General features: G+C 72.3%; 53 protein-coding genes and 1 tRNA gene (2 of these 54 only partly in view). 27 read left to right on the top strand and 27 right to left on the bottom strand.

Annotation, left to right across the window (positions count from 1 at the left end; all coding sequences use genetic code 11):
* Positions 1 to 2,735, bottom strand: the 5' portion of a protein-coding gene (gene metH, locus QIY60_RS23690) for a methionine synthase (RefSeq protein WP_283144225.1). It extends 778 nt beyond the left edge of the window; 2,735 of the gene's 3,513 nt are visible here — the first part of the coding sequence; it begins with the start codon at positions 2,733 to 2,735; its stop codon lies off the left edge, out of view.
* A gap of 280 nt (positions 2,736 to 3,015) precedes the next feature.
* Here metH and QIY60_RS23685 point away from each other — a divergent pair, with 280 nt between their 5' ends.
* The 6 genes from QIY60_RS23685 (at position 3,016) to QIY60_RS23660 (ending at position 10,041) form a co-directional block, all read left to right on the top strand.
* Positions 3,016 to 3,780 carry an IclR family transcriptional regulator gene (locus QIY60_RS23685; RefSeq protein WP_266991402.1) on the top strand — a complete coding sequence of 255 codons (765 nt, stop codon included), beginning with the start codon at positions 3,016 to 3,018 and terminating at the stop codon, positions 3,778 to 3,780.
* A 348-nt stretch (positions 3,781 to 4,128) separates the two neighbouring features.
* Positions 4,129 to 4,920 (top strand): MIP/aquaporin family protein, encoded by a 792-nt coding sequence (locus QIY60_RS23680; RefSeq protein ID WP_190089653.1) that lies wholly within the window; start codon positions 4,129 to 4,131, stop codon positions 4,918 to 4,920.
* A gap of 42 nt (positions 4,921 to 4,962) precedes the next feature.
* Entirely contained in the window at positions 4,963 to 6,504 is a 1,542-nt protein-coding gene (gene glpK / locus QIY60_RS23675; protein ID WP_283144224.1) for a glycerol kinase GlpK, read from the top strand.
* Positions 6,505 to 6,509: 5 nt separating this feature from the next.
* Positions 6,510 to 8,120: a glycerol-3-phosphate dehydrogenase/oxidase gene (locus QIY60_RS23670; RefSeq protein WP_283144223.1), complete on the top strand. Its 1,611-nt coding sequence runs from the start codon at positions 6,510 to 6,512 to the stop codon at positions 8,118 to 8,120.
* Positions 8,121 to 8,261: 141 nt separating this feature from the next.
* Positions 8,262 to 9,323, top strand: a complete 1,062-nt coding sequence (locus QIY60_RS23665) for an LLM class flavin-dependent oxidoreductase (protein ID WP_283144222.1) — start codon at positions 8,262 to 8,264, stop codon at positions 9,321 to 9,323.
* A 46-nt stretch (positions 9,324 to 9,369) separates the two neighbouring features.
* Positions 9,370 to 10,041, top strand: a complete 672-nt coding sequence (locus tag QIY60_RS23660; protein WP_283144221.1) for a FadR/GntR family transcriptional regulator — start codon at positions 9,370 to 9,372, stop codon at positions 10,039 to 10,041.
* 170 nt (positions 10,042 to 10,211) lie between these two features.
* Here QIY60_RS23660 and QIY60_RS23655 read toward each other — a convergent pair whose 3' ends face one another.
* Genes QIY60_RS23655 through QIY60_RS23635 form a run of 5 tightly spaced genes read right to left on the bottom strand, consistent with a single transcriptional unit; the run spans position 10,212 to position 15,927 of the window.
* Complete coding sequence (locus tag QIY60_RS23655) at positions 10,212 to 11,237, bottom strand: ABC transporter permease (protein WP_283144220.1); 1,026 nt, start codon at positions 11,235 to 11,237, stop codon at positions 10,212 to 10,214.
* Positions 11,234 to 12,733 carry a sugar ABC transporter ATP-binding protein gene (locus QIY60_RS23650; RefSeq protein ID WP_283144219.1) on the bottom strand — a complete coding sequence of 500 codons (1,500 nt, stop codon included), beginning with the start codon at positions 12,731 to 12,733 and terminating at the stop codon, positions 11,234 to 11,236. The genes QIY60_RS23655 and QIY60_RS23650 overlap by 4 nt, the downstream gene beginning before the upstream one ends.
* 2 nt (positions 12,734 to 12,735) lie before the next feature.
* Positions 12,736 to 13,773: a sugar ABC transporter substrate-binding protein gene (locus tag QIY60_RS23645; RefSeq protein ID WP_283144218.1), complete on the bottom strand. Its 1,038-nt coding sequence runs from the start codon at positions 13,771 to 13,773 to the stop codon at positions 12,736 to 12,738.
* Between the two features lie 25 nt (positions 13,774 to 13,798).
* Positions 13,799 to 14,605: an SDR family oxidoreductase gene (locus tag QIY60_RS23640; RefSeq protein ID WP_283144217.1), complete on the bottom strand. Its 807-nt coding sequence runs from the start codon at positions 14,603 to 14,605 to the stop codon at positions 13,799 to 13,801.
* Positions 14,602 to 15,927 carry an enolase C-terminal domain-like protein gene (locus QIY60_RS23635; RefSeq protein ID WP_283144216.1) on the bottom strand — a complete coding sequence of 442 codons (1,326 nt, stop codon included), beginning with the start codon at positions 15,925 to 15,927 and terminating at the stop codon, positions 14,602 to 14,604. The genes QIY60_RS23640 and QIY60_RS23635 overlap by 4 nt, the downstream gene beginning before the upstream one ends.
* A 326-nt stretch (positions 15,928 to 16,253) precedes the next feature.
* On the opposite strand from QIY60_RS23635, the gene QIY60_RS23630 reads away from it, so the two are divergent.
* Entirely contained in the window at positions 16,254 to 17,252 is a 999-nt protein-coding gene (locus QIY60_RS23630; RefSeq protein ID WP_283144215.1) for a PAC2 family protein, read from the top strand.
* Positions 17,253 to 17,315: 63 nt separating this feature from the next.
* Here the strand turns inward: QIY60_RS23630 and QIY60_RS23625 are convergent, their stop codons facing one another.
* The gene (locus QIY60_RS23625) at positions 17,316 to 18,287 is read right to left on the bottom strand and encodes a superoxide dismutase (RefSeq protein ID WP_283144214.1); all 972 of its coding nucleotides are present in this window, start codon (positions 18,285 to 18,287) and stop codon (positions 17,316 to 17,318) included.
* A 267-nt stretch (positions 18,288 to 18,554) separates the two neighbouring features.
* Between QIY60_RS23625 and QIY60_RS23620 the strand changes: the two genes are divergently transcribed.
* Both QIY60_RS23620 and QIY60_RS23615 read left to right on the top strand, forming a co-directional pair.
* On the top strand, positions 18,555 to 20,213 hold the full coding sequence (locus QIY60_RS23620) for a S8 family serine peptidase (protein ID WP_283144213.1): 1,659 nt from the start codon (positions 18,555 to 18,557) through the stop codon (positions 20,211 to 20,213).
* Between the two features lie 99 nt (positions 20,214 to 20,312).
* Entirely contained in the window at positions 20,313 to 20,816 is a 504-nt protein-coding gene (locus QIY60_RS23615; RefSeq protein WP_283144212.1) for a hypothetical protein, read from the top strand.
* Between the two features lie 63 nt (positions 20,817 to 20,879).
* Here the strand turns inward: QIY60_RS23615 and mshC are convergent, their stop codons facing one another.
* The 4 genes from mshC to QIY60_RS23595 form a co-directional block, all read right to left on the bottom strand.
* Positions 20,880 to 22,109, bottom strand: a complete 1,230-nt coding sequence (gene mshC / locus QIY60_RS23610; protein ID WP_283144211.1) for a cysteine--1-D-myo-inosityl 2-amino-2-deoxy-alpha-D-glucopyranoside ligase — start codon at positions 22,107 to 22,109, stop codon at positions 20,880 to 20,882.
* 132 nt (positions 22,110 to 22,241) lie between these two features.
* The gene (locus QIY60_RS23605) at positions 22,242 to 23,072 is read right to left on the bottom strand and encodes an SCO1664 family protein (RefSeq protein ID WP_283144210.1); all 831 of its coding nucleotides are present in this window, start codon (positions 23,070 to 23,072) and stop codon (positions 22,242 to 22,244) included.
* The gene (locus QIY60_RS23600) at positions 23,036 to 23,626 is read right to left on the bottom strand and encodes a DUF3090 domain-containing protein (RefSeq protein ID WP_101387529.1); all 591 of its coding nucleotides are present in this window, start codon (positions 23,624 to 23,626) and stop codon (positions 23,036 to 23,038) included. Before QIY60_RS23600 ends, QIY60_RS23605 begins: the two co-directional genes overlap by 37 nt.
* Positions 23,627 to 23,721: 95 nt before the next feature.
* Complete coding sequence (locus tag QIY60_RS23595; RefSeq protein ID WP_283144209.1) at positions 23,722 to 24,420, bottom strand: histidine phosphatase family protein; 699 nt, start codon at positions 24,418 to 24,420, stop codon at positions 23,722 to 23,724.
* Positions 24,421 to 24,479: 59 nt separating this feature from the next.
* Here QIY60_RS23595 and QIY60_RS23590 point away from each other — a divergent pair, with 59 nt between their 5' ends.
* Positions 24,480 to 25,496, top strand: a complete 1,017-nt coding sequence (locus tag QIY60_RS23590) for a magnesium and cobalt transport protein CorA (protein WP_283144208.1) — start codon at positions 24,480 to 24,482, stop codon at positions 25,494 to 25,496.
* Between the two features lie 11 nt (positions 25,497 to 25,507).
* Here QIY60_RS23590 and QIY60_RS23585 read toward each other — a convergent pair whose 3' ends face one another.
* Both QIY60_RS23585 and QIY60_RS23580 read right to left on the bottom strand, forming a co-directional pair.
* Complete coding sequence (locus QIY60_RS23585) at positions 25,508 to 26,296, bottom strand: ferritin-like domain-containing protein (RefSeq protein WP_283144207.1); 789 nt, start codon at positions 26,294 to 26,296, stop codon at positions 25,508 to 25,510.
* Positions 26,297 to 26,519: 223 nt separating this feature from the next.
* The gene (locus QIY60_RS23580; RefSeq protein WP_283144206.1) at positions 26,520 to 27,575 is read right to left on the bottom strand and encodes an LLM class F420-dependent oxidoreductase; all 1,056 of its coding nucleotides are present in this window, start codon (positions 27,573 to 27,575) and stop codon (positions 26,520 to 26,522) included.
* 137 nt (positions 27,576 to 27,712) lie between these two features.
* Between QIY60_RS23580 and QIY60_RS23575 the strand changes: the two genes are divergently transcribed.
* Positions 27,713 to 28,696, top strand: a complete 984-nt coding sequence (locus tag QIY60_RS23575) for an aldo/keto reductase (protein ID WP_283144205.1) — start codon at positions 27,713 to 27,715, stop codon at positions 28,694 to 28,696.
* Positions 28,697 to 28,773: 77 nt separating this feature from the next.
* Positions 28,774 to 31,029 carry an ATP-dependent RecD-like DNA helicase gene (locus QIY60_RS23570; RefSeq protein ID WP_283144204.1) on the top strand — a complete coding sequence of 752 codons (2,256 nt, stop codon included), beginning with the start codon at positions 28,774 to 28,776 and terminating at the stop codon, positions 31,027 to 31,029.
* Positions 31,030 to 31,169: 140 nt separating this feature from the next.
* On the opposite strand, the gene QIY60_RS23565 is transcribed toward QIY60_RS23570, so the two are convergent.
* On the bottom strand, positions 31,170 to 31,835 hold the full coding sequence (locus QIY60_RS23565; RefSeq protein ID WP_283144203.1) for a hypothetical protein: 666 nt from the start codon (positions 31,833 to 31,835) through the stop codon (positions 31,170 to 31,172).
* 47 nt (positions 31,836 to 31,882) lie between these two features.
* Between QIY60_RS23565 and QIY60_RS23560 the strand changes: the two genes are divergently transcribed.
* A complete protein-coding gene (locus QIY60_RS23560) occupies positions 31,883 to 32,071 on the top strand; it encodes a DUF5703 family protein (RefSeq protein WP_101387537.1) in 189 nt (62 codons plus the stop codon).
* A 92-nt stretch (positions 32,072 to 32,163) separates the two neighbouring features.
* On the opposite strand, the gene QIY60_RS23555 is transcribed toward QIY60_RS23560, so the two are convergent.
* From QIY60_RS23555 to QIY60_RS23545, 3 genes are all read right to left on the bottom strand, one after another.
* Positions 32,164 to 32,967: a chaplin family protein gene (locus tag QIY60_RS23555; RefSeq protein ID WP_283144202.1), complete on the bottom strand. Its 804-nt coding sequence runs from the start codon at positions 32,965 to 32,967 to the stop codon at positions 32,164 to 32,166.
* A 136-nt stretch (positions 32,968 to 33,103) separates the two neighbouring features.
* Positions 33,104 to 33,337: a chaplin ChpH gene (gene chpH / locus QIY60_RS23550; protein WP_283144201.1), complete on the bottom strand. Its 234-nt coding sequence runs from the start codon at positions 33,335 to 33,337 to the stop codon at positions 33,104 to 33,106.
* A gap of 202 nt (positions 33,338 to 33,539) precedes the next feature.
* Entirely contained in the window at positions 33,540 to 34,865 is a 1,326-nt protein-coding gene (locus QIY60_RS23545; protein WP_283144200.1) for a M20/M25/M40 family metallo-hydrolase, read from the bottom strand.
* A gap of 192 nt (positions 34,866 to 35,057) precedes the next feature.
* Between QIY60_RS23545 and QIY60_RS23540 the strand changes: the two genes are divergently transcribed.
* From QIY60_RS23540 to QIY60_RS23520, 5 genes are all read left to right on the top strand, one after another.
* Positions 35,058 to 35,145 (top strand) — tRNA-Leu (locus QIY60_RS23540).
* A gap of 37 nt (positions 35,146 to 35,182) precedes the next feature.
* Positions 35,183 to 36,145: a pseudouridine synthase gene (locus tag QIY60_RS23535; protein WP_283144199.1), complete on the top strand. Its 963-nt coding sequence runs from the start codon at positions 35,183 to 35,185 to the stop codon at positions 36,143 to 36,145.
* Between the two features lie 69 nt (positions 36,146 to 36,214).
* On the top strand, positions 36,215 to 37,162 hold the full coding sequence (locus QIY60_RS23530) for an aldo/keto reductase (RefSeq protein ID WP_283144198.1): 948 nt from the start codon (positions 36,215 to 36,217) through the stop codon (positions 37,160 to 37,162).
* Positions 37,159 to 37,470 carry an L-rhamnose mutarotase gene (locus QIY60_RS23525; protein ID WP_283144197.1) on the top strand — a complete coding sequence of 104 codons (312 nt, stop codon included), beginning with the start codon at positions 37,159 to 37,161 and terminating at the stop codon, positions 37,468 to 37,470. The genes QIY60_RS23530 and QIY60_RS23525 overlap by 4 nt, the downstream gene beginning before the upstream one ends.
* Positions 37,467 to 38,312, top strand: coding sequence for an amidohydrolase family protein (locus tag QIY60_RS23520; RefSeq protein ID WP_283144196.1), 846 nt, complete (start codon positions 37,467 to 37,469; stop codon positions 38,310 to 38,312). The genes QIY60_RS23525 and QIY60_RS23520 overlap by 4 nt, the downstream gene beginning before the upstream one ends.
* Here QIY60_RS23520 and QIY60_RS23515 read toward each other — a convergent pair.
* The 4 genes from QIY60_RS23515 to QIY60_RS23500 form a co-directional block, all read right to left on the bottom strand.
* Positions 38,296 to 38,925 carry an MBL fold metallo-hydrolase gene (locus QIY60_RS23515; protein WP_283144195.1) on the bottom strand — a complete coding sequence of 210 codons (630 nt, stop codon included), beginning with the start codon at positions 38,923 to 38,925 and terminating at the stop codon, positions 38,296 to 38,298. The genes QIY60_RS23520 and QIY60_RS23515 overlap by 17 nt on opposite strands.
* A complete protein-coding gene (locus QIY60_RS23510; protein ID WP_283144194.1) occupies positions 38,925 to 40,010 on the bottom strand; it encodes an S-(hydroxymethyl)mycothiol dehydrogenase in 1,086 nt (361 codons plus the stop codon). The genes QIY60_RS23515 and QIY60_RS23510 overlap by 1 nt, the downstream gene beginning before the upstream one ends.
* Before the next feature lie 146 nt (positions 40,011 to 40,156).
* Complete coding sequence (locus tag QIY60_RS23505; protein WP_283144193.1) at positions 40,157 to 41,605, bottom strand: amino acid permease; 1,449 nt, start codon at positions 41,603 to 41,605, stop codon at positions 40,157 to 40,159.
* Positions 41,606 to 41,814: 209 nt separating this feature from the next.
* The gene (locus QIY60_RS23500) at positions 41,815 to 42,516 is read right to left on the bottom strand and encodes a FadR/GntR family transcriptional regulator (protein ID WP_283144192.1); all 702 of its coding nucleotides are present in this window, start codon (positions 42,514 to 42,516) and stop codon (positions 41,815 to 41,817) included.
* A 193-nt stretch (positions 42,517 to 42,709) separates the two neighbouring features.
* Here QIY60_RS23500 and QIY60_RS23495 point away from each other — a divergent pair, with 193 nt between their 5' ends.
* Positions 42,710 to 43,219 carry a gluconokinase gene (locus QIY60_RS23495; RefSeq protein WP_283144191.1) on the top strand — a complete coding sequence of 170 codons (510 nt, stop codon included), beginning with the start codon at positions 42,710 to 42,712 and terminating at the stop codon, positions 43,217 to 43,219.
* 23 nt (positions 43,220 to 43,242) lie between these two features.
* A complete protein-coding gene (locus QIY60_RS23490) occupies positions 43,243 to 44,649 on the top strand; it encodes a gluconate:H+ symporter (protein WP_283144190.1) in 1,407 nt (468 codons plus the stop codon).
* A gap of 82 nt (positions 44,650 to 44,731) precedes the next feature.
* Here the strand turns inward: QIY60_RS23490 and QIY60_RS23485 are convergent, their stop codons facing one another.
* From QIY60_RS23485 to QIY60_RS23470, 4 genes are all read right to left on the bottom strand, one after another.
* A complete protein-coding gene (locus QIY60_RS23485; RefSeq protein ID WP_283144189.1) occupies positions 44,732 to 45,412 on the bottom strand; it encodes a cytochrome b/b6 domain-containing protein in 681 nt (226 codons plus the stop codon).
* Positions 45,354 to 46,019, bottom strand: a complete 666-nt coding sequence (locus QIY60_RS23480; RefSeq protein ID WP_283146049.1) for a molybdopterin-dependent oxidoreductase — start codon at positions 46,017 to 46,019, stop codon at positions 45,354 to 45,356. The genes QIY60_RS23485 and QIY60_RS23480 overlap by 59 nt, the downstream gene beginning before the upstream one ends.
* A gap of 153 nt (positions 46,020 to 46,172) precedes the next feature.
* Positions 46,173 to 47,702: an APC family permease gene (locus QIY60_RS23475; protein WP_283144188.1), complete on the bottom strand. Its 1,530-nt coding sequence runs from the start codon at positions 47,700 to 47,702 to the stop codon at positions 46,173 to 46,175.
* Positions 47,703 to 47,769: 67 nt separating this feature from the next.
* The gene (locus QIY60_RS23470) at positions 47,770 to 48,723 is read right to left on the bottom strand and encodes a hypothetical protein (protein WP_283144187.1); all 954 of its coding nucleotides are present in this window, start codon (positions 48,721 to 48,723) and stop codon (positions 47,770 to 47,772) included.
* Positions 48,724 to 49,212: 489 nt separating this feature from the next.
* Between QIY60_RS23470 and QIY60_RS23465 the strand changes: the two genes are divergently transcribed.
* From QIY60_RS23465 to QIY60_RS23435, 7 genes are all read left to right on the top strand, one after another.
* Entirely contained in the window at positions 49,213 to 50,106 is an 894-nt protein-coding gene (locus tag QIY60_RS23465) for a DMT family transporter (protein ID WP_283144186.1), read from the top strand.
* A gap of 25 nt (positions 50,107 to 50,131) precedes the next feature.
* A complete protein-coding gene (locus tag QIY60_RS23460) occupies positions 50,132 to 50,665 on the top strand; it encodes an NUDIX domain-containing protein (protein WP_283144185.1) in 534 nt (177 codons plus the stop codon).
* Positions 50,666 to 50,688: 23 nt separating this feature from the next.
* The gene (locus tag QIY60_RS23455) at positions 50,689 to 51,081 is read left to right on the top strand and encodes a DUF202 domain-containing protein (RefSeq protein WP_283144184.1); all 393 of its coding nucleotides are present in this window, start codon (positions 50,689 to 50,691) and stop codon (positions 51,079 to 51,081) included.
* Positions 51,078 to 51,395: a DUF202 domain-containing protein gene (locus tag QIY60_RS23450; protein WP_283144183.1), complete on the top strand. Its 318-nt coding sequence runs from the start codon at positions 51,078 to 51,080 to the stop codon at positions 51,393 to 51,395. The genes QIY60_RS23455 and QIY60_RS23450 overlap by 4 nt, the downstream gene beginning before the upstream one ends.
* A gap of 72 nt (positions 51,396 to 51,467) precedes the next feature.
* Positions 51,468 to 51,767, top strand: a complete 300-nt coding sequence (locus QIY60_RS23445; RefSeq protein WP_283144182.1) for a hypothetical protein — start codon at positions 51,468 to 51,470, stop codon at positions 51,765 to 51,767.
* A gap of 112 nt (positions 51,768 to 51,879) precedes the next feature.
* The gene (locus QIY60_RS23440) at positions 51,880 to 52,917 is read left to right on the top strand and encodes a phosphotransferase family protein (protein ID WP_283144181.1); all 1,038 of its coding nucleotides are present in this window, start codon (positions 51,880 to 51,882) and stop codon (positions 52,915 to 52,917) included.
* 9 nt (positions 52,918 to 52,926) lie between these two features.
* Positions 52,927 to 54,141, top strand: a complete 1,215-nt coding sequence (locus tag QIY60_RS23435) for an acyl-CoA dehydrogenase family protein (RefSeq protein WP_283144180.1) — start codon at positions 52,927 to 52,929, stop codon at positions 54,139 to 54,141.
* Between the two features lie 3 nt (positions 54,142 to 54,144).
* On the opposite strand, the gene QIY60_RS23430 is transcribed toward QIY60_RS23435, so the two are convergent.
* Together QIY60_RS23430 and QIY60_RS23425 are read right to left on the bottom strand one after the other, a co-directional pair.
* Entirely contained in the window at positions 54,145 to 54,738 is a 594-nt protein-coding gene (locus QIY60_RS23430) for a TetR/AcrR family transcriptional regulator (protein WP_283146048.1), read from the bottom strand.
* 46 nt (positions 54,739 to 54,784) lie between these two features.
* Positions 54,785 to 55,304, bottom strand: the 3' portion of a protein-coding gene (locus QIY60_RS23425) for an AMP-binding protein (RefSeq protein WP_283144179.1). The gene runs 1,133 nt beyond the window's last position; the window shows 520 of its 1,653 coding nt (coding positions 1,134-1,653); its start codon lies off the right edge, out of view; it ends in the stop codon at positions 54,785 to 54,787.

Here is a 55,304-nt window from a genome sequence, read left to right as displayed (position 1 = left end):
AACGGCGGCTCGGGGATGCGGTTGTCGACGGCCACGTCCGAGCGGACCGAGCCCTCGGGCTCCTCCGCCTCGGGCAGGGCCGCCGCGCGCTTGGGCACCCGGCGCTGCTTGAGCTCGGGCAGGGTCGCGCCGGGCACGCCGCGCTTCACCGCGACCAGGGCGTCCATCAGGCGCAGACCCTCGAACGCGTCGCGGGCGTAGCGGACTTCGCCCTCGTAGATCTCGTGCAGGTCCTGCTCGACGTACGCGCGCGTGAGGGCCGCGCCGCCGAGGATCACCGGGTAGTCGGCGGCCATCTTGCGCTGGTTGAGTTCCTCCAGGTTCTCCTTCATGATCACGGTCGACTTCACCAGGAGGCCGGACATGCCGATGACGTCCGCCCGGTGCTCCTCGGCGGCCTCCAGGATCGCGGAGACGGGCTGCTTGATGCCGAGGTTGACGACGTTGTAGCCGTTGTTGGAGAGGATGATGTCGACGAGGTTCTTGCCGATGTCGTGGACGTCGCCGCGCACGGTGGCCAGCACGATGGTGCCCTTGCCCTCCGCGTCGGACTTCTCCATGTGCGGCTCCAGATGGGCCACGGCCGTCTTCATGACCTCGGCGGACTGGAGGACGAACGGCAGCTGCATCTGACCGGAGCCGAAGAGCTCGCCGACGACCTTCATGCCCTCCAGGAGGGTGTCGTTGACGATGTCGAGGGCGGGACGGGTGAGGAGGGCCTCGTCGAGGTCGGCGTCCAGGCCGTTCTTCTCGCCGTCGATGATCCGGCGCTGGAGGCGCTCGTCCAGCGGCAGCGCGAGGAGCTCCTCGGCCTTGCCCGCCTTCATCGACTTGGTGCTGACGCCCTCGAAGAGCTCCATGAGCCGCTGGAGCGGGTCGTACCCCTCGGCGCGCCGGTCGTAGATCAGGTCGAGCGCGACCTTGACCTGCTCCTCCTCAAGCCGCGCGATCGGCAGGATCTTGGAGGCGTGCACGATGGCGGAGTCGAGGCCCGCCTTGACGCACTCGTCCAGGAAGACGGAGTTGAGCACGACACGGGCGGCCGGGTTGAGGCCGAAGGAGATGTTGGACAGGCCGAGCGTGGTCTGGACGTCCGGGCGGCGGCGCTTGAGCTCGCGGATCGCCTCGATGGTGGCGATGCCGTCCTTGCGGGACTCCTCCTGGCCGGTGCAGATGGTGAAGGTCAGCGCGTCGATGAGGATGTCGGACTCGCGCACGCCCCAGTTGCCGGTGAGGTCGTCGATGAGCCGCTCCGCGATGGCGACCTTGTTCTCGACGGTACGGGCCTGGCCCTCCTCGTCGATGGTCAGCGCGATCAGCGCCGCGCCGTGCTCCACGGCCAGCTCGGTGACCTTGGCGAACCGCGACTCGGGCCCGTCGCCGTCCTCGTAGTTGACGGAGTTGATGACCGCGCGCCCACCGAGCTTCTCCAGACCGGCCTGGAGGACGTTCACCTCGGTGGAGTCGAGGACGATCGGCAGGGTGGAGGCGGTGGCGAAGCGGCCGGCCAGCTCCTCCATGTCGGCGACGCCGTCGCGGCCCACGTAGTCGACGCAGAGGTCGAGCATGTGGGCGCCCTCGCGGATCTGGTCGCGGGCCATCTCCACGCAGTCGTCCCAGCGGCCCTCCAGCATGGCCTCGCGGAACTTCTTGGACCCGTTGGCGTTGGTGCGCTCGCCGATCGCCATGTACGAGGTGTCCTGGCGGAACGGCACGCTCTGGTAGAGCGAGGCGGCGCCGGGCTCGGGGCGCGGGTGGCGCTCGGTGGGGGCCAGGCCCCGGACCCGCTCGACGACCTGGCGCAGGTGCTCGGGCGTGGTGCCGCAGCAGCCGCCGACCAGGGAGAGGCCGTACTCGCGGACGAACGTCTCCTGGGCGTCGGCGAGTTCCGGCGCGGAGAGCGGGTAGTGCGCGCCGTCCTTGCCGAGGACGGGCAGTCCGGCGTTGGGCATGCAGGACAGCGGCACCCGGGAGTTGCGGGCGAGGTAGCGCAGGTGCTCGCTCATCTCGGCTGGGCCGGTGGCGCAGTTGAGGCCGATCATGTCGATGCCCAGCGGCTCAAGGGCGGTGAGCGCGGCGCCGATCTCGGAGCCGAGCAGCATGGTGCCGGTGGTCTCGACGGTGACCGAGCAGATGATCGGGACCCGGTAGCCCGCCACGTCCAGGGCGCGCTGGGCGCCGAGGATGGCGGCCTTGGTCTGGAGCAGGTCCTGGGTGGTCTCCACCAGGAGCGCGTCGGCGCCGCCCGCGAGCATGCCCTCGGCGTTCTGCTGGTAGGCGTCGCGCAGCGTGGTGTACGGGGCGTGGCCGAGGGTGGGCAGCTTGGTGCCGGGGCCCATGGAGCCGAGCACCCAGCGCTGCCGGCCGGTCGAGGCGGTGAACTCGTCGGCCACCTCGCGGGCGATCCGGGCGCCCGACTCGGACAGCTCGTACACGCGCTCGGGGATGTCGTACTCACCGAGGGCGGAGAAGTTCGCGCCGAAGGTGTTGGTCTCGACGCAGTCGACGCCGACCGCGAAGTACTCCTGGTGCACCGAGCGCACGATGTCGGGCCGGGTGACGTTGAGGATCTCGTTGCAGCCCTCTAGGTCCTGGAAGTCCTCCAGGGTGGGGTCCTGGGCCTGGAGCATGGTGCCCATGGCTCCGTCGGCCACCACCACACGGGTGGCGAGCGCTTCGCGGAGCGCGTCGGCGCGGGTCCGGCTGTCAGCGGAAGGGGTAGGCAACGAGGCCATGGATGTGCTCCCTGGAGTGCGACGGCTGTCGGCTTTGCGGCGTCCTCGGGGAGGCCGCACCCGGTCAGGGTAACCGGGTGCGGGGCGGGTGGGCACAGGTGTCCCACGGGGCGGACTGCGCGGGGGGCCTCGCGGGTGACGGCCGGATGGCCCCGGTGCGGCTGTCATCTGAACTGGCCGGATGGCGGCGGGGGCCGTCCATCACGGTGACAGGGGGTCGACAACGGCCGATACTGTTCAGCATTGTCGAACTCAACGTTCCGAAGTGGGAGGAAGCGCGATGGCGCGGAACATCCAGTCGCTCGAACGGGCGGCCGCCATGCTGCGGCTGCTCGCGGGCGGCGAGCGGCGGCTCGGCCTGTCCGAAGTGGCCTCCGCGCTCGGCCTGGCCAAGGGCACCGCGCACGGCATCCTGCGCACCCTCCAGGCGGAGGGGTTCGTCGAGCAGGACCCGGCCTCCGGCCGCTACCAGCTCGGCGCGGAGCTGCTGCGCCTGGGCAACAGCTATCTGGACGTCCACGAGCTGCGGGCGCGCGCCCTCGTGTGGACGGACGACCTGGCGCGCTCCAGCGGCGAGAGCGTGTACGTGGGCGTCCTGCACCAGCAGGGCGTGCTGATCATGCACCACGTCTTCCGGCCCGACGACAGCCGCCAGGTCCTGGAGGTCGGGGCGATGCAGCCGCTGCACTCGACCGCCCTCGGCAAGGTCCTCTCCGCGTTCGACCCGGTGGCGCACACCGAGGCGGTGGACGGCGAGCGGACCGCGTTCACGCCCCGCACGGTCACCACCGCCGCCGGCTTCGAGGAGCTGCTCGACCTCGCGCGGGCGCGCGGCTGGGCGAGCGACCTGGAGGAGACCTGGGACGGGGTGGCCTCGGTGGCCGCGCCCATCTTCGACCGGCGCCGTATGCCGGTGGGCGCGGTGGGGGTGACCGGGGCCGTGGAGCGCGTGTGCAAGGACGGCGAGGTCCGCTCCGAGCTGGTGGCGGCGGTGCGCGACTGCGCCCGCTCGGTCTCGCGCGACCTGGGCGCCGGCCGCTTCTGACCCGGCCGCGGGCCCCTGGCGCGGACCCTTGCGTGGGCCCTTGCGCGGGCCTGACCAGCCACTTCCGGCCCTGTTCTGATCATTTCCGATCCTGGCTGGAAGTTTTCGATCAATGTGGCCGAAAGATACCTGCTGGTAACGATCGGGATACCGGCCACAGAACCCTTGACGTCGACTTAACGCCGGAGCAACACTGCCGTTCATCGGTCGGCATTGTCGAACACCTAACGGCAATACGAGTTAGAGTGTGACAACGCCAAGGGCCGCCAAGCCCTCGACGTGAGGGCGCGGACCACCGGAGTGACCCGGGGTTCGCCTTCCCCTGGACGAAGGACAAAGGAGTCGCGGGTGTCCAGCTCCGACATCTTCACCGGCGAGATCATCGGTACCGCCGTTCTCATCCTGCTCGGCGGTGGCGTGTGCGCCGCCGTCACGCTGAAGAGCTCCAAGGCACGCAACGCGGGCTGGCTCGCCATCACCTTCGGGTGGGGCTTCGCGGTGCTCACCGGCGCTTACATCTCCGCCCCGCTCTCGGGTGCGCACCTCAATCCGGCGGTGACGCTCGGCCTCGCCATCGAGGGCGGCACCGAGTGGAGCGACGTGCCCACCTACTTGGCGGGGCAGCTGCTCGGCGCGATGATCGGCGCCACGCTGGTCTGGCTGGCCTACTACGGGCAGTTCCAGGCGCACCTCACCGACCCGGAGATCGTCGGCGACCCTGCCGATAAGCCGGTCGAGGGTCCGCACAACGGCGCGGCCAACGCGGGCCCGGTGCTCGGCATCTTCTCGACCGGCCCCGAGATCCGCAACGCCATACAGAACCTGACCACCGAGATCATCGGTACGGCCGTGCTGGTCCTCGCGATCCTCACGCAGGGCCTGAACGGCGACGGCAAGGGCCTCGGCGTCATCGGCGTGCTGATCACCTCCCTGGTCGTCGTCGGCCTCGGCCTCTCGCTCGGCGGCCCCACGGGCTACGCCATCAACCCGTTCCGCGACCTGGGTCCGCGCATCGTGCACTCGCTGCTGCCGCTGCCCAACAAGGGCGGTTCGGACTGGGCCTACGCCTGGGTGCCGGTCGTCGGCCCGCTGGCCGGTGCCGCCCTCGCGGGCGGCCTGTACAACCTCGCCTTCGCCTGAGCCGTTGAGCCGTAGAGACCTTCAGACCTCCAGGAGAACCCCGTGAGCGACACCCACACCACCGCCTCGCACGGCCACGGCCCGTTCATCGCGGCCATCGACCAGGGCACCACCTCGTCCCGCTGCATCGTCTTCGACAAGGACGGCCGGATCGTCTCGGTCGACCAGAAGGAGCACGAGCAGATCTTCCCGAAGCCGGGCTGGGTCGAGCACGACGCCGCCGAGATCTGGACCAACGTCCAGGAAGTCGTGGCGGGCGCCATCGACAAGGCGGGCATCACCGCCGCCGACGTCAAGGCGATCGGCATCACCAACCAGCGCGAGACCACGCTGCTGTGGGACAAGAACACCGGCGAGCCCGTGCACAACGCGCTCGTCTGGCAGGACACCCGCACCGACGCGCTCTGCAAGGAGCTCGGCCGCAACGTCGGCCAGGACCGCTTCCGCCGCGAGACGGGCCTGCCCCTCGCGTCGTACTTCGCCGGCCCCAAGGTCCGCTGGCTGCTCGACAACGTCGAGGGCCTGCGCGAGCGCGCCGAGCACGGCGAGATCCTCTTCGGCACCATGGACTCCTGGGTCATCTGGAACCTGACCGGCGGCGTCGACGGCGGTGTGCACGTCACGGACGTCACCAACGCCTCGCGCACACTGCTCATGAACCTCCACGAGATGGCGTGGGACGAGAAGATCCTCGCCTCCATGGAGATCCCGGCGGCCGTGCTGCCCGAGATCCGCTCCTCCGCCGAGGTGTACGGGCACGCCAAGGGCGGCGTCCTGGACGGCATCCCGGTCGCCTCCGCGCTCGGCGACCAGCAGGCGGCCCTGTTCGGCCAGACCTGCTTCTCGGAGGGCGAGGCCAAGTCCACGTACGGCACCGGCACCTTCATGCTGATGAACACCGGTGACAAGCCCGTCAACTCGTACAACGGCCTGCTGACCACCGTCGGCTACCAGATCGGCGACCAGAAGCCGGTCTACGCCCTCGAGGGCTCGATCGCCGTCACCGGCTCGCTCGTCCAGTGGATGCGCGACCAGATGGGCATGATCAAGACCGCGGCCGAGATCGAGACCCTGGCCTCCTCCGTCGAGGACAACGGCGGCGCCTACTTCGTGCCGGCCTTCTCCGGTCTGTTCGCCCCGTACTGGCGCTCCGACGCCCGCGGTGTGATCGCCGGTCTCACCCGGTACGTCACCAAGGCGCACATCGCCCGCGCCGTCCTGGAGGCCACCGCCTGGCAGACCCGCGAGATCACCGACGCCATGACGAAGGACTCCGGCGTCGAGCTGGCCGCGCTCAAGGTCGACGGCGGCATGACCTCCAACAACCTGCTGATGCAGACCCTCTCGGACTTCCTGGACGCGCCGGTGGTGCGTCCGATGGTCGCCGAGACCACCTGCCTCGGCGCCGCCTACGCCGCCGGTCTGGCCGTCGGCTTCTGGCCGGACACCGACGCGCTGCGCGCCAACTGGCGCCGGGCGGCGGAATGGACCCCTCGCATGGACGCCGACAAGCGTGACAGCGAGTACAAGAACTGGCTCAAGGCCGTCGAGCGGACCATGGGCTGGATCGAGGACGAGGAGTAATCGAAATGACCACCCTGCAGAGCGTCCCTGCCCTTGGGACGCACCCGGCCTCCGGCTCCACCCAGAGCCGCGCCGAAACTCGGGAGCAGCTTTCCAAGGCGACGTACGACCTCCTGGTGATCGGCGGCGGCATCCTGGGCATCTCCACCGCCTGGCATGCCGCGCAGTCCGGGCTGCGGGTGGCCCTGGTGGACGCCGGCGACTTCGCCGGCGCCACCTCCTCGGCCTCCTCCAAGCTCCTCCACGGCGGTCTGCGCTACCTGCAGACCGGCGCGGTCAAGCTGGTGGCCGAGAACCACTTCGAGCGGCGTGCGGTGTCGCGTCAGGTGGCACCGCACCTCGCCAACCCGCTCACCTTCTACCTGCCCGTCTACAAGGGCGGCCCGCACGGCGCGGCCAAGCTCGGCGCGGGCGTCTTCGCCTACTCGGCGCTCTCCGCGTTCGGTGACGGCGTCGGCCACCTCCTTTCGCCCTCCAAGGCCGCGCAGGACGTGCCGGAGCTGCGGACGGACAACCTGAAGGCCGTGGCCGTGTACGGCGACGACCAGATGAACGACGCGCGCATGGCCCTGATGACGGTCCGCGCGGCCGTGGACGCGGGCGCCGCGGTGCTCAACCACGCCGAGGTCACCGGGTTGCGCTTCACCAAGGGCCGGGTCACCGGTGCCGATCTGCGCGACCGCCTCTCCGGCGACGAGTTCGGCGTCAACGCCCGTCTGGTGCTCAACGCGACCGGCCCCTGGGTCGACCACCTGCGCAAGATGGAGGACCCGGACGCGGCCCCCTCCATCCGCCTGTCCAAGGGCGCGCACCTGGTCCTCAAGCGCACCTCCCCCTGGAAGGCGGCGCTGGCGACCCCGATCGACAAGTACCGCATCACCTTCGCCCTGCCGTGGGAGGACATGCTCCTGCTCGGCACCACGGACGAGGAGTTCGAGGGCGACCCGGCGGACGTCGCGGTCACCGAGAAGGACACCGCCCAGATCCTCGACGAGGCCGCGTTCTCCATCCGCGACCAGCAGCTGTCGCGCGATCTGATCACGTACTCCTTCGCCGGTCTGCGCGTCCTTCCGGGCGGTCCCGGCGACACCTCCAAGGCCAAGCGCGAGACGGTCGTCACCGAGGGCCGCGGCGGCATGCTGTCGGTCGCCGGCGGCAAGTGGACGACCTTCCGCCACATCGGCCGTACGGTGATGAAGAAGCTGGAGCAGCTGCCCGGGCGTCCGCTCGGCGACGACTTCGAGCCCATCTCGGAGCTCCCCGGCAAGCTGCCGCTGCCCGGCATAGCCAACCCGCGCGCCGTCGCCCACCGTCTGATGGTGGACGGCCCGGCGCCCGGCCCGCGCATGGCGGCCGACACCGCCAAGCACCTCGCCACCCACTACGGCTCGCTCTCCTTCGACATCGCGCGCCTGGCCAACGAGGACGCGGCGCTGGCCGAGCGGATCCACCCGGACGCGCCGGAGATCTGGGCGCAGGTCGTCTACGCGCGCGACCACGAGTGGGCCGAGACGGCCGACGACGTGCTGCGCCGCCGCACCACGCTGACGATCCGGGGCCTGGCCACCGACGAGATCCGCGGCAAGGTCGACGACCTGCTCGGCAAGAAGAACTGACGTATAGTTAGTCCGGCCAGTCAGCGCCGGAAGGGGCGGTTCCCACGGGGGGAGCCGCCCCTTTCGCCTGCGCGGACGCGTCCGGCGGGGCTGCCACACCCCGTACACGCGCGTGCAACAACCCGCGCGGACAGTGGAGGCATGAGATTCCAGGTGCTCTCCATAGTCGGTCACGCCCCGCACCCGCTGACCGGTGAACTCGCCTCCGCCGCCGACCGGTTGGAGGAGGTGCTCAGCGTCGGCGAGGCCGCCGAGCGGCTCGGTTTCGACGCGTACGCGGTCGGCGAGCGGCACGCCGGGGCCTTCCTCTCGTCCAGCCCGACCGTCCTGCTCGCCGCGCTCGCGGCCCGTACCACCCGGATCAAGCTGCTCACCGGCGTCACGGTCGTCGCGATCCTGGACCCGGTGCGGGTCGCGGAGGACTACGCCACCCTCGACCAGATCTCCCGGGGCCGTATCGAGCTGGTCGTCGGCAAGGGCGCGGAGGCCGGCCACTTCGACCTGTTCGGCCTCGACGAGGCCCGCCAGTGGGACCTCCAGAAGGAGAAGTACGAGCTGCTGCGGCGGCTGTGGAGCGAGGAGGGCGTCGACTGGGAGGGCGAGTTCCGCCCGCCGCTGCGCGGGGTGACGACCGTGCCGCGCCCGTACGCCGGGGTGCCGCGCATCTGGCACGGCTCGGCGACCAGCCTCAACTCCCCCGAGCTCGCCGCCGAGCACGGCGACCCGCTGTTCACCGCCAACGCCATCCAGCCCCGCGAGGCGTACGCGAAGCTGATCGCGCACTACCGGGAGAAGTTCGAGGAGTACGGGCACGACCCGGCGCGCGCGTATGTGGCGGCGGGGTCGGGCGGGCTGCTCATCGCGGACACCGACGAGCAGGCGATCGCCCGGTACCGGGACGTGTACGAGGCGCGGGTGCGGCAGACCTTCAAGCCGCACCTGGAGGGCAAGCCGGGCTACAACACGCCGTTCCGGACGATCGAGGACGCGATCGAGAACGGGCCGCAGCTCATCGGCTCGCCGCAGCGGATCATCGACAAGATCCTCGGCTACCACGAGGTGTACCGCCACGATCTGCAGTCGGTGAGCGTGGACGGCTTCGGTCTGTCGACGGCCGAACAGGTCGACACGCTCCAGCGGTTCGCGGAGGAGATCGCCCCCGTCGTGCGGAAGGAGGCGCCGACGCGGCTCTGGGACGCATAATGGGGGCCGATTCATCGGATGTATGCCCCTGTATGGAGGTCGCCCCATGGCAGTCACCGACGAGGCCATCGAGAAGATCAAGGAAATGATCGTCTCCGGTGCGCTGCGCCCGGGCGACCGGCTGCCCAAGGAGAGCGAACTCGCCGCCGAGCTCGGCCTGTCCAGGAACTCGCTGCGCGAGGCGGTCCGCGCGCTGTCCCTGATCCGCATCCTGGACGTGCGCCAGGGCGACGGCACGTACGTCACCAGCCTCGATCCCCAGCTGCTCCTGGAGGCGATGAGCTTCGTCGTGGACTTCCACCGGGACGACACGGTGCTTGAGTTCCTGGCGGTGCGGCGGATCCTGGAGCCCGCGGCGACGGCGATGGCGGCGGCCCGGATCGAGGACGCGGAACTGGACGCGCTGGCGGCCCAGTTGGACGCGCTCGGCCCGGACCCGTCGGTGGAGGAGCTGGTCGCCTGCGACCTGGAGTTCCACCGGGGGATCGTGCAGAGCGCCGGGAACTCGGTGCTCTGCTCGCTCCTGGACGGCCTCTCGGGCCCCACCACCCGGGCCCGGGTGTGGCGCGGCCTGACCCAGGAGGACGCGGTGGCCCGCACCCTCCACGAACACCGCGCCATCCTCGCGGCCCTGCGCGACCGGGACGCGGAGGCGGCGCGGTCCTGGGCGACGGTCCATATCGCCAGCGTGGAGCAGTGGCTGCGGTCGACGCTGTAGCGGTGCCCGGGGTTTGTCTGCGGGCCGGTGGTGGGTTGCTCGCGCAGTTCCCCGCGCCCCTAAATGCGCCCCTGCGGGGCGCCCAGGGGATGCCGCGCAGCGGCACTTAAGGGGCGCGGGGAACTGCGCGACCAGCCCCCACCGGCCCGCAGGCAAAACACAACGCCTCCCTAGTCCTGCTTCTCCCCGCTCGCGAAGCGCGAGATCACCAGCGCGACGATGATGATCGCCCCGTTCAGGAACTGGTTCCACAGGGCCGGGACCCCGCCCAGGGTCATGACGTTGACCACCAGCTGCAGCGTCAGCACACCCGTGAGCGCGCCGAACAGCGTGCCCCGGCCGCCCTTCAGGCTGATCCCGCCGATCACCGCCGCCGCGAACACCTGGAAGATCCAGCCGTTGCCCTGGGTCGCGGCGACCGAGCCGTAGTGGCCGGTGTAGAGGATCCCCGCGAACGCGGCGAGCAGGCCGCCGATCGCCAGGACCGCCCAGGTGATCCGGTCCACCCGGATCCCGGCCGCCCGCGCCGCCTCCGGGTTGCCCCCGATCGCGTACAGCGCCCGCCCGTGGCGCAGCCAGGCGAGCGCGGCGCCGCCGACGGCGAAGAGGGTGAGGCAGATCCAGACGGCGGCCGGGGCGCCCAGCCAGTCGGTCTTGCCGAGGTAGCGGAAGGACTCCGGCACATCGGTGATCGACTTGCCCTCGGTGATGCCGACGTGGAGGCCGCGCAGCATCGTCAGCATGCCGAGCGTGGCGATGAACCCGTTGACGTTGAGCTTCAGCATCAGGAAGCCGTTGACCGCACCGATCGCCACGCCCACCAGGAGGCAGAGCGGGATCGCCGTCCAGGTGGGCAGCAGGCCGAGCCCGGCGAACCGGCCGCCCTCCGACGGCAGCACCAGCCACATCGCGAGCACCGGCGCGATGCCGATCGTGGACTCCAGGGAGAGGTCCATCCGGCCGCAGATCAGGATCAGCGCCTGGCCGAGCACCAGCAGGCTCAGCTCGGAGGACTGCTGGATCACGCTGATCAGGTTGTCCGAGGTGAGGAAGACCGGCGACACGATGAAGCCGATCACCATCAGCACCAGGATCACCGGGACCAGCGAGAAGTCGCTCCAGCGCACGTGCGCGAGCCGCCGCCGCGCGGCCGCGCCCGTCACCCCGGCGGGCGCCGTGGTCACCGTCTCGGTCATGGCCGCTCCCCCACACCTTCCATGGCGGCGACCAGCTCCCGGTCGCTCCACCCGCTGTCGTATGCGGCGACGACCCGCCCGTGGAACAGCGCGAGCACCCGGTCGCACACGCGCAGGTCGTCCAGCTCGTCGGAGACGATCACGGCGGCGTTCCCCTCGTCGGCGACCCGCCGCACCACCGCGAGCAGCGCTTCCTTGGACTTCACGTCGACCCCGGCCGTGGGGCGCACCGCGACCAGCGCCACCGGTCTCCTGGCCAGTGCCCGCGCCACCACGACCTTCTGCTGGTTGCCGCCGGAGAGCCCGGACACCGGCTGCCCCGGCCCCCGGGTCCTGATGTCCAGCGAGGCGATCATCGACCGCGCGAACTCCCGTGTACGGGAGGGCAGTACGGTCCCCCACGGCCCGAGCTGGTCGGTGACCGTGAGCGTGGCGTTCTCCGCGACCGAGCGCTGGGGCACCAGGCCCTGGCGGTGCCGGTCCTCGGGGATGTAGCCGATGCCCGCGTCGAGCGCGTGCGGCACGCTGCCCGGCCTCACCGTCCGCCCGCGCACCGCGATCCGGCCCGCGCTCGCCCGGCGCATCCCGGCCAGGGTCTCGCCGAGCGCGGTGTTCCCGCTGGCGGCGGCCCCCGCGAGGCCCAGCACCTCGCCGGGGCGCACGGCGAGGTCGACCGGCTCGAACTCGCCGTCCAGGGCGAGCCCTTCGGCCGTCAGGACCGGAGCCGCGTCCTCCCGCACCGCACGGGTGCCCGCCTGCCAGGAGGCCCCGCCGCCCGCCTCACCCGTCATCGCCGCCACCAGGTCGTCCTTGGCCAGCTCGGCCACCGGCGCGGTCAGCACGTGGCGGGCGTCGCGGTAGACGGTGACGGCGGTGCACAGCTCGTACACCTCCTGGAGGTGGTGCGAGATGAACAGGAACGCCACCCCCTGGGCCTGGAGCTCGCGCAGCTTGCCGAACAGGCGCTCGATGCCGCGCGCGTCCAGCTGGGCGGTCGGCTCGTCCAGGACGATCAGCCGGGCGCCGAAGGAGAGGGCGCGGGCGATCTCCACGAACTGGCGCTGCTCCACGGTCAGTTCACGGGCCCGTACGTCCGGGTCGACGTTCACCCCGTACTCCGCGAGCAGGTCCGCCGCGCGCCGCCGCAGCCGTCCCCAGCGGATCGGGCGGCCCTCGAAGCGGTTGAGGAAGAGGTTCTCGGCGACGGTGAGGTCCGGGACGACCATGGACCGCTGGTAGACGCACGCCACCTTGGACCGCCAGGCCGCCAGGTCGCCGAAGGCGGGCGCGGGCGCCCCGCCGAAGGCCACCGTGCCGGCGTCCTGGCGGTGCAGTCCGGTGACCACGCCGACCAGCGTGGACTTGCCGGCGCCGTTGCGGCCGACGAGCGCGTGGGACTCGCCGGGCCGCACGGTCAGCGCGACCGAGTCGAGCGCCAGGGTCGGCCCGAAGCGCTTGACGATCCCCCGGGCGTCCAGGGCGGGCTCGGCGCTCACGGTCAGCCCTTCTTCTGGAGCTGGTTGGCCCACAGCGCCGGGTCACCGGCGTTGGCCTCGGTCACCAGCGGCGCCGGGAGCTGGTCCTCGTACCCGCCGGGGATCTTGACGATGATGGAGCCGTGGTCGGTCGGGCCCTCCTTGAAGGTCTTCCCGTCCAGGGCCGCCTTGGCGTAGTACAGCGCGTACTTGGCGTAGAGGTCGGCGGGTTGCGACACGGTGGCGTCGATCTTCCCGGCCTTGATGGCGTCGAGCTCCTCGGGGATGCCGTCGTTCGAGACGATGGTGATGTGGCCGGGGGCGCCCGGCGGCTTCAGGAGGTGCTTCTGCTCCAGGAGGGCGAGGGTGGGCTGGAGGAAGACGCCGCCCGCCTGCATGTAGATGCCGTTCAGGTCGGGGTGGGCGGCGAGGGTCGACTGGAGTTTGGCGGAGGCGACGTCGCCCTTCCAGTCGGTGGCCAGCTCGAAGACCTGGATGCCGGGGAAGTCCTTGGCCATGCAGGCCTTGAACGCCTGGGAGCGGTCGCGGCCGTTGATGGAGGACAGATCGCCCTGGAACTCGGCGACCTTGCCCTTCCCCTTCAGCCGCTCGCCCAGGAACGTGCAGGCCTTCTCGCCGTACGCCTTGTTGTCGGCCCGTACGACCATGTAGACGTCGCCCTTGTCGGGGCGGGTGTCGACGCTGACGACCGGGATCTTCCTGCTGTGCAGGGTCTCCAGGGTCGAGGCGACCGCGCCGGTGTCCTGCGGGGCCATGATGACGGCCTTGGCTCCCCGGTCCATGAAGGCGGTGACGTTGGCGACGAGCTTGCCGATGTCGTTCTGCGAGTTGGTGAGCGGCAGCGCGGAGGCCTCGCCCGCCTTCGTGCCCTTCTGGATGTACTGCTGGTAGGAGTTCCAGAAGTCGCTGTCGCTGCGCGGCAGGTCGATGCCGACCTTCCTGTCCCCGGTGCCGCCGCCGGAGTCGCGGTTGCAGCCCGCCAGTGCCCCGGCCGCCAGCAGTACGCAGCAGGCGGCGGCAGTTGTCGTACGCACTCTCATGGTGGTGTCCTTCGCGGTTCGCGGCTCAGAGGGTGGGGCGCGGGCGCAGGCCCTGCATGCCGCCGTCGACGGCCAGGGCGGTACCGGTGACGCAGGAGGCGGCCGGGCTCGCCAGATACGCGATGGCGGCGGCCACCTCGTCGGCGGTGACCAGGCGGCCCATGGGCTGGCGGGCCCGCAGCGCCGCCCGCTCGGCCTCCGGGTCGTCGGCCCCGGCGAGCAGCCGGGCGACCCACGGGGTGTCCGCCGTGCCCGGGTTGACGCAGTTCACCCGGATGCCCTCGGCCACGTGGTCGGCGGCCATGGCGAGGGTGAGGGAGAGCACGGCGCCCTTGGCCGCGCTGTACAGGGCGCGCTGGGGCAGGCCCGCGGTGGCGGCGATCGAGCAGGTGTGGGTGACGGAGACGTGGCCGGGCCGCTCCCGGGCCGCGCGCCGCAGGTGCGGCAGCGCGTGGCGGGCGACCCGGACCATGCCGAGGACGTTGACGTCCAGGACCCGGTGCCACTCGGCGTCGTCGTTGTCCTCGACGGTGCCGGTGGCGCCGGTCCCGGCGTTGGAGACGAGCGTGTGCAGGGCGCCGAACTCCCGCGCGGCCCGGGCCACCGCCTCCCGTACGCCCGCGTCGTCGGTGACGTCGGCCTCCAGGGCGAGGGTGCCGTGCGGGGCGCCCTTGACGTCCCGGTCGAGCACGGCGACGCGGGCGCCCCGGGCCACCAGCAGCCCGGCGGTGGCCGCGCCGATCCCGGAGGCGCCGCCGGTGACCAGTGCGGCCATGCCGGTGAAGTCCCGGGGTGCGGCGTCGGGCGGGGTGAACTCCCGCAGGGTGCTCATGAGATGACCTCCTGTGCCGGGCGGCGGGCGAGCCACGCCGGTCCGTCCGGGTAGCGGTAGGCGGCGATCGACTCGGGGCGCATCCGGGCCGAGAAGCCCGGGGCGCGGGGTGCGCGGTAGCGGCCGCCCTCGATGACGGCCGGGTCGGTGAAGTGCTCGTGGAGGTGGTCGACGTACTCGATGACGCGGTCCTCGCGGGTGCCGGAGACGGCCACGTAGTCGAACATCGCCAGGTGCTGGACGAGTTCGCACAGGCCCACGCCGCCCGCGTGCGGGCAGACGGGGACGCCGTACTTGGCGGCGAGCAGCAGGATCGCCAGGTTCTCGTTGACGCCGGAGACCCGGGCCGCGTCGATCTGCACGAAGTCGACCGCGCCGGCCTGGAGGAGCTGCTTGAACACGACCCGGTTGGCGACGTGTTCACCGGTGGCCACCTTCACCGGCTGCCCGGCCCGTACGGCCGCGTGGCCCAGGATGTCGTCCGGGCTGGTCGGCTCCTCGATCCAGTGCGGGGCGTACGGGGCGAGCGCGGCCATCCAGCGCAGCGCGTCCGGCACGTCCCAGCGCTGGTTGGCGTCGACGGCGATGCGGACGCCGGGCCCGACCGCCGCGCGGGCAAGCCGCAGCCGCCGTACGTCGTCGTCGAGGTCGGCGCCGACCTTCAGCTTGATCTGCGCGAAGCCGTCCGCGACCGCCTCCTTGGCGAGCCGGACCAGCTTGGCGTCGTCGTAGCCGAGCCAGCCGGGCGAGGTGGTGTAGGCGGGATAGCCCTCGGCGCGCAGCAGCCGGGCCCGTTCGGCGCGGCCCGGTTCGGCGGCGCGCAGCAGGGCGAGCGCCTCCTGCCGGGTCAGCACGTCCGTGAGGTAGCGGAAGTCGACGAGGGAGACCAGCTCCTCGGGGGTCATCGCGGCCAGGAACTCCCAGACGGGCAGCCCGGCGGCGGTCGCGGCCAGGTCCCAGGCGGCGTTGACGACCGCGCCGGCCGCCATGTGCGTCACGCCCTTCTCCGGACCGAGCCAGCGCAACTGCGAGTCATGGGTGAGGTCGTGGTGGAGCGCCGCGAGGTCGGCGGCGCTCCTCGGCGCCGGCCGGCCCACCACGTACGGCCGCAGCGCCTCGATGGCGGCGGCGGTGACGTCGTTGCCCCGGCCGATGGTGAAGACGAAGCCGTGGCCCTCGGTGCGGTCCGGGCCGTCGGTGCGCAGCACCACATAGGCGGCCGAGTAGTCCGGGTCGGGGTTCATCGCGTCCGAGCCGTCGAGCTGCTCCGAGGTGGGGAAGCGGATGTCGTATACGTCGAACCCGGTGACACTCGGCCTCATGCACGCCCCCTGTGGCTGAGTCCTGACTGAAGAACTCTTGCGACGAACTCCCGCTCGAACATCCGACCTCTCGCGGTCATCCGATGTATTCCGGATGTATAGCGCCGGACGAGCGGGACAGTCCAGGGCCGGGATAGAAACAGGGCGGAAATTTCCCGGCACAGCTCGGATGAATCACTGGGGAGATCGCGCTCTGCCCCGGCTGCTGCCCGTTCATGCGGGGATCACTCCGGCGGGGACCGTGCCGTGCACGGGGGCTGCGGCGGGGTAGTGCTGAAGCCGTAAGGTTGGGGCGTACGCAAGAGAACTTCGGAGGGAGGCACTGGGTGATCGAGCTGGAGGGAGTTCCCGAGCTGGTCGACCCGGTCATGATCGCCGCGTTCGAGGGCTGGAACGACGCGGGCGACTCCGCCTCCTCAGCCGTCGCTCACCTGGAGCGCGAGTGGAAGGGCGAGGTCTTCGCCGCCCTCGACGCGGAGGACTACTACGACTTCCAGGTCAACCGGCCCACGGTGTTCCTGGAGGGCGGCGTCCGCAGGATCACCTGGCCCACCACCCGGCTCTCGGTCGTCCGGGTCGGCGGCGACAAGCCGCGCGATCTGGTCCTGGTGCGCGGGATCGAACCGTCGATGCGCTGGCGCTCGTTCTGCAACGAGATCCTCGGCTTCGCGCACGAGCTGGGCGTGGAGATGGTGGTGATCCTGGGCGCGCTGCTCGGGGACACCCCGCACACCCGCCCGGTGCCGGTCAGCGGGGTCACCTCCGACCCGGACCTGGCCCGCACGATGGACCTGGAGGAGACCCGGTACGAGGGCCCGACCGGCATCGTCGGCATCCTCCAGGAGGCGTGCACCCACGCGGGCGTCCCGGCGGTCAGCCTCTGGGCGGCGGTGCCGCACTACGTGTCGCAGCCGCCCAACCCCAAGGCCACGCTCGCCCTCCTCAACCGCCTCGAAGACCTCATCGACCTGCGCATCCCGCTGGGCGAACTGGCCGAGGACGCCCGGGCGTGGCAGCTCGGCGTGGACCAGCTGGCGGCCGAGGACAGCGAAGTGGCCGAGTACGTCCAGACGCTGGAGGAGGCGCGGGACACCGCGGATCTGCCCGAGGCGTCCGGGGAGGCGATCGCCCGCGAGTTCGAGCGGTATCTGCGGCGGCGCGACGGTGGGCCCGGGCCGGGGCAGGCGCCGGGCGGACACGCCACGGACGGGGGCGAGTCCACGTCGTATCTGCGCGATACGAGCAGTGGGCGGACCCGGCCGCCCAAGCCTTCGCGCGAGGAGCCGGAGGAGCCGGGCGAGGGCTCGGAGTCGTCGGAGGACTAGAACCTGTCCGGGGCGGCGCGCACACAGCGGGCACCGCCCCGGGGCCCCTTTCCGGGGAACGGCTCAGTGGACGGCCGGGACCGAGACCACGTCGTACTCCGTGTCCGGCGTCGGCGGTGTGTCGAAGCGGGCGTTGGGCAGATACAGCCGGTCGCCCCAGGCGGCCACCGTGGTGGGGATCCGGAACCGGGGGTCGGTGATCACGGCGATCGGGGTGCCGCGCGTCCCGGCCGCGTCGAGGTGGATCACATCGACCCGGTTGTCGGCCTGCTGGACCACGTAGAGCACCCGGCCGAGCAGCAGAAGGCCGTCGGCGTTGGGGAGTCGCAGGCTCCCGGTGTCGACCCTGGTGGCCGCGCCCGTGCGCGGGTCGACCCGCATCAGCAGACCGCCGTCGGCGATCGTGTCGGCCACGATCAGCGCCTTGCCGTCGGGCGTGCGGGAGATCCCGTTGGCGGTGAAGTCGGGGCCCTGCACCCAGTCGCCGCTCAGGGGCAGCGTGCTCACCTCGCCCGGCTCGCCGCCGCGCCCGATCGCGAGCCGGTAGAGCTGAGCCTTGTACGAGTCGGTGAACCAGGCCGCGTCGGGTGTGAGCACCACGTCGTTGACGAAGGTCCCGGCCGAACCGACCGTGTACGTACGGGTGACGGCGCCCGAGCGGAGGTCGACGACCCGGAGCTCGCGGCTTGCCGCACCGGCCAGGTAGAGCCGCCCCCGATTGTCGGTCTTCAGGCCGCCGGTGGGGTGGTCGGGGCCGAGTCCGGCGCTGATCACCCGGCCCTCGCCGGTGCGGAGCGAGGCCCGGTAGACCTCGCCGCCCGCGAGCGAGCCGAAGTAGGCGTAGGGGGCGCGGCCGATGGCGATGCCCTCCGGGCGGAAGCCGTCGGGCAGTGCGAACCGGGTGGGCGCGGGGCCACCGGGCGGGCGGGGTGTTCCGGCCGCCCGGGCGACGCCGGAGAGCGGCGACAGTGCGGCCGCGGCTCCGAGTGCGGCGCCGCCCACGAGCAGTCTTCGACGTGCGAGGGAACCGTGCATCGCGTGTCCTTCCGATGAACGTGCTCAAGTAGCGCTGCGGTCACTGCCAGCCCATCACACGGCCCGCACCACCGCAGTGTTTGGCCGACTTACGGCGTGACATCGCTTTCCGGATGGATTGCACAGGTTGCCCAACGCATATTCATTTCAAACATAGTTGGCCTTACGGGGTGGACGAGTCGGCATCGCGGTAGCAGGGTGTGCCGGGTAGGGACGCGCGAACCCGATCCGAGATCGCCATCAGATCAGATGGGAGCGGGAGCGGCCATGACCGACCAGGCACTCCCGGGCCAGGGCCCCGGAACGGCGGGCCCCGGACCCGATGGAGCCGGATTCACCTATCAAGGCGCCGAGCCGGAGCTGATCGTCGTCACCCGCCCGGATTCCGGGGCGGACACCACGGCGCTCACCATGTTCCTCGGCGACCAGCAGCTCGCACTCGAACCGCTCTTCGGCCGGGGTGCACAGCCCGACCTGGCGCTCTTCCACCGCGTACGCGGCGCGGCGGACCGGGCCGAGGAGATCGCCGCGCGGCTGGCCGCGCTGCCCGGGATCGAGACCGCCTATGTGAAGCCGGGCGCGGTTCCGGCTGAGTACGCCGGTCCCGACGACGAGGTGGTGCGGCGGCTCAAGGAGGGCGCGCCCGTCACCCCCGACTTCACCGGCCGCCAGGGCTACTTGCGGGCCGCGCCCGAGGGCGTCGACGCGTACTGGGCCTGGCAGCGGCCCGGCGGCTCCGGCCGGGGCGTCACCGTCGTCGACGTCGAGGGCGCCTGGCAGCTGGGCCACGAGGACCTGGCGGACAGGCTCGCCGGGATCGTCGTCGGCACCCCGGTCCAGGACCTGGCGTGGCGCAACCACGGCACCGCGGTCCTCGGCGTGATCGGCGCCGACCGCGACGACAAGGGCATCACCGGGATCGCCCCGGAGGCGGTCACGGCGGCCGCCTCGTGCGCCTCCACCGGCACGGCCGCGGCGATCCACGCCGCCGCCGAACGGCTGGCACCCGGCGACGTCGTGCTGGTCGCACTGCACCGGCCGGGGCCCCGGTTCGCCTATGAACACCGCGACGACCAGGCCGGTTTCCTGCCTCTGGAGTGGTGGCCGGACGACTTCGCGGCGATCCGGCGGGCGACGGCCAGGGGCGTCCTGGTGGTGGCGGCCGCGGGCAACGGCGGGGAGAGCCTGGACGACGCGCTGTACGAGCGGCGGCCCGAGCGGTTCCCCCGGACCTGGCGCAACCCCTTCAACCCCGCCAACCCGTCCTCCGGCGCGGTCCTGGTCGGCGCGGGCGCCCCGCCGCCCGGCACCCACGGGCGCGACCACGGCCCGGACCGCTCGCGGCTCGCGTTCTCCAACTACGGGGCGCGGATCGACGCCCAGGGCTGGGGCCGCGAGACCACCACGACCGGCGGGTTCTGGGACCGGGCGGGTGAACTCCAGGGCGGCGCCGAGGAGATCGCCTGGTACACCGACGCGTTCTCCGGCACATCCGCCGCCGCGCCCGTGGTGACCGGCGCCCTCGTCTGCCTCCAGGGAATCCTGAAGGCGGCGGACCTGGCGCCGATGACCCCCGAGCGGGCCCGTGAGATCCTGCGGACGACCGGCTCGCCGCAGCAGGACGCGCCGGGGCGGCCCGCCTCCCAGCGCATCGGCAGCCGGCCCGACATCAGGGCCGCGGTCACCCGGCTGATGCCCTCGACGGTCGGCACCGGCCAGGCCGAGCGGTACTGGGACGAGCTCCTCCCGTACCCCCCTGAACTCCCGCCGAGGCTCCGGCTGTTCGTCTCCGGGGCGTGGCGCAACCTCAACGACCCGGCGCCGGAGCTGCGCAGGGCGGTGCACGCCGCCTTCGCCGCGGGACGGCCCGACGTACGCGTCTGGTTCTCGGACGACGAGGTCGTCGGTCTCGTCGTAGCGGGCTGACCGCTCCACGCGTCGGCCCACCCACACCTCCATCCGCACATCGACCCATGCCCCACCCATGACCGACCCACGCATCGACACAGGGAAGGTGACACCCGTATGAGCACCACCCCGCAGATGAGTCAGCAGCAGTACGGTCAACCCCAGTACGGCCAGCCGCAGTCCGGCCAGCAACCGGGCTTCCCGCAGCAGCAGGGGTCCCCGCAGGGCCAGCAGCAGGGCCCGAACACCTCGCCGCCGCAGATCCAGCAGCAGCTCCAGCAGCTCGGCCAGCAGCAGCCCTTCCAGCAGCTGCTCCAGCAGATGGGGCAGCAGATGGGCGGCATGCAGCAGACCGAGCAGCCGCTCGTGCTGCCGAGCGCGATCGAGGCGGCCTCGGTGACCAGCGGCATCGCCACCAAGTTCTGGGACGTGGTGACCCCGCTGCCCGGCCAGCCGTCGATCCTGTACCTGTTCATCAACAACAACTGGCACCCGCTCGCGAACCCGACCCCGGTCACGCATGACGCGGTCCAGCAGGCGTTCGCGTACGGCCAGCAGGTCATCGGGTTCTTCGACACCAAGACGGGCGCGATCCAGGCCGTCGTGGTGAACCGGCAGTAGCACCGGACGTACACGCAAAGGCGCCGGGTGGGCAGTGCCCACCCGGCGCCGCGCTCTGCGCTCTTAGAGGGCCACGCCGAGCAGCGCGTCGACGGCGCGCGAGACCACGCCGGGCGCGCCCTCGTCCGTACCGCCCTCGGACTGCTGGAGAGCGGCCCACCGGTCCACGGCCAGGAGCGCCGTCGGGGCGTCCAGGTCGTGGGAGAGGGCGTCGCGGATCTCCTCGACCAGCGCGTCCGCGGACGGCCCGTCGGGGCGGGAGACGGCCGCGCGCCAGCGGTCGAGCCGCTCCACGGCGTCCTGGAGGACCTGGTCGGTCCACTCCCAGTCGGCCCGGTAGTGGTGCGAGAGCAGCGCGAGCCGGATCGCCGCCGGGTCGACGCCGTCGCGGCGCAGCTTGGAGACGAAGACCAGGTTGCCCCGGGACTTCGACATCTTCTCGCCGTGCAGCGCGACCATGCCGGCGTGGACGTACGCCTTGGCCATCGGGAACTCGCCGGTGAGCACCTGGGCGTGCGAGGCGCCCATCTCGTGGTGCGGGAAGGCGAGGTCGGAGCCGCCGCCCTGCACGTCGAAGCCCATGCCGAGGTGGTCCAGGGCGATGGCGACGCACTCGATGTGCCAGCCCGGCCGGCCGCGGCCCAGGCTCGCGCCGTCCCAGCTCGGCTCGCCCTCGCGGGCGGCCATCCAGAGCATCGGGTCGAGCGGGTTCTTCTTGCCGGGGCGCTCGGGGTCACCGCCGCGCTCGGCGGAGAGCCGTCGCATGGCCTCGGCGTCGAGGTTGGAGACCTGCCCGAAGTGGGCGTCGCTCTCCACGGAGAAGTAGATGTCCCCGTCGAGTTCGTAGGCGGCGCCCGCGTCCCGCAGCCGCTCGACGAGCGGCACGATGCCGGGTATCGCCTCGACGGCTCCGATGTAGTGCTTCGGGGGAAGCATCCGCAGGGCGGTCATGTCCTCGCGGAAGAGCGCGGTCTCGCGCTCGGCGAGCGCGGTCCAGTCGTGCCCGTCGCGGATGGCCCGCTCCAGGAGCGGATCGTCGACGTCGGTGACGTTCTGGACGTAGTGGACCTGCCGCTTGGTGTCGAGCCACACGCGCTGAACGAGGTCGAACGCGTTGTAGGTCGCCGCGTGACCCATGTGGGTCGCGTCGTACGGGGTGATGCCGCAGACGTAGATACGGGCGACGGGACCGGGGTCGAGGGTGACAAGACCACCGGTCGCGGTGTCGTGGATCCGGAGGTCGCGGCCCTTGCCGGGCAGGGCGGGGACCTCAGAAGCGGGCCAGGCATGCATGTCATGAGCGTAACCGGATGCACGCTCCATATTCGAACCGGATGTGCGCTCTTGGCCGAATACGCGGTCTTGCGCGAACCCGGCCCTCCGTGCATGGATCCCGCTTGTCCCGTTACGTCACCGGTGCCGCCGCTACACCGGCGGCCAGGGAATCGGCGGCCACTCGCCCGACGGGCTGCGGTGCACCCCGTCCGACAGGAGGCCCGCCACCCGGCCCCGGAGCGCGTCGAGCTCGGCCGCGGTGATCAGCTCCGCCAGTCGGGTGGCCAGCGGCTCGCCGGGGGCCAGCGCGGCCGCGAGACCGGTCAGCGCCGCCACCGCCTCCTCGGTCAGCGGCTCGCCCGCCCACCCCCACAGCAGCGTGCGCAGCTTGTCGTCGACGTTGAAGGTGACCCCGTGGTCGATGCCGTAGAGGCGGCCGCCCTCGGTGGGCAGCAGATGGCCGCCCTTGCGGTCGCCGTTGTTGATCACGGCGTCGAGCACGGCGAGCCGCCGCAGCCGCTCGTCGTCGGCGTGCACCAGGAGCGCCGTGCGGCCCTCCCCCACGTCCGCGAGCCCGACCGCCTTCCAGCCCTCGCCGGGCTCCTCGCCGTCGACGAGCGCGAGCAGTCCGCCCTCTTCGGGGTCGCCCGCCGACTGTTCGATCCACAGCTGGACCATGCCCTCGCCGTACGGCCCGTCGCGCAGCACGGTCGGCGGCACCAGGTCCCAGCCGAGGGCCGCGCCGACCTCGTACGCGGCGACCTCGCGCTGGGCGAGCGTGCCGTCCGGGAAGTCCCACAGCGGGCGCTCCCCGGCCACCGGCTTGTAGACGCAGTGGGCGCTTTCGCCCTCGTACGCGACGGAGCAGTACAGCACCGCGTTGGACGCCTCGCGGATCCGGCCGCGCACGGTGAGCTCGCCCTTGGTGAGCAGTTCCACCGCCGTCAGGCTCCCCGTCGGTATCCGTTCTGGCGCGGGCATACGTGTCCTTCCGGGTCGAGCGGCAGGCTGCACAGCGGGCACGGCGGGCGGCCGGCGTTGACCACGTCCAGGGCGCGCTTGGCGAAGGCGCGGGCCTGGGCGCCGGTGAGGCGCACCCGCAGCATCGGCGGGCCGTTCTCGTCGTCCTGGAGCAGCCGCTCCTCGGCCTCCGCGAGGTCCTCCTCGGAGTCGGCGTCGAGCTCGACCAGGGCCTGCGCCTCGATGACCATGCGCTGCTCCTCGCCGTCCCAGGCGAGCGCCATGGTGCCGACGCGGAACTCCTCCTCCACGGGGGAGTCGAGCGGCGCGGTGTCGGTGACGTCGGCGGGAGCGACGGCCGGGACGGGCGCGTTGCCCCCGGTGCGCCGCACGACCTCGTCCAGAAGCTCGTCGATCCGCTCGGCGAGGGCTGCGACCTGGGTCTTCTCCAGGGCGACGCTGGTGGTACGGCTGCCCGCGGACGCCTGGAGGAAGAACGTACGGCGTCCGGGCAGCCCGACCGTACCGGCCACGAAGCGGTCCGGCGGATCGTAGAAGAACACCTGACGGGACACGTCCTGGTCTCCCTATGTCGGATTGAGCGGTGGGTGCGGGCCCGCCGGGGCGGAGCTCGGTGTTTTCGGCCCGCCCACCCTACTGCGCCCGGCGATCACGGTGCTCCCGCGCCACCCCCTACTACGGCCCGGCCGTCGTAGGGGGTGCCCTCCTTGGCCGGCCGGGGCGCCAGCGAGCCGAAGTCCCCGGTCTCCCCCAGGCGCATCAGGAACGGGCGCAGCCGGGTGTAGCGGATCGCGGTCAGGGAACACGGTTCCACCGAGATCCGCTGGAAGAGGTCCAGATGCATTCCGAGGGCGTCGGCGACGATCGACTTGATGATGTCCCCGTGCGAGCACATGACGAACACGGCGTCCGGGCCGTGTTCGGCCTCCACGCGCGCGTCCCACTCGCGCACCGCCTCGACGGCGCGCCGCTGCATGGCCGGCATCGACTCGCCGCCGGGGAAGGCCGCGGCCGACGGGTGCTGCTGCACCACCTCCATCAGCGGGTCCTCGGAGAGCTCGGCGAGCTTGCGGCCCGACCAGTCGCCGTAGTCGCACTCGCTGATGCGCTCGTCGGTGTGGAGCGCGAGCCCGGGTCGCGCGTCGAGCAGGGGTTGCAGGGTCTCCCGGCAGCGCTCCAGCGGGCTGGAGACGGCGGCGGCGATCGGCATTCCGTCGAGCCGGGCGGGCAGCGCGGCGGCCTGGGCGGCGCCGCGCTCGTCGAGCAGCACACCGGGTGTGCGCCCGGCCAGCACGCCCGAGGTGTTGGCGGTGGAGCGTCCGTGACGTACGAGGATCAGCGTGGCCATGTCCGCCAGCGTAGGCCGAGCGGCGCGAGCGGGTGCGGCCGGGACGGGTTCGCGGAAGAATGCGCGCCGTGATCGTCGACTGCGCCATCTACCGGGACGGCCGCCGCACCGAGGGCCCGCCGGACTACTCCGATGCGCTGGAGGAGGCCCGGGCGGCCGGGGACGCGTTCGTGTGGCTGGGTATGTACGAGCCCACCGAGGACGAGTTCGACCTGGTCAGCAGCGAGTTCGGGCTGCACGCGCTGGCGGTCGAGGACGCCCTGACGGCCCATCAGCGGCCCAAGCTGGAGGTGTACGACGACTCGCTGTTCGTGGTGCTCAAGCCGGTGACGTACGAGCCCGAGAGCGACACCGTCAGCACCGGCGAGCTGATGCTGTTCATCGGCGACTCGTTCGTGGTGACGGTCCGGCACGGCGAGGGCTCGCCGCTGCACGACGTGCGCATGCGTCTGGAGGCCGAGCCGGAGCTGCTGCGGCACGGCCCGACGACCGTCCTGTACGCGGTGAGCGACGCCGTCGTCGACCACTACACGGAGGTGGCCGCGGAGCTCCAGACGGACCTGGAGGAGCTGGAGGCGGAGGTCTTCGCGCCGGTCGGCCGCGAGGGCAAGGGCCGCGCCCCGGGCAGCGGGGGCACGGTCGCGTCCCGGATCTACACCTTCAAGCGGCAGGTCCTGGAGTTCCGCCGGGCGAGCGGCCCGCTGGCGGAGCCGATGCAGCGGCTCTCCGGGGCCGGGGTGCCGTTCGTGCACGACAAGGCGCAGCCGTTCTTCCGCGATGTGAGCGACCACCTCATCCGCGCCAACGAAGGCGTGGAGGGCCTGGACCGGCTGCTCTCCGACATCCTCTCCGCCCATCTCGCGCAGATGGGCGTGCGGCAGAACGACGACATGCGGAAGATCTCCGCGTGGGCGGCGATGGCCGCGGTGCCGACGATGGTCGCGGGGATCTACGGCATGAACTTCGAGCACATGCCGGAGCTGAAGTACGTCTGGGCGTATCCGGCGGTCCTGGCGCTGATGGCGACGCTCGAAGTGGTGCTGTACCGCACGTTCAAACGCCGCGGCTGGCTCTAAAGGCCCGGTGGTTACGCGTACTCGGGCGCGGGGGCGGCCGGTCCGCCCAGCGCGTCGCGGCGCTCGGGCATCGACAGGCTGACCATCCGCTGCCAGCCGCCGGCCCGTTCGAACGCGTACATGCCGTGGATCCCGGCCGTCAGCGCCGCCGACTTGGCCTTCGGCCAGCCGAGGATGCGGCCCATGTGCGCCACCACGGCGAGGCTGACGTCCCGGTAGACGCGGATCTCGGCGAGCGCGCACTCGCGCAGCACGCGCTGGATGGTGCGGCCGTGCCCGGCGTACGCCAGGCGCAGCAGCTCCTCGTGGCAGTACGCGAGGTGGTTGTCCTCGTCGTTGCTGATCATGCGGATCGCCCGGCCGACCTCGGGGTGGTCCCCGAAGTACCTGACCAGCATCACCATCTGGTCGGCGGCCCGCTGCTCGGTGACCCGGCTGTGCGAGAGGTAGGTGACGATGTCCTGCTCGGTGAGCGGCCGCTGCGCGCGCAGCCGTTCGTGGGCGAGCCCGATGCCGTGCCGCTCCAGGAGCATCGTGTAGTCGGTCTCCGCCGGCACCGGGACCGGGGTGAGGCCGCGCTTCTTGAGCAGCGCGTTGAAGATGCGCCCGTGCTTGTCCTCGTCGGCGCCGTGCCGGGCGATCTTGGGGGCGAGCTCCTGCTGCTCCGGCGGGACGAGCGCGGAGATGCGGCCGTTCTCCCAGCCGCCCTGGGTCTCGCCGCTGGCCGCGATCGAGCAGAAGAGCCGGAACGACTCGTCGTTGTCGAGGATCTCCTGGAACAGGCTCTTGGCCGAAAGCATCGCCGTACCTCCGCATGACTCCCGTACAGACATCTGCAAAGAGCAAGTCAAGTGCGAAGGACAGAACGGGGCAACAGGGGTGCCTCTCGGCTGGGCCGAACGAAGGAACGCACGGGGGCGCGTCCGCCCGTAACCCACCCGGCGCACGCGCGTTGTTCGGGATGACGGCCGTGGCGGGGAAGACCCCCGAGCCCCCACCACGGCCGCGGACTTCCCGTTGCGCTTACGCCAGACCGGCGTGCTCCAGCGCCTCGGTGCCCGCCCGCAGCGCCGCCACCCGCTCGTCGAGCGTGAAGCCGGCCGGGGCGAGGGTGAGGGTGGTGACCCCGGCGGCGGCGTAGGCCCGCATCCGGTCGGCGATGCGCTCCACCGAGCCGAGCAGCGTGGTGGAGTCGATCAGCTGGTGCGGAATGGCGGCGGCCGCGCCCGCCTTGTCGCCGGACAGGTACTTCTCCTGGATCTCGGCGGCCTCCTTCTCGTACCCCATGCGCCGCGCGAGCTGGTTGTAGAAGTTCTGCTTGAAGCTGCCCATGCCGCCGACGTAGAGCGCGGTGTACGGGCGGAACATGTCGGCCAGCGCGTGGACGTCCTTGTCCTCGCCGAGCGCCAGCGGCAGCGTCGGGCAGATGTCGAAGCCCTCCAGGGTCTTGCCCGCCTTCTCCCGGCCCGCCCGGATGTGGCGGATCGCGGTGTCCTCCAGGTGCTCGGCGGAGGGGAAGATCAGCAGCGCGCCGTCGGCGATCTCGCCGGTCTGCTCCAGGTTCTTGGGGCCGATCGCGGCGATGTAGAGCGGGATGTGCTCGCGCTCGGGGTGGACGGTGAGCTTGAGGGCCTTGCCGGGGCCGTCGGGCAGCGGCAGCGTCCAGTGCTCGCCCTCGTACGAGAGCCGCTCGCGGGTCATCGCCCGGCGGACGATCTCGACGTACTCGCGGGTGCGGGCCAGCGGCTTGTCGAACTTGACGCCGTACCAGCCCTCGGAGACCTGCGGGCCCGAGACGCCGAGGCCGAGGCGGAAGCGGCCGCCGGAGAGCGAGTCGAGGGTGGCGGCGGTCATCGCCGTCATCGCGGGCTGGCGGGCCGGGATCTGGAGGATCGCGGAGCCGACGTCGATGCGCTCGGTCTGGGCGGCGACCCAGGCCAGGACGGTGGGCGCGTCCGAGCCGTAGGCCTCGGCGGCCCAGCAGACGTCGTAGCCGAGCCGGTCGGCCTCCTGGGCGACGGCGAGGTTGTCGCCGTCCATTCCGGCGCCCCAGTAGCCGAGGTTGATCCCGAGCCGCATGGCGGTCCCCTTACTGATCAGTAACGTCCCTGTTCCGGGGACTCTAGCGCGCGGGCGGGCGGGGCGGCAGGGCTGTGGAAGCCGAGTTGTCCACAGGCCCTCACCGCTCGGCGCCGTGGCCAGTAATCTCAGCGCCCATGGAGCAGAGGCACCTGGGCCGTACGGGCCTGCGCGTATCCCGGATCGGGCTCGGCACCCTCACCTGGGGCCGGGACACCGACGAGCACGACGCCGCCGATCTGTTGAAGGCGTTCTGGGAGGCCGGCGGCACGCTGGTCGACACGGCGGACGTGTACGGGGGCGGGGACGCCGAATATCTGCTCGGGCAGCTGGTGGAGCGGCTGGTGCCGCGCCGCGATCTGGTCATCGCGACCAAGGCGGGCAGCGTGCCCGACCCGGACCGGCGCTTCGACGGCTCGCGCGGCCATCTGCTCGCCGCGCTCGACGCGTCGCTGGAACGTCTCGGCACGGACTACGTGGACATCTGGCAGGTCCACGCCTTCGATCCGCAAACCCCGCTCGACGAGACGCTCCAGGCCCTGGACATCGCGGTGAGCAGCGGCCGCGTGCGGTACGCGGGCGTGTCCAACTTCTGCGGCTGGCAGCTCGCGAAGGCCGCGACCTGGCAGCTGGGCGCGCCGGGCGTGCGGACTCGCCTCGCCAGTACGCAGATGGAGTACTCGCTGCTCCAGCGCGGTGTGGAGCGGGAGGTGCTGCCGGCCGCGCTCGACCTCGGGATCGGGCTGCTGCCGTCCTCGCCGCTGGGGCGCGGGGTGCTGACGGGGAAGTACCGCAACGGCACCCCGGCGGACTCGCGCGGGGCCTCCGAGGCGCTGGCGCCGTTCGTCGCGCCGTATCTGGACGAGGCGGCGAGCCGGATCGTCGACGCGGTGACGATAGCCGCGGACGGCCTCGCGGCGACGCCGCTGCACGTCGCGCTCGCGTGGGTGCGGGACCGGCCCGGAGTGGCCGCGCCGATCGTCGGCGCGCGCAACGCGCAGCAGCTCACGGCGGCATTGTCAGTGGAGGCGCTTAGTCTTCCAGACGAGATCTGCCGGGCGCTGGACGATGTGTCGGCGCCCGTGCACCGCTATCCCGATCAGGACTGGAGCACCTTGTGACCGCGCTTCCCCCGGGGACGGCCCCCGGAACCCCGGCCGATGGCGCCGAAGGCGCCGACGAAGCCGGTGTGCCCGTAGTGGCCGAGGCAACCGTCGCGGCTGACGGCGCCGCCGACACGCCCGAGGGCGCGGACGAGGTTGACGAGGTTACGGAGGGCCCGGCTCCGGCGGCCGAGGACACGGCCGAGGCGGGCCCCGCGGTCCCGGGCGCCGACGGCACGGACCAGGTTACGGAGGGCTCGGCTCCGGAAGGCGACGGCCCGGCCGAGGGCGACACCGCTCCGAGCGCCGACGCCGCCGCGACCGGTGACGGCGCCGCCGAGTTGTCCGAGGCTCAGGCCGAGCTCGCCGCTCAGCGGGAGTTGCGGGCGCGGATCGAGGCGCGGAAGGCCGAGAAGGAGGGGCCCGTCGCGGCCGGGACCAAGCTCAGCGGGCAGGCCGCCGATCTGCTCGCGGCCGTCCGGGCGGTCGAGAGCGGCGAGAAGCCGGGGGCGTCGTTCTTCGCCTCCGCCCCGGCCCCCCGCCGCCCCGCCCCGGCCCCGGCCTCCCCCGCGCCCGTCCGGACGCAGGTGCCGCGGCCCGCGCGCGTGGCCGCCGGGCCGGAGGCGCTGGCCGCGGTGCGGGCCGTGCTGAGCGACGGCGGCGCGCCGGACTCGCTGGCCCCGCAGGTCACGGACGCCCTGGGCGAGCAGGCGGCCGACGTCCTGCGGACCGACCCCTGGCAGCTGCTCGCCGTGCCCGGGGTCCGCCCCGAGCAGGCCGACGGCTTCGCCCGGGCGCTGCTCGGCGCGGAGTGCGGCCCGGACGACCCGCGCCGGGCGGCCGCGCTGGTCGCCTGGACCCTGGAGCGCGCGTCGGTCCAGGGCCACACCGCGCTGCCGATCGCGGCGGTGAAGGCGGCGCTGGCCGAGCGTTCGGTGCCGGACGTGGACGAAGCCGTACGGCACGCGGTCAGCGAGGGCGTGGTGCTGCTCTTCGAGGACGGGGTCGCCGCGCTGGACGCCGAGCCGGACAACGACGAAGAGACCACCCCGGAGGACGAGGCCGCCCCCGTCGAGGTGCTGCTCGGCCTCGACCGGTACGCGCTGGCGGAGGAGAGCCTCGCCGACGGTCTGGCCCGGCTCGCCAACGCCCCGGTGAAGGACGACGGTTCGGACTGGGAGGCGGCCGCCGCGGCCGCCCCCTCGCCGTCCGCCGCCGAGCTGATCAGGGCGGTGGCGGCCAACGGCCTGGTCACCCACTCCGGCGGCGAGGCCGCCCGCGCCGAGTCCGCCGCCGTGGTCAACGCCGCACACGGCCTCGGCCTGCGGGCGGCCGCCGCCGCGCACACCCGGGACGGCCGGCGCCGGCTCGCCGGGGCGGTGGGGGCCGAGCGCGCCTTCACCGTGGCCGCGCTGCTCTCCGGGACCGAGGGTCCCGGCCGGGACGAGGACGGGGCGCTCGCCCTGGACGTGCTGGTCGTGCAGGACGCCCCGCAGCTCGACGTGGAGGGCGCGGCGATGCTCGTCGAGTCCCTGCCGGACGGCTGCCGCCTGGTGCTCGGCGGGGATCCGGAGGTGCTGGGTTCGGCGGGCGCGGGCCGGGTGTTCGCCGATGTGGCGGCGGCCCGGGCGGTCCCGCACGTGGCGTCGCGCACCCCGGACCCCGGCCCGCTCGGCGAGCTGGTCTCGGGGATCGGCGCCGGTGAGCTCGGCCAGGTCGCGGCGCCCGGCAAGGAGATCGTGATCGTTCCGGTGCGGGACGCGGGCGAGGCGGTGCACCGCTGCGTCCAGCTGGTCGCGGACTCGGTGCCGCGCGCGATCGGGGTGCCGGCCGAGCAGACCCAGGTGATCACGGTCGGCCACGGCGGCTCGGCGGGGACCCGGGCGCTCAACGCGGCCCTGAAGCAGCGGCTCAACCCGGGCCCCGGCCGGTTCGCGGGCTTCGACCCGGGCGACCGCGTGGCGTACGCGGAGGCGCCCGGGCGCACCTCGCTGGGCGTGGTCGGCTCGGCGGGCCCGGACGGGCTGCACCTCGACTGCGGCGGTGAGCCCCTCGTCGTACCGAAGGAGCGGGTCGAGTCGGCGCTGCGGCACGGCTGGGCGCTGACCGCCCACCAGGCGGCCGGCATGCGCTGGCCGGCGGTCGTGGCGGTGCTGCCCGGGGACGCGGCGCAGGGGCTCAGCCGGTCGTGGGTCTACACGGCGTTCGGCCGCGCCGAGCGTCATCTGTCCGTGGTCCACGGCGTGGACCAGGCGCTCCCGCGCGCGGTGGCCGAGGTGCCCGCCCCGGCGCGTACGACCCGGCTCACGCCCCTTCTGCAGGCCCTGCTGCGGACGCCCGAGGCGGAGTAGCCCCGGGGCCCGCCCGGCCGCGATACGCGACAGCCTCCGTGCCCGTACGGGACACGGAGGCTGTCGGCAAGGCGCAGAACACCGAAGGTGTCAGAACCCCGGAGGCGTCACGACACCCGGAGGAGTCACGACGCCCGGAGTCACGACGCCCCGGGCAGGTCGTCCTCGTCCTCCAGCTCGTCCTCGTCGAAGACCGCGCTGACGTCGAACCGGCACACCACCCGCTGCGGATCCGCGTGGTCGAACGGCGTGCTCAGCCACTCCCCCGGCTCCGGCAGCTCGTCCGCCGCCGACACCCACAGCGTGGAGTCGCCCTCCTCCAGGCCGAACTCCTTGTGCCGGGAGGCGATCTCGTCCGGTTCGTACTCCCCGAAGAGCACCCCGAGCGCCGCGTGCACGCTCGTGCCGACCACGGCGGCCGCCCGGTCGGCCTCGGCCGAGTCGTCGGCCTCCGGGTCCAGGTCCGCGATCCGCTGGGCCTGGGCGAGCAGCCGCTGGGGCTCCACCACCGCGTAGTCGCGGCGGATCAGCACGCTCAGCGCGTTCGGCTCCTCCGGGCCCGTGTAGGGCGGCAGGGAGTCGTCGGCGCCCGGGATCTCGAAGGGGGTGACCTCGTCGTACCGGTCGTAGAGCCGCTCGTCGTACGCCTCGGCAGCGGCCGCCAGGGCGTTGAACGCGTCGTACACGGCCGGATCGTCGTCCCCGGTGCGGCGTTCCACCGCCTCCAGGTGGCGGTCCAGCGCGGCTTTGACCGCGTCGGCGGCGGCACGTACCTCGGCAGCGGAGGGCTGCGCAGCATCAGACATAGTGCAGACGCTATCCGTACAGGGGCTCTGCCCGCACAATAGATGCGATGCCGGAATACGAATTTGTCGACGTGTATGTGCCTCGCGGGGTTTCCCGCAAGGACACCACACGCCTGCTGACCGACCACGCCGAGTACGGACACTGGGAGTTGGAGCGACTGAGCCTGCTGCGTGACGGCAGCCGCAGGGTGCGGCTGCGCAGGCGGATCATCCGCCAGCTGCGCGCCACGTGGTGACGGACATCGGGTGACGGAAACGGATCGGGCCCCGCGACCGCGGGGCCCGATCCGTTCTGTCTCAATACTGCCGCTCCGGTACGCGGCTCCGGTTACGCGCCGGAGCGGGCGCGGCGGTAGAGCGTGGCTCCGGCGAGCAGCAGGCCCGCGCCGGCCGGGAGGGCGAGGCCCACCGCGTCCGACCCGGTGTGCGCCAGCGCGCCGGCGGCCTGCGGGGCCGTCACGGTCTGGGTGCCCGGGGTGTGCGGGGTGGCGGGGCTCGCCGGGGTGTGCGGGTGCTGGCCGGGCTTGGTCCGGTGGATCGGCTTGACCGAGTCACCGGGCTTGCCCGGGTGGTGCGGGGTGCCGGGGTGGTGGGTGCCCGGGTGCTCGCCCTCGCACGGCTCACCGGGCTTGCCGGGGTGGTCCGGCTTTCCCGGGTGGCCGGGCTTGCCGGGGTGGTGCGGGGTGCCGGGGTGGTGGCCGCCGCCGGACACATTGGCGCAGTCGTTGCCGAAGACCGGGTTGAGGGCTCCGATCACGGTGACGCCGTTGCCGCAGGCGTTGACCGGCACGTCGATCGGCGCCTGGACGCTGTTGCCGGAGCCGACGCCGGGCGAGTCGCTCGCGTGGCCGTGGGCCGTGGCACCGCCTCCGCCTCCGTGGTGCGAACCGCCCTTGTTGGCACAGGTGTTGCCGATCGCCGGGTTGAGCAGCCCGATGACGTTGACGGTGTTGCCGCACGCGTTGACCGGGATGTGGATCGGCGCCTGGACCGCGTTGCCGGACAGGACGCCCGGGGAGTCGGTCGCGGAGCCGTTCGCCTTCGAGTCGGCGTGTGCGTAGCCGCTGCCCATGGCGATGACGCCGGTGGCGGCGGCCATGGTGATCAGGCCTTTTCTGGTGACCTGTCGCATAGGTTGTTCCCTGCCTTCTACCTACCGGATGCTCCCGGACACCGTTGCGCCCGGGAGTGTGTGCCTGGCGGCCCCGGAGTGCATGGCGCGCACTCCGGGGCCGCCGGGCTAGACCCTCACGGGTTCAGGCACGACGTCACTTGTTGATGCAGGTGTTGCCGAAGGCGGGGTTCAGCAGCCCGATCACCGAGATCGTGTTGCCGCAGACGTTCACGGGGATGTGAATGGGCGCCTGGACGACGTTGCCCGACAGGACACCCGGGGAGTGCACGGCGGCACCCTGAGCACCGGCGTCGGCGACGGCGAGGCCCGCACCCGCGAGAACCAGGCCACCAGTGGCAGCCGCAGCAGCGACGACCTTCTTGATCATTACTTCCTCCTTGTTGGCAAAGGTGCGGTCCCAGCCGCGGACCGCACACCCTGTAACGACGGGGAAGTTATGGGGCTACGAGCTTATGAACGCATTCACTCTTTTCAGTCAAATACGCACGCCTGGGCGATTGTTGGGCGTTTCGTTTCATCAGATGGGCCGTTGAGAGGTCCGCGGGCACGGTGCCCGCGGACCTCCCCGGTCAGGACGCGTCGATGAACCGGTCGAGGACCCGCACGCCGAACTTCAGACCGTCCACCGGCACCCGCTCGTCCACGCCGTGGAACATCCCGGCGAAGTCCAGCTCCGGCGGCAGCTTCAGCGGCGCGAAGCCGAAGCAGCGGATCCCGAGGTCCGCGAACGACTTGGCGTCGGTGCCCGCCGAGAGCATGTACGGCACGGCGCGCGCGATCGGGTCCTCGGCCACCAGGGCCGTCTGCATGGCGTCGACGAGCGCCCCGTCGAAGGTGGTCTCCAGCGCCTTGTCCGCGTGCACGTCCTCGCGCTTGACCCGGGGCCCCAGGATCCGGTCGAGGTCCGCGAGGAACTCCTCCTCGTACCCCGGCAGGAAGCGGCCGTCGACGTGCGCGGTCGCCTGTCCGGGAATCACGTTGACCTTGTAGCCGGCGCCCAGCTGGGTCGGGTTGGCGGTGTTCTGGAGGGAGGCGCCGATGAGCTTGGCGATGCCGCCGAGCTTGGCCAGCGTCGCGTCCATGTCCTCCGGGTCGAGCTCGGTGCCCAGGGCGTCGCCGAGCTCGTCGAGGAAGTGCCGCAGCGTCTTGGTGACGCGCACCGGGAACTTGTGCCGGCCGAGCCGTCCGACCGCCTCGGAGAGCTCGGTGATGGCGTTGTCCTTGTGGATCATCGAACCGTGCCCGGCGCTGCCGTCCACGGTCAGCTTCATCCAGTGCATGCCCTTCTGGGCGGTCTCCACGAGGTAGAGCCGCAGGTTCTCGTTGACGGTGAACGAGAAGCCGCCGACCTCGCTGATCGCCTCCGTCACGCCCTCGAAGAGGTCGGGGTGCTTGTCGACGAGGTAGCGGGCCCCGTAGGTGCCGCCCGCCTCCTCGTCGGCGAGGAAGGCCAGCACGATGTCGCGCGGGGGCTTGCGGCCGCTGCGCAGCCGGTCCCGTACGACCGCGAGGGTCATCGCGTCCATGTCCTTCATGTCGACCGCGCCGCGCCCCCAGACGCAGCCGTCCGCGATCTCGCCCGAGAACGGGTGGTGCGTCCAGTCGTCGGCGTTGGCCGGGACCACGTCGGTGTGGCCGTGGATGAGCAGCGCGGGCCGCGACGGGTCCTCGCCCTGGATCCGGGCCACGGTGGAGGCCCGCCCGGTGTGCGACTCGAAGATCTTCGGTTCGAGCCCCACCTCCGCGAGCTTCTCGGCCACGTACTCGGCCGCCGCCCGCTCGCCCGGACCGGAGTGGTCCCCGTAGTTGCTGGTGTCCATCCTGATCAGATCGCGACAGAGGTCGACGACCTCGTCCTCGCCGGTCACGCCCCGCGCCGCCTTCGACTCGCTCACGCTGCTTCCTCCCGCTGCCGCTGCCGCTTCATTGAGTCCACCTCATCCTCCCCCCGCGCCCCCCGCCCGCCCAAGGGCGGCTTCCCGTCGACATACGACGTTCACGCAGGCCACGGGGGTGATCGAGCACCCCCAGATGTTTGCTATTGTTTTCCACGTCGGAACGGGCACGGCCCGCGAGACAGACACCTTGTCCGGGTGGCGGAATGGCAGACGCGCTAGCTTGAGGTGCTAGTGCCCTTTATCGGGCGTGGGGGTTCAAGTCCCCCCTCGGACACCACTTGAAAACCCCAGCTGAGCTGGGGTTTTCTTGTTTTGTGAGACGTAGATCCAAGATCCCGGCCGCCCCGCTCCCCCAGCGCGACGGCATCGACCCGGTGCGGGTGCGGCTGCCCGCCGACCCGGACGGGGTGTGGGGGACGGTCCGGGAGCATCTGGTCGAGCGGTTCGGCGGGGCGATCGGGGCCGGGCGCGTCGAGGCGATGGTGCGCGGCGGGCGGTTCCTGACCGCCGACGGGCCCGTGGACGACAAGCTGGCGTACCGGCCGGGGATGTACGTCTGGTTCCACCGGGACTTCGCCCCCGAGGTGCCCGTGCCGTTCGGGATCGGCATCGTCCACCGCGACGAGCGGATCGTGATCGCGGACAAGCCGCACTTCCTGGCCACCACGCCCCGGGGCCGGCACATCACCGAGACCGCCGTCGCCCGGCTGCGGCGCGAGCTCGCCCTGCCCGCGCTCCAGCCCGCGCACCGACTCGACCGGCTGACCGCCGGTCTCGCCCTGTTCGTCGTGCGGCCCGAGGACCGGGGCGCGTACCAGAACCTGTTCGCCGGGCGGCGGGTGCGCAAGGAGTACGAGGCCATCGCCCCGTACGACGCGGGCGTGGCGCTGCCGGTGACCGTGCGCAGCCGGATCGTCAAGGAGCGCGGGGTGATCGCCGCGCGCGAGGAGGCGGGCGAGCCGAACGCCGATAGCCGGATCGAGCTGGTCGGGCGCCGGGGCGGGCTCGGCCGCTACCGGCTGCTTCCGGCGACCGGGCGCACCCATCAGCTGCGGGTCCATATGAACGGCCTCGGGCTGCCGATCCTCAACGACCCGGTGTATCCGGTGGTCGCCGAGGAGCCCGATCCGGACGACTTCACGCGTCCTCTGCAACTGCTCGCGAAGGTGCTGGAGTTCACGGATCCGGTGGACGGCCGGGAGCGGAGGTTCGAGAGCGGGCTGCGGCTGGCCGCCTGGCCGCGAGCCGAGGCCGAGGGCGATTCATCGGATCAATAGCGGCTTCCCGGACGGAAATTGGGGTCTCGGGGGTGCCTTGAGCCTCTATACATCTGATAAATATGCGGCATGCGCCTCACCGAGTTGGGCGGCAGCGGCTGCCTCGTCAGCGCGCTGTCCTTCGGGGCGGCGGGGCTCGGCAACCTCCTGGGCGAGGTCGACGACGCCACCGCGCGGGACGCGGTCGACGCCGCCTGGGACGCGGGCGTCCGGTATTTCGACACCGCGCCGCACTACGGCCTCGGCCTCTCCGAGCGCCGGATCGGCGTGGCGCTGCGGGACCGCCCCCGCGAGGCGTACACCGTGTCCACCAAGGTCGGCCGCGTCCTGGAGCCGCTGGCCGGGCCGGTCGGTGACGATCTCGCCGAGGGGTTCGCCGTGCCCGCCACCCACCGCCGCCGCTGGGACTTCAGCGCGGACGGGGTGCGGCGGAGCATCGAGGACAGCCTCGGGCGGCTCGGCCTGGACCGGGTCGACGTCGTGCTCCTGCACGACCCCGACGACCACGCCGAACAGGCCCTGGACGAGGCCTATCCGGCCCTTGAGCGGCTGCGCGCGGAAGGCGTCGTACGGGCCATAGGGGCCGGGATGAACCAGGCGGGGCCGCTGGCCCGGTTCGTACGGGAGACGGACGTGGACGCGGTGCTGTGCGCCGGGCGGTACTCGCTGCTCGACCAGCGGGCGGCGGACGAACTGCTGCCGGAGGCGGCCGCGCGCGGCAAGAGCGTGGTCGTAGGCGGGGTCTTCAACTCGGGGCTGCTCGCCGATCCCCGGCCGGGCGCCCCCTACGACTACGCGGCCGCGCCCCCGGCCCTCCTGGAGCGGGCGCTGCGGATCAAGGCGGTCTGCGAGCGCCACGGCGTCCCGCTGCGGGCCGCCGCGCTCGCCTTCCCGCTGCGGCACCCGGCGGTGGCGAGCGTACTGGTGGGGGCGCGCTCGGCGGCCGAGGTCCGGGACGCGGCCGAGCAGTTCGGGCGGCCGGTGCCGCAGGCGCTGTGGGAGGAGCTGGGCGTATGAGAGTCGCACTGCACACCAGGGTCCGGGGCGACCGGATCGAGGCGTACGAGGCCGCGCACCGGGAGGTCCCGGCGGAGCTGACGGCGGCGATCCGGGCCGCCGGGGTCACCGGGTGGACGATCTGGCGCAGCGGCACCGAGCTGTTCCATGTGATCGAGTGCGCCGACTACGGGCGGCTGCTCGCCGAGTTGGAGCGGCTGCCGGTCAACGTCGCCTGGCAGGCGCGGATGGCCGAGCTGCTCGACGTCGTCCACGACTACTCCGGCGCGGGCGCGGACGCCGGGCTGCCGGTGGTGTGGGAGTTGTGAGGGTCGTCGACGCCCACCACCACGTGTGGGACCTCGCCGTCCGCGACCAGGAGTGGATCGCCGGGCCCGGGCTCGCCCCGCTGCGGCGCACCTTCACCCTCGACGATCTGCGGGCGCAGGCCGCCGGGGTGGCGGCCACCGTGCTCGTGCAGACCGTGACCGTGGCCGAGGAGACCCCGGAGTTCCTGGCGCTCGCCGAGGACGACCCTCTCGTACGCGGTGTGGTCGGCTGGACCGATCTCACCGCGCCCGGGGTCGCCGACGAGCTGGCCCGGCTGCGCGAACTGCCGGGCGGGGAGCGCCTTGTGGGGATCCGCCACCAGGTGCAGGGCGAACGCGACCCCGAGTGGCTGCTGCGGCCGGACGCGGCCCGGGGTCTTGCGGCGGTCGCGGACGCGGGGCTCGCGTACGACCTGGTGGTCCTCCCCCACCAGCTGCCCGCCTGCGTACGGGCCGCCCGGCTCCACCCCGGCCTCACCTTCGTCCTCGACCACCTGGGCAAGCCGCCGATCGCCTCGGGCGGAACCGAACCCTGGGGGTCGGCGGTCCGCGCGCTCGCCGCGCTGCCGAACACCGTCTGCAAGTTGTCGGGCCTGGTCACCGAGGCGGGCGCGCGTTGGAGCACGGCCGGTCTGCGGCCGTACGCGGACACGGTTCTGGAGGCGTTCGGACCCGGGCGGCTGATGTACGGCTCGGACTGGCCGGTGTGTCTGCTCGCCGCCTCGTACGGCGAGGTCCTGGACGCGGCACGGGCGCTGACCGAGGACCTGGGCCCGCACGAGCGGGCCCAGGTCTTCGGCGGTACGGCGGACCGCGTCTACGGGCTCAGTGGCCGCGCTTGATCCACTCGTCCAGCTGGGGTGCCTCGGCGCCGATCGTGGTGGAGTCGCCGTGGCCGGTCCGTACCACCGTCTCGGGCGGCAGGGTGAGCAGCCGCTCGCGGATCGAGTCGAGAATCGTCGGGAAGTGCGAGAAGGACCGGCCGGTCGCGCCCGGGCCTCCGGCGAACAGGGTGTCGCCGGTGAACACCGTGCCCAGCTCGGGGGCGTACAGGCACACCGCGCCCGGGGCGTGGCCCGGGGTGTGCAGCACGGTCAGCGCGGTGCCCGCGACCGTGACGGCCTGCCCGTCGGCCAGTTCGCCGTCGGGGGCGCGGTCCGGGTGGGTGAGCTTCCACAGCGGCAGGTCGTCGGGGTGCAGGAGCACCGGTGCCCCGGTGGCCTCCGCGAGCTCCGGGGCGGCGTCGATGTGGTCGTTGTGGGCGTGGGTGCAGACGATCGCGCGCAGGGTGCGACCGCCGAGCGCGGCCAGGATCGCCTGGGCGTCGTGGGCGGCGTCGACGACCACCGCCTCCTCGTCGTCGCCGACGATCCAGACGTTGTTGTCGACGTCCCAGACGCCGCCGTCCAGCGCGAAGGTGCCCGAGGTGACCAGGTGCTCGATGCGGGCGGCCATCAGAACGCCACCACCGAGCGCAGCACGTCGCCCTCGTGCATGCGCGCGAAGGCCTTCTCGACCTCGTCGAGCGCGATGGTCTCGGTGACGAAGGCGGCGAGGTCGATCCGGCCCTGCTGGTGCAGGTCGATCAGCATCGGGAAGTCCCGGGAGGGCAGGCAGTCGCCGTACCAGGAGGACTTGAGCGCGCCGCCGCGGCCGAAGACGTCGATCAGCGGCAGCTCCAGCTTCATGTCCGGGGTGGGCACGCCGACCAGGACCACGGTTCCGGCCAGGTCGCGGGCGTAGAACGCCTGCTGGTAGGTCTCGGGGCGGCCGACCGCCTCGATGACCACGTCGGCGCCGAAGCCGCCGGTCAGGGCGCGGACGGCTTCGACGGCGTCCTCGGTGCGCGAGTTGACGGTGTGGGTGGCGCCCATGGTCTTCGCGGTGGCCAGCTTGCGGTCGTCGATGTCCACGGCGACGATCTTCGCCGCGCCCGCCAGCCGGGCGCCCACGATCGCCGCGTCCCCGACGCCGCCGCAGCCGATGACGGCGACGGAGTCGCCGCGGCCGACGTTGCCGGTGTTGAGGGCGGCGCCGATGCCCGCCATGACGCCGCAGCCGAGGAGCCCCGCGACGGCCGGGGAGACCGACGGGTCGACCTTGGTGCACTGCCCGGCCGCGACCAGCGTCTTCTCGGCGAAGGCGCCGATGCCGAGCGCGGGCGACAGCTCGGTGCCGTCCAGCAGGGTCATCTTCTGCTTCGCGTTGTGGGTGTTGAAGCAGTACTGGGGGCGGCCGCGCAGACAGGAGCGGCACTGGCCGCACACCGCGCGCCAGTTGAGGATCACGAAGTCGCCGGGCGCCACGTCGGTCACCCCGGCGCCGACCGACTCGACCACACCGGCGGCCTCGTGGCCGAGCAGGAAGGGGAAGTCGTCGTTGATCCCGCCCTGCTTGTAGTGCAGGTCGGTGTGGCAGACGCCGCACGCCTGGACCTTCACCACGGCCTCGCCGGGCCCCGGGTCCGGCACCACGATCGTCTCCACCCGTACGGGCTCGTCCTTCCCCGGCGCGATGACCCCTCGGACCTGCTGCGGCATGCGTGAACTTCCTCTCTGGCACCGCCGGTACGCGCGGACGCGTACGGGCGGAAATGTGTACGGGCCCGACCTCCGCACGTTACCCGCCCCATGCCGAAGGGCGGCACCCCGCGCCGGGATGCCGCCCTTCTCGTACGTACGCGGTGCTACTTGGCCGCGATCTCCGCGACCCGCTTGCGGACCAGGTACCAGCCGCCGACCAGCATGCCCAGGATCACGGGCAGGCAGTAGACGGTGGTGCGGCCGACGCCGCCGCCGTACCACATTAGGTACAGCACGGTGGCGAGGAAGACCAGCGTCACGATCTGGGTGTACGGGGCCCAGGGCAGCCGGTAGGACGGGCGGGTGAGCAGGCCCTCCTGGGAGCGGCGCCAGAACAGCAGCGAGCAGATCATGATCATCGCCCAGGTGCCGAGGATGCCGATGGAGGCGAAGTTCAGCACGATCTCGAAGGCGTCGTCGGGCATCAGCTTGTTCAGGGCGACACCGGCGGCGCCGAACGCGGCGGTCAGCAGCACACCGCCGTAGGGCACCTGGCCCTTGTTCATCCGGGCCGTGAACTTGGGCGCGGAGCCGGCGACGGCCATCGAGCGCAGGATGCGGCCGGTGGAGTACAGGCCCGAGTTGAGGCTGGAGAGCGCGGCGGTCAGGACCACCAGGTTCATCACGCCGGCCGCGCCCGGCACGCCGAGCTTGTCGAGGACGGTGACGAAGGGGCTCTCGTCGCCCGAGTACGCGGTGTACGGCAGGATCAGCGCGAGCAGGACGACCGAGCCGACGTAGAAGATGCCGACGCGCCACATGATCGAGTTGATCGCCTTGGGCAGGATCTTCTGCGGGTTCTCGGTCTCGCCCGCCGCGACACCGCAGAGCTCGACCGAGGCGTACGCGAAGACGACGCCCTGGACGACCAGGAGCATCGGCAGCATGCCCATCGGGAAGATGCCGCCGTGGTCGGTGATGTTGGCCAGGCCCGGGGTGTTGCCGTCGACGCTGTGCTGGGTGGCGACGAGGTAGATGCCCACCGCCATGAAGGCGACCAGGGCGGCGACCTTGACGATCGCGAACCAGAACTCCATCTCGCCGAAGTACTTCACCGAGATCAGGTTGGCGGTGAGGACCACGGCCAGGGCGATCAGGGCGAGGATCCACTGCGGGACGTCGCTGAACATGGCCCAGAAGTGGGCGTAGGTGGCGGCGGCCGTGATGTCGGCCACGGCGGTGGTCGACCAGTTCAGGAAGTACAGCCAGCCGGCCGTGTAGGCGCCCTTCTCGCCCATGAACTCACGGGCGTAGGAGACGAAGGCGCCGGAGGAGGGCCGGTAGAGCACGAGCTCGCCGAGGGCCCGGACGACGAAGAACGCGAAGACGCCGCAGACCGCGTAGGCGATCGCGAGCGAGGGGCCCGCGCCCGCCATCCGGCCGCCGGCGCCGAGGAACAGGCCGGTGCCTATCGCGCCGCCGATGGCGATCATGTTGATGTGGCGGGACTTGAGGTCCTTGCTGTAACCGGCGTCACCGGCGTCGATGTGGGGGGTGCCCTGCGCCGGCGCGGACGCCGACGTCTCGGCCGCAGGCATGGTGCGGTCACTCATGTAGCTGTATCGCCTTCGTGAGGGGTCATGCGGTCGTGCGATACCGGGCTGTGCCGGTGCCGTCCCGGCGGTGGCCGGTGATGCGGGTGAGCTCTGGGGTCACCGCGGCGTGGCTGATTCGGGACATGGTCGCGGCTCGACGGGGCATTTGGCAGTGGCCAATGTCACGTACGAGCAGATCTGTGATGAATCTGAGGTAAATCTGAGCTTTACGGGGCGAGTACGTCCAATTCCTTGAGGGCGCCGACGGCGATCTCGCGGGTGAGTCTCTCCGCCCGTTCCGCGTCCCGCTCCCGGACCGCCTCGGCCACCTGGACGTGCAGGGTGACGGCCGCGGGATCGGGGTCCTCGAACATCACCTGGTGATGGGTTCTGCCGGTCAGGACCTCGGCGACGACATCACCGAGTCTCGCGAACATCTCGTTGCCGGAGGCGTTCAGGACGATCCGGTGGAAGGCGACGTCGTGGACGAGGTAGCCCTCCAGCTGGCGTCCGCGCGAGGTGGCGACCATGCCGAGCGCCTGCTCGGTGAGTGCGGCGCACTGCTCGGGGGTGGCGTGGTGGGCGGCGAGCCCGGCGGCGACCGGCTCGACGGCCGAGCGCAGCACGGTCAGTGAGCGCAGCTGGCGCGGCCGGTCGGATCCGGCCAGCCGCCAGCGGATGACCTGGGGGTCGTACACGTTCCACTGCTCGGTGGCCCGGACCGTCACCCCGACCCGGCGCCGGGACTCGACCAGCTGCATGGACTCCAGGACCCGGATCGCCTCGCGGATCACGGTGCGCGAGACGTCGAAGCGCTGGGCGAGCTCGTCGCCGCGCAGCACGCTGCCGGGCGGGTATTCGCCTGCGGTGATCGCGCGGCCGAGGGTGTCGAGCACCTGCGCGTGCAGTCCCTGGGCCTGTGTGGTCATGGGCAAAGCGTACGGGGCGGTGCGGACCGGGCAGGACGGGCGCGCGGGCCGCTGGTCGAAAAAGTATTACTTATTTATCACGAGGTCTTGAATACGTCGCACCTTTTGGGTTTCAGTAGCGCGACGGACGGATGGCCGGAAACGACCCCCGCCCGGAACACATCGATGTCGACGAAGACAGCGAGGCACCGCTATGAACACCCCCCACGTCGTTGTGGTGATGGGCGTGGCCGGCACCGGCAAGACCACGATCGGCCCCCTGGTCGCCACGGCGCTCGGCGTTCCGTACGCCGAGGGCGACGACTTCCACCCGGCGGCCAACGTCGCCAAGATGTCGGCCGGCGTCCCGCTGGACGACGGCGACCGGTGGCCCTGGCTCGACGCGATCGGGCGGTGGGCGCACGGCCGGGCGGGCCTGGGCGGGGTGGTGAGCAGCTCCGCGCTCAAGCGGGCCTACCGCGACCGGCTGCGGGCGGCCGCCCCCGGCCTCGTCTTCCTGCACCTCACCGGCGACCGCGAGCTCATCGAGCACCGGATGGGCGAGCGCAAGGGCCACTTCATGCCCACCGCGCTGCTCGACTCGCAGTTCGCCACGCTCCAGCCGCTGGAGGCGGACGAGGCCGGCGTGGCCGTCGACGTCGCCGGCACCCCCGAGGACATCACCGACCGGGCCGTCGCCGCGCTGCGCCGACTCGCCCCCTGATCCGCCGGCCAAGGACCACCACCATGACCAGTCTCAGCGTCGAGATCCTGGCAGCGGGCGCGGCCGAGCCGATCACCTCGGCGAGCAACGCCCGGCTGGGGATCGCCGTCCTCGCCGGCATCGCCGTCATCGTCCTGCTCATCACCAAGTTCAAGCTGCACGCGTTCCTCGCCCTGACCATCGGCTCGCTGGCGCTGGGCGCCTTCGCGGGGGCGCCGTTGGACAAGGCGATCACCAGCTTCACCACGGGCCTGGGCAACACCGTCGCCGGTGTCGGCGTGCTCATCGCGCTCGGCGCGATCCTCGGCAAGCTGCTCGCCGACTCGGGCGGCGCGGACCAGATCGTCGACACGATCCTGGCGAAGGCCGGGAAGTCCGGCGGGCGCGCGATGCCGTGGGCGATGGTCGTCATCGCCTCGATCATCGGCCTGCCGCTGTTCTTCGAGGTCGGGATCGTGCTGCTGATCCCGGTGGTGCTGCTGGTCGCCAAGCGCGGCGGCTACTCGCTGATGCGGATCGGCATCCCGGCGCTCGCCGGTCTCTCGGTGATGCACGGGCTGATCCCGCCGCACCCGGGCCCGCTGGTCGCCATCGACGCGGTCGGCGCCAACCTGGGCGTCACGCTCGCCCTGGGCGTCCTGGTGGCCATTCCGACGGTGATCATCGCCGGGCCGGTCTTCTCCAAGTACGCGGCGCGCTGGGTGGACATCCCGGCGCCCGACCGGATGATCCCTGCGCGCCCCTCCGAGGACCTGGAGACGCGCCCGAGCTTCGCCGCGACCGTGTCGACCGTGCTCCTGCCGGTCGTGCTGATGCTGGTGAAGGCCCTGGTCGACATCGTGGTCGACGATCCGGAGAACCACCTCCAGCGGGTCACCGACGTGATCGGCTCGCCGCTGATCGCGCTGCTCGCGGCCGTGCTCGTCGCGATCTTCACGCTGGGCCGGGCCGCCGGGTTCAGCAAGGAGCGGATCTCCACGACGGTCGAGAAGTCGCTCGCCCCGATCGCGGGCATCCTGATGATCGTCGGCGCGGGCGGCGGCTTCAAGCAGACGCTGATCGACGTGGGCGTCGGCCAGATGATCCTGGACGTCTCCAAGGACTGGTCCATCCCCGCGCTGCTGCTGGCCTGGCTGATCGCGGTCGCGATCCGGCTCGCGACCGGCTCGGCCACGGTGGCGACGATCTCCGCCGCCGGTCTGGTGGCCCCGCTGGCCGCCGACATGTCGACCGGGCACACGGCCCTGCTGGTCCTGGCCGTCGGCGCGGGCTCGCTCTTCTTCAGCCATGTCAACGACGCGGGGTTCTGGCTGGTGAAGGAGTACTTCGGGATGGACGTCGGCCAGACGGTCAAGACGTGGTCGGTGATGGAGACGATCATCTCGGTGGTGGCGCTGGGGTTCGTGCTGCTGCTGTCACTGGTGATCTAGCCGCTCCGCTGGAAGCGGAGTTTCGGAGCGGAGTTCGTCGGCTGCGGGCCGTCTTGGGCTGGTCGCGCAGTTCCCCGCGCCCCTAACTCCCCCGGCCCTCCCGCCTCTCCAGCTCCTCCAGCCACAGCCCGTGCTCCCGTCGGGCCCACGGGCGCCCCACCGACCCGGTGCGCATGCCACGGCGTGCCTCCGGGTCGAGGAGCGCCATGGTCACATGGCCGCAGAGCACGATCCCGACGGCCAGCGCCAGCCAGTCGTGGACGAACGTCGAGCCGATCCGCACCGCCAGCGGCGCCAGATGCGTGAACCACATGAACAGACCGGTGCCCAGCAGGACGAGCGCGGCCCCGGTGATCCACCCCGCGTAGACCTTCTGCCCGGCGTTGAACTTGCCCGCCATACGCGGGCGTTCGTCCCGGGTGAGCGCCGAGCGCAGCCAGCGCCGGTCGTGCGGCCCGAAGCGGTTGAGGCGGCGCAGATCGGCGCGCAGCGCCCGGGAGGCGAGCCCCGCCAGGACCGGTACGGGCAGCAGTACGCCCGAGATCTCGTGCACCCGCACCACCAGCTCCCGGCGCCCCACGGCCTCGGCGAGCTGCGGCAGATAGAGCACGGCGGCCGACAGCACGCACACGCCGAACACCAGCGCGTTGGTCCGGTGCACCCAGCGCTCGGCCCGGGTGAACCGCCGTACGCGCGCGGCCGGTTCAGCTCGTGGGGTGGTCGTCGCGCCCGTTGGACCGGCCGACCCAGGCATCCGTGTCATAGCCCCGCTCCTCCCAGAATCCCCGCCGCACCTTGCTCGTCACGGTGATCCCGGAGAGCCATTTCGCCGACTTGTAGAAGTACATGGGCGCCACATAGAGGCGGACCGGGCCGCCGTGCGCGTGCGACACGGGCTTGTCCCGCATGCTCAGGGCGACCAGCACGTCGTCGCGGCGGGCCTGTTCGAGCGTGAGGCTCTCGGTGTACGTGCCGTCGAAGCAGGTGAAGCGGACCGCCCCCGCTCCCGGGCGCACCCCCGCGGCGTCGAGGAGCCGGGACAGCCGCACCCCCGCGAACGGGGTGCCCGGCACCCGCCAGCCCGTCACGCACTGCACGTCCCGGACCAGCCGGGTCTGCGGCAGCGCCCGCAGCGCGTCCAGGGTGTAGGTGGCCGGGCGGTCGACCAGGCCGTCGACGGTGAGCCGGTAGTCGGCGGCGCTCTTGTGCGGTACGGAGGCGGCGACCGAGTAGTAGCGGAAGCCGCCGCCGTTGGGCAGCAGGCCGGTCAGGCCGGTGGGGTCCTTCCCGGCGGCGGCGCCGAGGAACGACTCCAGGCCGCGCTGGAGGACCGGGGCGGCGGCGACCCCGGCGACGCCGAGGCCGAGCATGCCGAGCACGATCCGGCGGCCGACCGGGGCGCTCTCGGCGGCGGGCGGTACGGGTGGTTCGGGCGGTTCGGGTTCCACACCCCGATTCGAGCACCGGCGGCCCCCGGGCACCAGGGGCCGCGGCACGCCGTCACCGTTTGGTCAGATCCGGGCCTACGCCCTGGTGCCGTCCGCCGCCCTCTCCAGCTTCTCCAGCTGGAAGGCCTCGTTGCCCTGGCCGATCCGGGCGTGCGCCTCGGGCCGTACCGCCCGTACGACCAGGCCGTACGCCACACCCGCCGCCAGGGCGAGCGCGATGATCGAGGGGAGGATCCAGCTGAGCGAGGAGTCCGGTCCCGCGCCGACGAGGACGTCGAAGTCCTTGACCGTGTAGACCGCGATGACGACGAGCGCGACCCCGGCGATGCCGGAGGCGAGCAGCCGCCACAGCTGGGCCGCGGCCGCTCCCCGGCGGACGAAGAAGGCGATCACCGCGAAGCAGGCGGCGGCCATCAGCACGATCACGCCGAGCGCGCCCACGTTGCCCATCCAGGTGAACAGGTGCAGGACGGCGGCGGTCGGGTCGCCGGTGGGCTTGTCGTCGGCGGCGGCGAAGGCGACGACCACGACGAGCGAGATCACGGTCTGGAGCAGCGAGCCGCTGCCGGGGGCGCCGCTGGTGTGGTTGGTACGGCCGAACGCGGCGGGCAGCAGCCCCTCGCGGCCCATGGCGAAGACGTACCGGGCGACGACGTTGTGGAAGCTGAGCAGCGCGGCGAACATGCCGGTGACGAAGAGGACGTGCAGGACGTCGGTGAAGGTGGTGCCGAGCCGGTCCTCGGTGAGCCCGAAGAGCAGCCCGGGCCCGTCCTTGCGCGAGGCGTCGACGATGCCGGCGGGGCCGGTGGCAACGGTGAGCGCCCAGGAGCTGAGCGCGAAGAACACGGCGGTGAAGCCGACGGCCAGGAACATCACGCGCGAGACGACCAGATGCGGGCGGCTGGTCTCCTCCGCGTACACCGGCGCCTGCTCGAAGCCGGTGAACGCGGCGATGCAGAAGCACAGGGCGGTGCCGATGCCCGCGCCGGAGAGCGTGGACGGGTCGAAGGCGTGCAGCGACAGGCCTTCCTTGGCCGGGTCGGCGACGGCGGCGAAGTCGAAGACGACGACCAGCGCGACCTCGATGACCAGCAGCACGCCGAGGACCTTGGCGTTGAGGTCGATCTTCAGCCAGGCGAGCACGCCGACCAGCGCGACGGCGGCCAGCGCCGGGATCCACCAGGCGATTTCGGCATCGAGGTAGGTGGCGCAGAGGCTGGAGACCTCGAAGCCGAACATGCCGTAGATGCCGACCTGGAGGGCGCTGTAGGCGACGAGCGCCACGAAGGCGGCGCCGGAACCCGCGGTGGGGCCGAGGCCCCTGGCTATGTACGCGTAGAACGCGCCGGCGTTGTGGACGTGGCGGCTCATCTCGGCGTACCCGAAGCTGAACAGGACCAGGACGGCGCCGAGGATGAGGAAGAGCAGGGGCTGGCCGACGATGCCCATCACGCCGTACGTGGTGGGCATGACACCCGCGACCACCATCAGCGGGGCGCTCGCGGCGAGCACCGAGAGCAGCAGGCCCCCAGTGCCGAGCCGGTCGGCGCGCAGGGCTCTCTCCTGGCCCTTGTACGTACGGATCTCATCGGTGTCGCTCGACATGGCGGGGGTGCCCTTTCGGTGGGACGCGGGGGTGGTGCCGAGGGGGTACGGAGATGCTGGGGTGGGGCTAGGCGGTGCCGAGTGCGGCGCTGCGGGCGGCCTGGAAGGCGCGGTACGGGTCCCGGTCCGGGTACGACCAGGGGGCGGGGGTGAAGTGCCGGCCGATGCGGTGGAAGAGGGCGGCGGCCTCGGCGGGGCGGCCCTCGCAGTGCTTGGCGTGGGCGAGGAAGTTGAGGTCGACGCCGGCCCGGGGGTGGTCCTCGCGCTCCCACTCCAGCCACCAGTCGAACGCGGACCTGATCACCTGGCGGGCGCGGCGGCCGGTCCAGTGCTCCGAGTCGACGGGGTCGCCCGGCGCGGCGCCCTGGGCGGCGAGCACCCGGTACCGCTCGGCGTGGGCGACCAGCGGGAGCAGGGCGAGCGGGGAGTCGGCGGGGGCGCGGGCGACGGAGGCGGCGGCGAACGCGTACACCTCGTGCATGGGGTCGGCGCCGTCGCCCGGGCGGCGCTCGGCGAGCCGGGCGGCCATCAGGTGGTGGGCGTGGTGGTGGTCCGGGTGCCGGGAGCACACCTCGGCGAATATCTGCTCGGTCTCGTTGTCCGAGCCGAGGCTGCGGGAGAGGGTGAGCAGGGCGAGCCAGGGGGTGGGGTCGGCGGGGGCGAGGCGGGCGGCCTCCAGGCAGGCGTCGCGGGCGGCGTCCTTGTCCCCCTTGCCGCCCTTTCCGCTGAGGCAGCGGGAGACCAGGGCGCAGGCGTGGAGGGCTGCGGCGTCGGCGCTGTCCGGTTCGGCGAGCAGCCACTCGCGGGCCCAGGCGGCGGAGGTGGCGGGCTCGCCGAGGACGGTGAGGCGGTGGCCTCGGCGGTCCCAGTCGTCGCCGGTCGCGACCAGCAGCGAGCGGACCCTGGTCCACCGGCCCTGCGCCAACTGGGCGCGGACGGCGACGAGTTCGGCGTCGTCGAGCGCCGGGTCGAAGGCCCGTCCACCGCGTTTACGGGGGCGGCCGAGCGGGGGCGGGGGCATCCGCGTACTTCCCGGGGGGTGGTGGGTGTGGTGTGGGTGATCGCGGACAGCAAAGCGGTACCCAATGCTCCACGTCAAGGTTGGGCGCCCCTGCTTCGGGCTTCAACTTGGTGGCGGCTCGCGGCGGTTGGCCCCCACCCCACCCCTTCCCTAAACCCTCCGGGGGTGGGTGGGGGTGGAAGTGGCTCTCCCGGGGGCTGCGCCCCCGGACCCCGTTCGTCTGCGGATGGGTGGGGGCTGGTCGCGCAGTTCCCCGCGCCCCTGAGATGCGCCCCTCCGGGGCGCCCAGGGGATGCCGCGCAGCGGCATTTTCAGGGGCGCGGGGAACTGCGCGAGCAACCCACCACGGTCCGCGGACGAACGGGACCCGCGGCCCTCGGCCGAAAGGGGGCTGGGCCGCGCCCAGTGGGTACTCGGGAGGCGTCAGGGCCCCCGGGGCGCTATCGTCGAGCAAGTTCGCAACCCCCGGCCGCACTTGAAGGATCCCACGTGTCGGTTCTCGTCCTCGCTCTCGCCGTGGGCGCGGCCTGCTGTCTGGGCTTCGGGTTCGTGCTCCAGCAGAACGCCGCCCAGCACGCCCCGCTGAGCGACTTCCTGTCGCCGCGGCTGCTGCTCGACCTCGTCCGGGTGCCCCGCTGGCTCGCCGGGATGGGGCTGATGGTCGCGGGCATGGTGCTCGGCGCGCTGGCGCTGGGCCAGGGCGAGGTCTCCCAGGTGGAGCCGCTCCTCGCCACCAACCTCTTCTTCGCCATGGCCCTGTCCCGCTGGCAGACCAAGCAGTCCCTGGGCCGCCAGGGCTGGGCGGGGCTCACCCTCCTCGCGGGCGGGGTGACCGCCTTCATGGTGGCGGGCCAGCCCCGCGGCGGCAACGACGTCGCCGGGCCCCTGCGGCACTGGCTGATCGTCGGGATCGTCGTCGGGATCGCGCTCGTCCTCACCGTGTACGCCAAGCGGTCCCGCCTCAGCGCCGGGCCCACCCTCCTCGCCGTCGCCGCCGGGTTCCTCTACGGCCTCCAGGACGCCCTCACCCGGGCCAGCGGCGAACGCTTCAGGGCCGACGGCTTCGCCCACCTGCTGACGGGCTGGCAGCCGTACGGCGTGCTGGCGCTCGGCGTGACCGGCCTGATCCTCGTCCAGAGCGCCTTCGAGACCGCCCCGCTGCGGATGTCGCTGCCCGCCCTCACCGCCGCCCAGCCGCTCGCCGGGATCGCCTGCGGCGTCGGCTTCCTGGGCGACCGGCTCCGTACCGACGCGGGAGCGCTCGCCTGGGAGGCCTGCGGACTCGCCGCCATCGTCACCGGCATCGTCCTGCTCGGGCTCCATCCGGCGATGCCGTCCGGCATAGGGCCGAAGGAGCGGATCCGCGACCTTCAGCCGCACTAGAACAGCCGGTGGTTGGATGAGTCCCATGAGCTCATCTCCGCCCTCCCCCTCCGACGAGATCCTCGACATCGTCGACGAGCACGACCGCGTCGTCGGCCGGGCCCCGCGCGGCGAGGCGTACGCCCGGGGGCTGCGCCACCGCTGCGTCTTCGTCCTCGCCCGGGACGCCGAGGACCGGATCTTCGTCCACCGGCGCACCCCGACCAAACTGGTCTTCCCCTCGCTGTACGACATGTTCGTCGGCGGTGTCGTCGGCGCGGGCGAGAGCTACGACGACGCCGCGCTGCGCGAGGCCGAGGAGGAGCTCGGGGTTGCCGGGCTGCCCCGGCCCGTACCGGTGTTCAAGTTCCTCTACGAGGGCGGGGCGGACGGGCGGCAGACGTGGTGGTCGGCCGTGTACGAGGTGCGCTGCACGCTGCCGGTGCGGCCGCAGGTCGAGGAGGTCGCCTGGCACGACTTCCTGCCCCGGGCCGAGGTCGAGCGGCGCCTCGACACCTGGGAGTGGGTGCCCGACGGGCTCGACGCGTACCGGCGGCTGCGCGCGCACCGGGCCGGGTGATCCACTGCGGGTAGTGTGCAAATGTGATCAGCATCGCGCAGACCCTGCGGCTGTGGTTCGCGCCCGAGCGCATCGGCGAGGAGGGCGAGACGCCGGACTACCGGTTCTCGCTCGCCAACGAGCGTACGTTCCTGGCCTGGATCCGGACGTCGCTCGCCCTGGTCGGCGGCGGGTTCGCGGTCGACCAGTTCCTGCCGGACCTGCGCTGGGGCGTACGGGTCGGGCTCGCCCTGGCGCTGCTGGCGGCCGGGGTGCTGTGCGCGCTGCGGGCCGTGAACCACTGGGTGCGGTGCGAGCGGGCGATGCGGCGCGGCGAGGACCTGCCCGTGTCGCGCTTCCCCACCCTGCTGAGCGTGGTGGTGGCGGCGGTCGCCGTCGTCATGGTGGTGGTCGTCGTCTTCGGCTGGGCCGGGTGACGGGCGCGTCCGACCGGGACCCCGGCCTCCAGCCCGAGCGGACCCGGCTCGCCTGGCGCCGTACGACGCTGTCCTGCACGGTGGCGGCGGTCCTCGCGGCCAAGCAGGCCCTGCACGGCGGCAGGACGGCCGTCGGCCTGGTCGCCGTGGCCCTGAGCGGCCTGGTCTGGCTGGGCTTCCTGGCCGTGGCCCACCGCCGCATCCAGTCCCTGACCCGCTCGGCCCGCCCCGGCGTGCTGCGGCACCGCGAGGCGGTCGCGACGCTGGCGTGCGTGGCGGCGCTGGCGCTGTTCGCGGTGGCGATGCTGGTCTGAACGCCCGCCCACGAGCGGAGCCGCCCCCCGCGCACTAGCCTGAGAAGTGAGCGATCTTGAGGGGTGAACGCCATGACCGTACGCCACGAGGAACACCCCACCACCCACGAGCACGCGCACGGCCCCGCCTGCGGGCACCGGGCCGTGCCGCACGGCGACCACACCGACTACGCCCACGACGGGCACATGCACCGCGAGCACTCGGGCCACTGGGACGAGTGCGAGCCCGCCGGGCACGTCGCCCACGACGGGCACGCGCACGAGCACGGCGTCGGCTGCGGGCACCAGTCCGTGGAGCACGGCGACCATCTCGACTACGTCCACGACGGGCACCGGCACGCCGAGCACGAAGGCCACTGGGACGACCACTGACGGCCCGCTCCCCCACGGCGGGCCGTATCCGGGAGCGGCAGCGTCTGGACGACATACCGACTGGTCGGTAGCGTGTCCGTGACACGATCGCCGTTCCCGGAGGTAGCCCGTCATGAGCACAGTCCCGCCAGGTCTCGATCCGGAGCGGCTGCGCGCCCATCTCGACCGCGAGCGGCCGGGGCTCGTCAGCGGACCACTCAGTGCCCGGATCGTCGAGGGCGGCCGGTCGAACCTCACGTACATCGTGACCGACGGGACGGGCCAGTGGGTGGTCCGACGGCCGCCGCTGGGTCATGTCCTGGCCACCGCGCACGACATGAAGCGCGAGCACCGGGTGATCAGCGCCCTGCACCCGACGTCGGTCCCGGTGCCGGAGCCGCTGCTCCTGTGTGAGGACGAGTCGGTCATCGGCGCGCCGTTCTACGTGATGGAGTACGTGGCCGGGACCCCGTACCGCACGGCGGAGCAGCTGGCTCCGCTGGGTCCGGAGCGCACCCGGGCCGCGATCCTCGGCCTGGTGGACACGCTGGTCGAGCTGCACGCGGTGGACCCCGAGGCGGTCGGCCTCGGGGACTTCGGGCGCCCCGAGGGCTTCCTCGACCGCCAGTTGCGGCGCTGGGGCAAGCAGCTCGACGCCTCCCGCAACCGCGAGCTGGCCGGAATCGACGAGCTGCACGCGGCGCTCGGCCGTGAGCTGCCCGTCTCCCCCGCGCCCACGGTCATCCACGGCGACTACCGGCTCGACAACGTCCTCGTCGGGGACGACGACGAGATCAAGGCCGTCCTCGACTGGGAGATGTCGACCCTCGGCGACCCGCTGACCGACCTGGGGCTGCTCGTGATGTACAGCGCCGAGCTGAGGGTGCAGGACTCCCCGGTCTCCACCACCGCCGGGGCCGCCGGACACCCCACCCCCGCCGAGCTGATCGAGCGGTACGCCGCCCGCTCGGGCCGGGACACCTCGGCCATCTCCTGGTACACGGCGTTCGCCTGGTTCAAGCTCGCCGTGATCCTGGAGGGCATCCACTACCGCTACACCCTGGGCCAGACCGTCGGCGCGGGCTTCGACCGCATCGGGGATCTGGTGCCCGTCTTCATCGACCACGGCCTCACCACCCTCCAGTCACCGCAGTCACCGCAGGAAGGCTGAACTCCCGCCATGGACTTCGCATTCGACGCACGGACCCAAGAGCTGCGCGCCAAGCTGCTCACCTTCATGGAGCAGTACGTCTACCCGGCCGAGACCACCGCGCACGAGCAGCGCCTCCGGCTGAAGTCGCCGTGGGACACGCCCGCCGTGGTGGCGGAGCTGAAGGCCGAGGCCCGCAGCCAGGGCCTGTGGAACCTCTTCCTGCCGGACGCCGAGCACGGCGCCGGGCTCACCAACCTCCAGTACGCGCCGCTCGCCGAGATCACCGGCCGCTCCCCGCACCTGGCGCCCACCGCCCTCAACTGCGCGGCGCCGGACACCGGGAACATGGGGGTGCTCGCCCAGTTCGGCTCGGACGAGCAGCGGAAGCGGTGGCTGGAGCCGCTGCTGGCCGGGGAGATCCGCTCCGCGTTCGCGATGACCGAGCCGGAGGTGGCCTCCTCGGACGCCACCAACATCGAGACCCGGATCGCCAAGGAGGGCGACGAGTACGTCATCACCGGCCGCAAGTGGTACATCTCCGGCGCGATGAACCCCGACTGCAAGATCCTCATCGTGATGGGCAAGACCGACCCGGACAACGAGGACGCCCGCCGCCAGCAGTCGATGGTGCTGGTGCCGCGCGACACCCCGGGCGTCGAGGTCCGCCGCGCCATGCAGGTGTACGGCTACGAGGACCACGCGCACGGCGGCCACGCCGAGGTCGTCTTCCACGGGGCGCGGGTGCCCGTGGAGAACCTGGTGGGCGAGGAGGGCGGCGGTTTCGCCATCGCCCAGGCCCGCCTCGGGCCCGGCCGGATCCACCACTGCATGCGGCTGATCGGCATGGCCGAGCGGGCCATCGAGCTGATGTGCCGGCGCGCGGTGGCGCGTACCGCCTTCGGCAAGCCGATCGCCCAGCAGGGCGTGGTGCAGGAGTGGATCGCGGACGCGCGCGTGGCGGTGGAGCAGCTGCGGCTGCTCGTCCTGAAGACCGCCTGGCTGATGGACACCGTGGGCAACCGCGGCGCCCACACCGAGATCCAGGCCATCAAGATCGCCACGCCCCGGACGGTCCTCGACATCATCGACAGGGCCGTCCAGGTCCACGGCGCGGGCGGGGTGAGCCAGGACTTCCCGCTCGCCGAGCTGTGGGCGGCGGCGCGCACCCTGCGCATCGCCGACGGCCCGGACGAGGTCCACCAGCGCTCGCTGGCCCGCCGGGAGCTGAAGAAGTACCTGTAGGTCCTACGGGCGCAGTGCCCGCAGCAGCAGGTCGGCGAGGTGGTCGGCGACCTGCTGCGGGGTGAGCGGGCCGTCCGGCCGGTACCAGGTGGACAGGTGGTGGACCGACCCGAAGTGGTAGTCCACCACCAGGTCCGCCGGGGTGGCCGTGGAGAACACCCCGGCCGCCTGGCCCTCTTCGATCAGGGCCCGGAACCGCTCGTGGTAGCGGCGCCGCTCGACCCGTACCTGCTTGTTCTTCTCGGGGCTGAGGTGGTGCATCGAGCGGAAGAAGATGGCCGCGTCGTCGAGGTTCTCGATGGTGGTGACCACCACGTCGGCGGCCGCGTCGCGCAGCCGCCGCTCGACGGGCGCGTCCGCGTCCGCGAAGGCGTCGAGCCGCTCCTGCTGGAGGCGCAGCACGCGCGCGTAGACCTCCTGGAGCAGGTCCTCCTTGGAGCCGAAGTAGTGGTAGAGCGCCCCCTTGGTGACGCCCGCCGCCTCGACGATCTCCTGGACCGAGGTCCTGTCGTACCCGTTCTCGGCGAAGAGGCGGGTGGCGGCGGCCAGCAGCCTCTGGGGGACCGGGGTGCCGCTCCCGTCCGTCGTCCTGGCCATGCCGTCGCCGCCTCTCTCCTGGTCCACCCGTTGCTTTTGCGCCGTTCTAGTGGCGGGAACGCAGTTCCCGCCTGAGGATCTTCCCACTCGCCGTCTTGGGAAGCTCCGCGAGTACCTCGACCTGCCGGGGATATTTGTACGCGGCCAGCCGCTCCTCGCAGTACGCGGAGAGCTCGCCGGGGGTGGCCTCGGCGCCGGGGCGCAGGCTCACGTAGGCCTTGACGTTCTCGCCCCGGTACGGGTCGGGGACGCCGACGACGGCGGCCTCGCGCACCGCCGGGTGACCGTAGAGCACGTCCTCGACCTCGCGCGGCCACACCTTGAAGCCGGACGCGTTGATCATGTCCTTCTTGCGGTCGACGACGTAGAGCCAGCCGTCCCGGTCCATGAACCCGATGTCGCCGGTGCGCAGTTCGCCGTCCGGGAAGGTCTCGGCGGTGGCCTCGGGGCGGCGCCAGTAGCCGGGCACGACCTGCGGGCCGCGCACCACGATCTCGCCCTGCTCACCCAGGGCCACCTCCTCGCCCTCCTCGTCGACGATCCGTACGACCGTCTCGGGGCCGGGC

Origin of the sequence: Streptomyces sp. BPTC-684 (assembly GCF_030028635.1) — a bacterium.
Classification (GTDB): Bacteria; Actinomycetota; Actinomycetes; order Streptomycetales; family Streptomycetaceae; genus Streptomyces; species Streptomyces noboritoensis.
The sequence above is the reverse complement of the archived record's forward strand: the minus strand, read 5'-3'. Positions and strand labels throughout refer to the sequence as shown.

Excerpts from the sequence above, each read along its gene's own strand:
- QIY60_RS23555 (WP_283144202.1), bottom strand. The coding sequence starts at position 32,967 with ATGCGACAGGTCACCAGAAAAGGCCTGATCACCATGGCCGCCGCCACC.
- QIY60_RS23530 (WP_283144198.1), top strand. The coding sequence starts at position 36,215 with ATGCGCCTCACCGAGTTGGGCGGCAGCGGCTGCCTCGTCAGCGCGCTG.
- QIY60_RS23515 (WP_283144195.1), bottom strand. The coding sequence starts at position 38,925 with ATGGCCGCCCGCATCGAGCACCTGGTCACCTCGGGCACCTTCGCGCTG.
- QIY60_RS23575 (WP_283144205.1), top strand. The coding sequence starts at position 27,713 with ATGGAGCAGAGGCACCTGGGCCGTACGGGCCTGCGCGTATCCCGGATC.
- QIY60_RS23480 (WP_283146049.1), bottom strand. The coding sequence starts at position 46,019 with ATGCTCGGCCTCGGCGTCGCCGGGGTCGCCGCCGCCCCGGTCCTCCAG.
- chpH (WP_283144201.1), bottom strand. The coding sequence starts at position 33,337 with ATGATCAAGAAGGTCGTCGCTGCTGCGGCTGCCACTGGTGGCCTGGTT.
- QIY60_RS23625 (WP_283144214.1), bottom strand. The coding sequence starts at position 18,287 with ATGCACGGTTCCCTCGCACGTCGAAGACTGCTCGTGGGCGGCGCCGCA.
- QIY60_RS23505 (WP_283144193.1), bottom strand. The coding sequence starts at position 41,605 with ATGAGTGACCGCACCATGCCTGCGGCCGAGACGTCGGCGTCCGCGCCG.
- QIY60_RS23655 (WP_283144220.1), bottom strand. The coding sequence starts at position 11,237 with ATGACCGAGACGGTGACCACGGCGCCCGCCGGGGTGACGGGCGCGGCC.
- QIY60_RS23605 (WP_283144210.1), bottom strand. The coding sequence starts at position 23,072 with ATGCCCGCGCCAGAACGGATACCGACGGGGAGCCTGACGGCGGTGGAA.
- QIY60_RS23640 (WP_283144217.1), bottom strand. The coding sequence starts at position 14,605 with ATGAGCACCCTGCGGGAGTTCACCCCGCCCGACGCCGCACCCCGGGAC.
- QIY60_RS23565 (WP_283144203.1), bottom strand. The coding sequence starts at position 31,835 with ATGTCTGATGCTGCGCAGCCCTCCGCTGCCGAGGTACGTGCCGCCGCC.
- QIY60_RS23470 (WP_283144187.1), bottom strand. The coding sequence starts at position 48,723 with ATGCCCCCGCCCCCGCTCGGCCGCCCCCGTAAACGCGGTGGACGGGCC.
- QIY60_RS23660 (WP_283144221.1), top strand. The coding sequence starts at position 9,370 with ATGGCAGTCACCGACGAGGCCATCGAGAAGATCAAGGAAATGATCGTC.
- QIY60_RS23615 (WP_283144212.1), top strand. The coding sequence starts at position 20,313 with ATGAGCACCACCCCGCAGATGAGTCAGCAGCAGTACGGTCAACCCCAG.
- QIY60_RS23585 (WP_283144207.1), bottom strand. The coding sequence starts at position 26,296 with ATGCTTTCGGCCAAGAGCCTGTTCCAGGAGATCCTCGACAACGACGAG.
- QIY60_RS23645 (WP_283144218.1), bottom strand. The coding sequence starts at position 13,773 with ATGAGAGTGCGTACGACAACTGCCGCCGCCTGCTGCGTACTGCTGGCG.
- QIY60_RS23560 (WP_101387537.1), top strand. The coding sequence starts at position 31,883 with ATGCCGGAATACGAATTTGTCGACGTGTATGTGCCTCGCGGGGTTTCC.
- QIY60_RS23670 (WP_283144223.1), top strand. The coding sequence starts at position 6,510 with ATGACCACCCTGCAGAGCGTCCCTGCCCTTGGGACGCACCCGGCCTCC.
- QIY60_RS23495 (WP_283144191.1), top strand. The coding sequence starts at position 42,710 with ATGAACACCCCCCACGTCGTTGTGGTGATGGGCGTGGCCGGCACCGGC.
- QIY60_RS23475 (WP_283144188.1), bottom strand. The coding sequence starts at position 47,702 with ATGTCGAGCGACACCGATGAGATCCGTACGTACAAGGGCCAGGAGAGA.
- QIY60_RS23510 (WP_283144194.1), bottom strand. The coding sequence starts at position 40,010 with ATGCCGCAGCAGGTCCGAGGGGTCATCGCGCCGGGGAAGGACGAGCCC.
- QIY60_RS23525 (WP_283144197.1), top strand. The coding sequence starts at position 37,159 with ATGAGAGTCGCACTGCACACCAGGGTCCGGGGCGACCGGATCGAGGCG.
- QIY60_RS23430 (WP_283146048.1), bottom strand. The coding sequence starts at position 54,738 with ATGGCCAGGACGACGGACGGGAGCGGCACCCCGGTCCCCCAGAGGCTG.
- QIY60_RS23665 (WP_283144222.1), top strand. The coding sequence starts at position 8,262 with ATGAGATTCCAGGTGCTCTCCATAGTCGGTCACGCCCCGCACCCGCTG.
- QIY60_RS23635 (WP_283144216.1), bottom strand. The coding sequence starts at position 15,927 with ATGAGGCCGAGTGTCACCGGGTTCGACGTATACGACATCCGCTTCCCC.
- QIY60_RS23445 (WP_283144182.1), top strand. The coding sequence starts at position 51,468 with ATGACCGTACGCCACGAGGAACACCCCACCACCCACGAGCACGCGCAC.
- QIY60_RS23485 (WP_283144189.1), bottom strand. The coding sequence starts at position 45,412 with ATGACACGGATGCCTGGGTCGGCCGGTCCAACGGGCGCGACGACCACC.
- QIY60_RS23620 (WP_283144213.1), top strand. The coding sequence starts at position 18,555 with ATGACCGACCAGGCACTCCCGGGCCAGGGCCCCGGAACGGCGGGCCCC.
- QIY60_RS23500 (WP_283144192.1), bottom strand. The coding sequence starts at position 42,516 with ATGACCACACAGGCCCAGGGACTGCACGCGCAGGTGCTCGACACCCTC.
- QIY60_RS23580 (WP_283144206.1), bottom strand. The coding sequence starts at position 27,575 with ATGCGGCTCGGGATCAACCTCGGCTACTGGGGCGCCGGAATGGACGGC.
- QIY60_RS23460 (WP_283144185.1), top strand. The coding sequence starts at position 50,132 with ATGAGCTCATCTCCGCCCTCCCCCTCCGACGAGATCCTCGACATCGTC.
- QIY60_RS23435 (WP_283144180.1), top strand. The coding sequence starts at position 52,927 with ATGGACTTCGCATTCGACGCACGGACCCAAGAGCTGCGCGCCAAGCTG.
- mshC (WP_283144211.1), bottom strand. The coding sequence starts at position 22,109 with ATGCATGCCTGGCCCGCTTCTGAGGTCCCCGCCCTGCCCGGCAAGGGC.
- QIY60_RS23685 (WP_266991402.1), top strand. The coding sequence starts at position 3,016 with ATGGCGCGGAACATCCAGTCGCTCGAACGGGCGGCCGCCATGCTGCGG.
- QIY60_RS23595 (WP_283144209.1), bottom strand. The coding sequence starts at position 24,420 with ATGGCCACGCTGATCCTCGTACGTCACGGACGCTCCACCGCCAACACC.
- QIY60_RS23590 (WP_283144208.1), top strand. The coding sequence starts at position 24,480 with ATGCGCGCCGTGATCGTCGACTGCGCCATCTACCGGGACGGCCGCCGC.
- QIY60_RS23490 (WP_283144190.1), top strand. The coding sequence starts at position 43,243 with ATGACCAGTCTCAGCGTCGAGATCCTGGCAGCGGGCGCGGCCGAGCCG.
- QIY60_RS23440 (WP_283144181.1), top strand. The coding sequence starts at position 51,880 with ATGAGCACAGTCCCGCCAGGTCTCGATCCGGAGCGGCTGCGCGCCCAT.